Below are 57,671 nucleotides of genomic sequence, written 5' to 3' on the forward strand. Positions count from 1 at the left end.
CGCTCTTCAGTAGACCACGGAACAGGATTTGATATAGCTTATAAAGGTAAAAATGTTAGTATTGAAAGTTATATTGAAGCAGCTATGTTTTTAGCAAATAATAGCTTAGAAGCCTAAGCTATTATATTATACACAAGGGACATCATCATTTCTTTGGTCTAAGCCAATCTCATCTCTATTTACACTTCCTAAAGCACTCCATACTATACAGCCTTCAGTTGGGCAGGCAGTAGCACAAGCTGGAGCGTCATTATGTCCTACACATTCTACGCATTTATCCCCATAAACATAATAAATTCCCTCACCTGTTGGGTTATCATCATCATCTACTATTGCATTTACAGGACACTCATCTATACAAGAACCACAAGAAATACATGTATCAGTAATTTTAACAGACATTTCTACTCTCCATTATAAAAATTGGCTTTCTAAAGCCTGATTGCAAGTATAGATTATTTTTAAATAAAATACTATGAATTTAAATTCAAGTTTTTATAAAATCTTTAAAATGTGTAATTTTATACTTCTAAATCAAGGATATTTTCTCTTTTAATATCAAATAACAATACAAAATCTTCGACAATAATTTTTATTTCATTAAAGCCTTCCAAGTATTTTGTATTACTTTCTAATATATTTTTTACATTATTATATTGCACTTTTAAAAGCAGCTCATTTGAGTTATATATACTTCCATAGATTATTCCTAGATTGCTAAAAACTGCACTAAAATCAATTTTATTGTTTTTTAACTTTTTTATTTGGAATAAAACATCTTTTTTATTATTTTTTATGACTATATTTAAAACTCCTTTTTGAAATGCAAAAAGAGAGTTAGATAAAAAAGTAAAATCATCTCTATTTTGTGTAGTTGTAATCTTATCAACCAAGCTTTCATAAAAAGTTGAGCTTAAATTTTTAGTTTTTAATAAACTTTCAATTTCATTAATTTCAAACTTCAATGAGCTATTTTTTGATAATTCAAATATTTCAGGTTGTTTTATTAACTTTGAGATTAAAAATTCTCCTTTGCTATCATTAATGATAGCCCAGTATTTTGAACCTATTTGAAGATTACTTGCACTTCTTGCCTCAATATGACTATTGCCCAGTTTTAATAAATACCCAATTCTCGTTTTTTTTAATACTTGTAGCAATATAGGTAAAGTTGTATTGTAAGATTTAAAATTATTGTTTTGTGTAATTTGTGATAGTTTAGAGATATTAAGGATTCTATTTAGCACTGTAGTTTTGTTCTATAAAGTTTGCTATTTTAATGCTTATATTAAATTTATCTTCTTTGTTAATTTTTATCTCCTTACTTTTTGTATAAATTGTAACTTTATTACTATCATCACCAATTTTATTATTTTTATTTATTATGTTTAAAATCACCATATCACAGCCTTTACCACCATCTTTAGTAGATTCTAGCATTTTTTTTGCTTTTAATTTGGCAGTTTCTTCATCACTTTCTGCTTTGAATCCAACTTTAAAGCTGCAATGTAAATTTTTTAAAATATCCTCATTTTGTATTAAATCTAGTTTCCAAGATTTTCCTATATATTCTTTTTTTAGTTTTCCTTTGTGATATTTTTGTGGGATATAGTCACTAATGGCTGCTGCCATTATGAGTATAGAATCTTTTTTTAATTCTTTTTTCATTTCATTTTTAAATTCAGAGCTAGAATTAACTTTAATTTTCTTTATTTCAATTGGTAGGGTAATAGGAAATTTTGAACTAATAAGAGTTACATTTGCTCCTAAAAAATATAGTGCTAAAGCTAAGTTTGAGGCTTGTTTTCCACTAGAATTATTTGAAATATGTCTAATATCATCTATATTTTCTATACTACCTCCTCCTGTAATTATTATAGATTTATTTCTCCAAAAACTCTTTTGTAAAAAATTCCTTTTAATATGAAAGATAATCTCTTCTATGCTAGCCATAGCACCTTTTGCAGTGATATTGCACGCAAGAAGAGTTACTCTAGGAGGTATTATTGTATATCCTAGTTTTTGAAGAGATTTTATATTTGCCTTTGTTTGAGGAGATTCTAACATATTGATATTTGCACTTGGAGCAATTAATATAGGACATTTAGATGCAAAAAGTGTTTCTAAAATTATAGTATCTGCTATGCCATAATTAAGCTTGGCTATGGTGTTTATACTTGCAGGTGCAACTATTGCAATATCTGCTAGAGAAGCATAGCTTATATGATTAGGAGAGTTTAAAATGAATTTTTGTGAATTTGAATGTAAAACTTTATTACCACTCATTGCCTCAAAACAAAGAGGATTTATGAATTTTATTGCATCATCACTCATTACAACAAATATTTTTGCATTAAGCTTTTTTAGTGAGCTTATTAAATCTAAGCTTTTGTATATTGCAATAGAACCTGTTACAAGGAGTAGAATCTTTTTATTCTCTAGATTCACATTTTTATCCTTTAAATTATTTTAAATAATTTAAAGATTCTAGCTAAAAATGACTCAATTTATAAGCCTAAAAAGCTTGATAAAAAGAATTATTATGGGATAATCCAAGGAATCCAAAATGCAATAGCATATGTAAATATTCCAATAGCAATTACAAATATGATAGAGTATTTAACTGTAAACTTAAAGAGTTCAGCTTCTCTTCCTATTAGACCAACAGCTGCACAAGCAATTGCTATGCTTTGTGGGCTAATCATTTTACCTACAACTCCACCAACTGAATTTGCTGCCAAGAATAGAACTTCAGGAATTCCAAGCTGACGAGCTGTTAATTGTTGAAGTGTACCAAATAATAGATTTGAACTCGTATCACTTCCTGTTAGAAATACCCCAATCCAGCCTACCACAGGTGAAAAGAATGCGTAAGCATTTCCTGTTTGTTTCAATGCCAATGCTAATGTTGCAGAGCTTCCACTATAATTTGCTATAAATGCAAATCCAACAACAAGTCCTATAGTTAAAATAGCAAATTTCATTTCATTTAAAGTTTCACCAAATGTTTTTATAGCTGTGCTAACTTTAACTTTTAATAAAACCATAGTTACTAATGCTACTATAAAGATTGAAGTTCCTGTTGAGTTAATAAGAGATAATTCAAATACTGATTTTACAGCTTTATTTTCTGATACCACAGGAGGAATTTGTATAATTTCTGCAAGACTTGGAAAATTAAAATTAAATACGGAATTGGCAAAAAATCCCGCTTCCTTTATTACTTCCCCATCTTTGATTATGGCTGGAGCAAAAAATGCTTTAAACCAATCTTGTGTCCAAATTACAATTGCTATAATAAGAATTACAAATGGTAACCATGCCATAATAATTTGTCCTATACTATAATTAGCATTTTTAGAATTTTCATTATTAGATTTTTCATCAAATTTAAATATATTTTTAGGTTGCCAAAAACGCAAAAATACTGCGACAGCAAAAATTGAAGCAATTGCTGAAGTGATATCTGGTAATTCTGGTCCTAATTTTGTTGCAGTAATGAATTGAACTATTGCAAAACTTCCACCTGCTACAAGTGCAACAGGCCAAGTTTCTTTTACGCCTTTAAAACCATTCATTAAATATACCAAGAAAAATGGTATAAAAAGTGAAAGTGGTGGTAGCATATGTCCTGCCATGGTTGAAATTTGTAGTGCAGGCATATCTACAACCTTTGCCATTGCAATAATTGGGATGCCTACTGCTCCAAATGCGACAGGTGCGGTATTTGCGATCATGCAAAGCCCTGCTGCATATAATGGTCTTAATCCTAAGCCAACAAGTAACGCCGCCGTAATTGCCACGGGTCCACCAAACCCTATTGCACCTTCTAAAAATGCTCCAAAACAAAAGCCAATTAGTATAACCTGAACTCTTTGGTCTGGAGTAATAGATATTATAGATTCTCTTAAGATATCAAAATAACCAGATTTTACTGTTATTTTATAAAGGAAAATAGCTGCAATGATAATCCAAGCAATAGGCCACATACCATAAATTGCACCATAGAAAACACTCCATAATGCTTTATCTATAGGCATACCATATACAAATATTGCAATTAAAGTTGATAATGCAACTGTTAATAATCCTGCTGTATGACCTTTTAGCTTGAAAACTACCAAAGAAATAAAAAATAATATAATTGGTAGTGAGGCTACTAAAGCACTTAACCATAAATTCCCAAGAGGATTATAATTCTGAATCCACTGCATTACCTAAGACCTCCTAAAATTAAAGTATTAAAATTACCCTTTATTTACAAAGTATAGTTTCAAATTCTAAAATAAAGTATATTAATAGACTTAGCAATATAATGCAATCTAATTCATATAATATTAGTTAAGTTACAAAATGAAACATTCATATTAAGCAAAATTATTTCAAATATAACCTAAAATTAGGCTAGAATCCTAAAAATATAAAACATAATATGATTATTAATAAGGAATAACTAAATGAAATTAGAAGCAAATCAGCAATCACCAAAATTTAGTGCAAAAAATGAAAACAACAAGCAAGTATCATTGGATGATTTTAAAGATAAATTTGTAATTTTATATTTTTATCCTAAGGATATGACTAAGGGTTGTAGTATTGAAGCAAATGATTTTACCTCTCTTTTAGATGAATTTAATAAATTAAATGCAGTTATAATTGGAGTTAGCCCAGATAGCGTTGAGTCTCATCAAAAATTCATTAAAAAGGATAACTTAAAACATACTTTATTAAGTGATAGTGATAATACAATATCATCTGCATTTGGTGCTTATGGAAAGAAAAATATGTATGGAAGAGAATATATGGGCATTATTCGTTCTACTTTTATAATAAAGAATAATATTATATTAGAAGCTTTTTACAATGTTAAAGCTACAAATCACGCTAAAAAAGTATTAGAAAGCCTTAAAAAACATATATAGATATATATTTATGTAGATATAGATTATGGTAAAAAGAGCAGAAATTCAAGAATTAACAGAATTTTTAATGGAATATACCATTACTATGCTATCAATTGGTGCATATACTTCTAGGGTGGAGAAGTGTGTTACTAGGATTGGCAAAGCTTTTGGATATGAAGTATATATCTCAATTTTTTCTAAAAATATTGCAATTAGTGTTTTAAGTCCCAATGATTATTCTACAAGAAGAACTTATGTAAGAAGTTATCAAGATAATGGCTTAAATTTTAATGCTATTTCACTATTAAGTGCTTTATCTTGGCATGCTTATGATGAAAAAATAACATTTTCACATCTAAAAAGGTATTATTATAAAATCATAAAGAAAAAGAAATATAGTTATTTTAGCACTTTAATATTAGTATGTCTTGCTAACGCTTCATTTTGTAGAGTATTTGGTGGAGATCTAGGCTCTATGCCAATTATTTTTTGCTCTACATTTATTGGATTTAATATAAGAGTTTATTTATCGCTTTTAAAAGTAGATTTAAGAGTTATTTTTGTTATATGTTCCTTTATTGCTTCTATGGTAGCTTATAGTGGTTGTATTTTAGGTATTACTAAAACCCCAGATGTGGCTATTGGGTCAAGTGTATTATTCTTAATACCGGGGGTTTATTTAATAAATTCAGTGATTGATATTTTAGATGGACATTCTTTGATTGGAATTTCACGCGTAATTAGTGTTGCTATTTTAATTGCTTGTATTGCTATTGGGTTATACACTACACTTAGTTTTGCAGATGTCAGAATGGAGTATTAAATGCAAATATTTGTCTCTGCAATCATTGATGGCTGTTTTGCTGCAGTGGCAGGACTAGGCTTTGCTTATGCTTGCAATCCTCCAAAGAGAACATTGTTAATATCAGCATTACTTGCTGCCATAGCTCATGCATTTAGATTTTACATGCAACAAAATAATTTTGGTATAACAAGTGCGACATTTTTTTCTGCATTTAGTGTTGGAATCTTAGGACTTATTTTTGCAAAAAAATTAAAATGTCCAACTGAAATTATAACTTTCCCTGCAATTTTACCTATGATACCAGGCATGTATGCCTATCGCACTATATTATCAATAGTATCATTCTCATCTTCAAATGATATTAACACACAATATAAATTATTAGTTGAAATTACAAATAATTTAATAACAACATTATCGGTAGCACTTGCTATTGCAGTTGGAATATCTATAAGTTTATTAATATTTTATGAACAAAGTTTTATGATGACAAGAAAGGGCTTTAAAATCGAAAAAGAATGAGTTTTATTCAGTTTTATTAGGCTAAATTTTGATTTTAGAATTTATTCTTGTTTATCTAAATAGTAAAAATATTTTCTTAATCTATCTAAGTATCTTGAAATTTAATTTGCAATTAAAGTAATAAAAGTTAGTATAACAAATTTTAAAATTTTATTAACAAAGGAATAATATGCCATTATTAGATAGCTTTAAAGTGGATCATACAAGAATGCCAGCCCCAGCTGTTCGTCTTGCAAAAACTATGCAAACTCCAAAAGGAGATGATGTATGTGTTTTTGATTTAAGATTTACAAAACCAAATAAAGATATCTTAAGCCAAAAGGGAATACATACTTTAGAGCATTTATTTGCTGGATTTATGAGGGAACATTTAAATAAAAGTGATGTTGAAATTATTGATATTTCTCCAATGGGTTGTAGAACAGGTTTTTATATGAGTGTCATTGGGAAACCTAGTGAAGATAGTGTAAAAGAAGCTTGGAGCGCCTCAATGCTAGATGTATTGAAAGTTAAAAATCAAGAAGATATACCTGAATTAAACATTTACCAATGTGGGACTGCAGCAATGCACTCTTTAAAGGAGGCTCAAGATATAGCACAGAATGTTTTAGACAGTGGAATTAAGATTATGAATACTCAAGAACTTTTATTGAAAGATATTTAAATGAGGGAGATTATAGAAATTGAAGGAATGAGTTGTAATCATTGTGTTGAGAAAATTAAGAAGTTTGTATCTGAAGTAAATGGAGTAGAGAATATTGAGATAAGTTTAGAGAATAAAACTTTAGATGTAGTATTTAATTTACCTGCAAATATAGAAGCAATAAAAGAGGCTATTTTAGATTCTGGTTTTGATATAAAAGCTTGATTTATTAAAAAGAAGAAGGGTTTTTATGAGATTAATCAATATAATATTATTATGTTTTATTGTATTATTTGTTAGTTCTTGTAGTGATGATAAAAACTATTTTATAGACCAAACAAAAGGAGTGGTAAATGTTGATATTAAACCTAAAATTTCATTTAAAGAAAATGTTACTCAAAATTTAAATAATCCCATAGAATCTAGCGGTGAAATAATAATAAATAAAGAAAAATATATTGGAAAATATATTTTTACTTCTGCTAACTCACTAACTTTGCTCCCTAATGAGACATTTTTACCAAATAATAATTATAAAATTACTTTTGATTTTGAAGCTATTAATAAAATTGCAAATGCAAATATAAAGCCAAAATCATTTACAATGGAATTTAGCACAAATTATTTAGAACTTGAGCTTACAAACGCAGACTTTATTAAAGATAGCACGGATTTATCAAAAATAAAATTAGACGCCATAATAAATATATCTCAAATTGTGCCAATTCAAAGCCTAAAGGATAATATAAAATTATTAAATTCTAAAGGTAAAAATATTGAAATAAATATTACAGAAGTTGATAATAAGGCATTTCAAATTCTATCTGAACCACTTAATATTCCTTCTAAAAATGAAACATATAAGTTAATGATTGATAAATCCTTAGGATTAGTTAAAAATACTAGTTTTGATATAGTTGCAAAAAGTATAGATGGGTTAGATATAATTGATATAAAGCCTATACTAGATGATAATGCAAGTATTGAAGTTAGATTCTCTGCCCCTTTAAAGCAAAACTTAAATCTAAATAATTTTATAAAAATCTCTCCTAGTGTTAATTTTAGAGTGTCTCAACTAAATGATAAAATTATTATTAATGGTAATTTCAATAAAGAACAAGATTATAATCTTGAGATTTTACAAGGAATTAAATCGCAAGACAATCTAAGTTTAGCAAAAAATTATCAAAAAGACATTGTGTTTGGTAGTCAAGAACCAAAAATAGTTTTTTCAAACAATGGTGTTTTTTTACCTGATAGCGGTAATAAAAAAATAGCATTTAAAAGCATTAATGTTAAAAAAGCAAAGGTTGTTGTTAAGAGAATCTATGCAAATAATATCATTAGATATATAGAAAGTTACTCTTTATTAAAAAATAGCACAAGTAGCCTATATACATATGATTTTGATTATATGGGAAGCATTGTAAAAGAAAGTGATATTGATATAGATTATAAGAAAAATATTTGGGTTCAAAATGAGCTTGATTTAAGTGGTATTAAAGATTTGAGTGGAATCTTTATAGTAAGCTTGCATTTTGATAAAGATAACGTTGATTATAAGTTTAAAAGTGGAACTCCAGAGTGGAAGATTAATGATTATTTTTATAACAATGGCAATGTTTATAGAGAATTAATTTTTTCAAATATTGCATTAATTGCACAAAAATATGGAGATAATGTTATTGTTTCTGCCCTTGATATTAAAACAAATAGCCCATTAAGCAATGTAATTATTGATGGCATTAGTAAAAATAATCAAATTATTTCTTCTTCAAAGACTGACAAAAATGGTAATGCAATATTAAAATATAAAGGAAGTGATGAGCTAAAAAAACAAGAATTATTTTATATATTTGCAAAAAAACAAGATTCTTCTAATGATTTAGCACTTATTAAGCTATCTTCTCAAAGATTACCAGATGATGGATTTGATACGGAAGGAGTAAATGTAGACAATGGAATAAAAGCATTTATTTACACGGATAGGGGTGTTTATAGACCTGGCGATACAATAAATCTTAATATCATAGCAAGAAATAATAAAGAATCTCTAAAGCATCCTATAAAACTTACAATAACAAATCCTAGAGGTAAAAAACAGATTAATAATGTTATTTTAGAACCAATAAGTGATGGAATGTTTTATTATGCTTTTCAAACTCAAAAAAATGCAGATACAGGAATATATAATGTATCAATAGATATAGGAGATAATATTTTTACTTCTAAAATTGCACTTGAGAGTGTTGTTCCAAATAGGATTAAGGTAAATATAGATTCTCAAAATAAAATTGACTTATCGCAGAATTCTAAAATCAAATTAACATTACAGAGTGAGTATTTATTTGGAGCAAAAGCAAGCAATCTAGAGTATAATATCACTGCTTCAATAACACCTAAGAATTTTATTTCTAAAAAATATAAAGATTGGAGTTTTGATAATCAAACTAATTTAAGATATGTAGAAAATGAAAGTTTCAGTGGTTCTTTAAACGAAAATGGTTATGCACAAAATATACTAAACTTAAAAGACATAAATAAAATTAACAAGAATTTAGAAGCTAATATTATAGCAAGGGTGTATGAGAATAACGGTAGGCAAGTTTCTGCTAGAAAGAGTGTCTATATAAAGAGATTTGATAGCTTTGTTGGAATTAAGATTCCACAAACTAGATATGTACAGATTGATGATAATATAAATTTAAATGTAGTATTGCTTGATGAGAATGAAAATCATATTGCAAATAGAAAGTTAGAATATACAGTTTATAATAATAACTATTCTTGGTGGTGGGATTATGACAATTATAATGATTATATAAGGTCAATTAAAACTGATAAAAATACTACAATAATTGCTAAGGGAGAAATTACAAGTAAAGACTCTATAAATAATATAAGATTTAAAGCAAACGCTAGAGGGGAATTACTAGTTGAGGTAAGAGATACTACAAATAATCAAAGTGCCTCTATTAGTTTGTATGCTTCATCTTGGGGAGAGCCAATTAATGCTGATAAAATTACACAGCTAAAAATTAAAAGTGATAAATCCAAATACAGGCATAATGAAGAGGCGGTAATAACATTTGAGAGCACTAAAAATGCAAAAGCCCTAGTTACTATTAGTAATAATGAAGAAATTATTGATAGGTATTTTGTAGATACTAATAATATTAAAACAAGCATTAATGTGAAAATTGATGAAAAATATGCACCAAATTTATATGTAAGTGTATTCTTATTGCAAAACTACAATACAAATGACAATGACCGCTCACTTAGATTATATGGTGTAGTTCCGTTAAATATTATAAATACAAAATCAAAAATAGATTTAAATATAAATGCAAGTGATGAGGTATTGCCAAATAGCACATTAGATATTGAAATATCAAATAATCAAAATAAACAAGTTACATATACATTAGCAATAGTTGATGAGGGCATAATAAATCTAACAAATTTTAAAACTCCTTCACCTTATGATTATTTTTATGCAAAGACAAAATATCCAATAATTAATTATGATACTTTTGATTATATTATAGGAAGAATTCAAGGTGGAGTTGAAAAGGTATATTCAATTGGTGGTGATGAAGATAGTATTGGTGATACTACTAAAAAGCAAAGAGATGATAAAGCAGATAGATTTAAACCTGTTGTATATTTTATCCCTCCAACTAAAAGTGATGAGTTTGGTAAAGCAAAAATCAGCTTTAAAGTTCCTGCATATCTAGGAAGCCTAAGGGTTATGTTAATAGCTGTAAATAATGATAGTTATGGAAGTGTTAGTAAAGATGTAAAGGTGTCTGCACCTGTTGTAATGTTGCCAACTATTCCTAGAAGCCTTAAAATAAATGATAATTTTAAGATTGGTATTGAAGTAATTCCTATAAAAGATGATGTTAAAAATGTTAAGGTAAATATAAAAAGCAAAGGTATTATTGGGTTTGATAAAGAAACTCAAAGTATAAATTTTATAGATAAAAAACCACAAACAATATTTTTTAATGGAAAAGTAAAAGAAGAGATTGGAATTGAACATATAGATATTAACTTAGAATCTAGTTCATTTAATATGAAAGATTCTACAGAAATTGATATAAAAGCACCAAATCCATATATGATAATTTCAAAAAATTGGGCATTAAATAAAAATCAAATAATAGATATTCAATCTCCTGCTTCTTTTATAAAAAACTCAAATAAAGGAAAAATTACTATTAGTTCATCACCTCTATTAGGTATAGACCATAGATTGTTATGGCTTATTCGCTATCCTTATGGTTGTATTGAACAAACAACATCAAGCGTTTTTCCACAGTTATTCATTGAAAAACTTAGCAATGCAGATTTTATCGACAAACAAGCAATTATAAATAATATAAATGCAGGTATCAATAGAATACAAGGTTTTCAAACTAATGATGGAGGCTTTTCTTATTGGCAAGGAGAAGGTGATAGTGATAAGTGGGGCTCTAACTATGCTGGGCATTTTTTGATTATGGCTAAAAAACAAGGTTATTATATAAATGATGAAGTTTTCAATAGATGGTTAAATTATCTAAAAAATAATATAGATTCTAATGATATGTATTCATTGTTTTTACTCTCTCTTAGTGATAATCATCAATTGGGAATGATGAATGAAATTTATGAAAATAAACTTGATAGGTTGAGTGTAACAAATAAGTGGCTACTTGCAGCAAGCTATAAACTTGCAGGATTTGATGATATAGCAAATAAAATAACAAATAATTTAGAAGTAATACCAAATGAAAATTATAGTTATTATAAATATTCTTATGGTTCAGAGCTAAGAAATAAGGCTATAATACTTCAAGCATATAAGATTGTAAAAAATAAAATAGAAAATGATTTATATAATAAAATTAAAGATGAATTAGAAAGTAATTCATGGTTATCTACACAAACTATAAGTTATGCTTTAATGGTTTTAGCAGATATAAAAGAAGAATCTAATAAAAAAGGGCTAGAAGGAAGTATTACAATTAACAATAATACACAGAAATTTAAAGAGAATAAAGAAAAAATTACTTTTGATTTAAATAGTGGTAGTGCAAAGGTTAGTTCTCCTAATAATATATTTGTAAATTATATTTGGGAGGGCATTAACGCAGACAATAAAGGTGATAATATTAAAAACAAAATGACTTTAAGTAGAGAGTTTGTAATATTTGATGATTACGGAAATGAGATTCCAATTGATATAAGAGAATTGAAGAACTCAAAAAGCTTTTATATTAAACTGAAATTATCTTATTTAAATAATAATAGTATGGAACTTAGAAATATTGCCTTAACGCAGAATCTACCCAGTAGTTGGGAGATAGAAAATACAAGATTAAATAATGATAATGAGCCTAATGCTGTTATAAAAGCAAATAGTAATATAACCTATACTGATATTCGTGATGATAAGATTATGTGGTTTTTTGATATGTATAAATATGTGGTTGTTTATGTAAAAATTAATGCAGTAACCCCCGGTGAATATACGCTTCCTCCTGCTTATGCAGAGGCTATGTATGATGGAAGTTATCAGGCAAGCACAGATAGCTTTAGAGTAAAAGTTCTAGCAAAGTAGATAAGTTACTAAAAGAGAGATAAATTAATTTTATACTCTTTTTACAATAAATGGTTTTGTAAATTTTGCTTTTTAAAAGGGTTTCTTTGATAGAAATATTAGAATGTAATAAAAAGATATTTATTTTTGTTATACAAAAAAGAGTTTATTAGAGAATTATTTTGCAAAAAATTAGATTTTTTTTAAGATTTATTTTAGCTTTATTCATAATTTTTATTTGTTATGGTTTATATATATTTTTTAGTTTTAATCCAAAGAGTAGTTTGGCTTCAAATGATCCATTTTATGATAGATATTCAAAGAGTGTATTTGATAGAGATAAAAAGATACTAAGTATTTTTTTAAATAATGAAGAGCAATGGCATATTAAAGAAGATGAAAACATTAGTAAAAAGTTTAAAATTGCAATTCTAAACTATGAAGATAAAAATTTTTATTCTCATATTGGATTTGATATTTTAGCGATATTTAGAAGTCTCTATAATAATTTATCTAGTGATAAAAGAAGCGGTGCTAGCACTATAACAATGCAAACAATAAAGATTTTAACTAAACAGAAGAGGACATATTTCAATAAATTCAAAGAGATAGTTTATGCAATTAAATTAGAAACTCTTTACTCAAAAGATGAAATTTTACAAATGTATATTAATAATGCTCCTTATGGAGGAAATATTGTTGGTGCTAAAACTGCTGCTTATTTATACTTTAATAAAAATATTAATAATCTTACTTGGGGAGAATGTGCTTTGCTTGCAATTCTTCCAAACGCTCCTGGATTAATGCATTTAAGCAAAAATACAAATATATTAATACAAAAAAGAAATAAACTTTTAATGAAGCTAAAAAATAAGGGCTATATTGATGAAAATAATTTAATGCTTGCCATGAATGAGAAACTACCAAAGATTAATAGAGATAAAAATATTGCCCCTCATCTATCTATTCGTCTTGCTAATGAATTGAATGATATAAATATATACACAACTATTAATAAAAATATTCAGTTAAAATTAGAATCTCACTTAAAATCTTATCACCAAAGATTAGTGGAATTAGGAATAGAAAATGTATCTGCAATAATAGTGGATACTAAAACTAGTCAAGTTTTAGCCTATGCTGGCTCGCAGGATTTTTTTGATATAGATGGATATGGTCAAATAGATGGAATAAAAGCTAAGAGAAGCCCAGGGTCTGTATTAAAGCCACTACTTTATGCACTAGCTATTGATGATGGATTAATTACAGAGCAAAGTAAGTTAATTGATGCTCCAACATTTTTTTCAAACTTTAAGCCACAAAATGCAAGTAAAAAATATTATGGATTAATCTCTGCTAGATTCTCCTTAATACAATCTCTAAATGTGCCATTTGTAAGCTTATTACAAGATTATGGATATGAAAGATTCTTTTTTAAATTAAAAGATATTTTAAATTTCAAAGATAATGATTTTAAAAGATATGGATTATCTTTAATACTTGGAACAAAAGAGATCAGTGTAGAAGATGTCGCAAAAATTTACCTTGGATTTGGAAATTATGGTGAATTTGGTGATTTATCCTATCTAATGAGTTCTAAAAATAATACAAAAAAGAGAATACTTACAAAAGGCTCTAGTTATCTTACACTTGATGCTATGAGGTATTTAAATAGGTTTGGTTTAGAAAACTATTATAAAAATAAAAAAATAATTTCTTGGAAGACTGGCACAAGCTATGGTAGGAAAGATGCTTGGGCTGCTGGAACTTCACCAAAATATACTATCGTATTATGGGCTGGAAATTTTAATGGGGAATCAAATCCAAATTTATTTGGTGTAAATATTGCAGGAGATTTGTTGTTTAATATATTAGGAGATTTAGGAGATTTAGGAGGGGAGTTTGATATTCCAAAAGAATCTTTAAAAGATATTAAGATAGATTCTATCACAGGATATAGATATAGCAGTGATTATAAAAATATACCTTTTAAAGAGACTTTGTATCCAAATGATGCTAAGAATCTTAGAAAATCTCCATTTTTAAAAAATATTTTTGTAAATCAAAATGGTGAAGAGATAAACTCTATAAATAAAGATTTTATTAATGCAAAAGAGCTTACTAGACTATCATTACCCCTTAATTTATTAGAATATTATAGGGAGCAAAATATTAACATATCACAAGAAAAAATAAAAAAGAATCTAAAATTTCTATATCCAAAAAATAATCTAAAAATAATTCGCACAAAAGATTTTGAAGGAAATAATGAGCTAATAATTAGAATTGCAAATATAAATAATAATGAAGTTTTTTGGTATTTAGATAAAAATTATATTGGCTCTAGCTTTAGCACTACAAGAGCTATTGATTTAGATATTGGGTTTCATACACTTACTATTATAAACACTAAAGGAGAGAGTGATAGTATTAAATTTAATATTATAAAATAAATCATGTATATTTTTATGTTATTTGCTTAGAATTGAACTCCTACTTCAAGCCCATATTGCCTTAAATTCTTTATTGGTGCATTATATGCAAAGTAGCCTTGTGCAAATATATCTGCAACATTAGATATATTATATGCAATTCCTAAGTATGTTCTACCTCCAAATAAAAATTTACCTTTAAAATTTTTTTGTTCATTATCATTATCAAGGAATATTATTTTTGTATTTATTCCATATCTTAATTTTAGGTTGCTCAAATTTCCAGATTTACTTATATCATCATTAATAGAATCTTCTCCCCAAAAACCAATAGGAATATAAATATAATGTGTGTTTCTTTTTTCAATCACTCTTTGTGTAACATTTTGGTAGCCTACCCCAAGATATATACTTCCTACAATCATTCCCATAGATTGAAATTGATTATCCAATCTCATGCCTAAGCGATATTCTGCTTCATAGCTAGTATATTTAGAAGGTTCTTTATTAAACTTTGCTTTTTGTGAAAATGCACCTCTAGCTAGAATCTCGTGTATTATGTCTTGTGTTAAAAATATACCACGAAGTGCTGCATCGTGTATATATCCCTGTTGAGGGTTGTTAATATAACCAAAACCATATAAAACTTCTAAATATACACTTTTTTTTGTAGGGACAATATTGTTATTTGCATTTGCTATAAATGGTATAAATAGTAAAAAAAATATTTTTTTAAACATTTAAAATAACCTTGAAAAGAATTAATTTATAGCAAGATTCTATCATAAAATATTATAATCAAAATTTATTTTACAGACTTCAAGGTTTTTTATGAAAGAGTTAAAAGAAATACTTGATAAGCATTATCACATAAGAAATAATATAGATGAATTGAGCGATAATAAGCCAGACCCATTAGTAGCATTAAAAAATAATTTACATTTAAAGCATATTGATGAAATAGCAGTTATTTCTGCACTATTATCGTATGGTAATGCAGGACAGATTCTAAAGACATTAAGAAAACTAGATTTTAGTATATTAAATGATAGGTCAAAAATACAAAAAGCATATTTTCCACTATATCGCTTTCAGAGTAGTGAAGACATAAGAGCTATTTTTTTATGTATGAATAAAATTATTTATGATGGGGGTATAAAAAATATATTTGTAGAATCTTATTTTAAAGAAAATAATGTAATAAGTGGTATTAATGCGATGATAGAGGTTTTAAGAAGCAATGTTGAAATGACAAGAGGGCTTGATTTTTTAATAGGCAGAGCTAGTAAACATCCAATATCATCATCCCCTTTAAAGCGTTGGAATATGTTTCTTAGATGGTTTGTTAGAAAAGATAATATAGATTTAGGATTTTGGAGTGATAAGGTTAATAAAAAAGATTTAATTCTACCTCTTGATACACATACTTTTAGGCTCTCTAAAAAACTAGGACTTTTAAGTAGAAAAATATATGATTTAGCATCTGCAATAGAAATTACAAATAATCTTAAAATATTTTGTGAAGATGACCCAGTAAAATATGATTTTGCACTATATCGTTTAGGGCAAGAAAAGCTAATGTAGAATAGCTTATGTAATATTTTGTATAAATTTAATATAATTTCTAAAATTTTATTTTTAAGGTAAATTCGTGGATAAGATTAGCTATAAAGATTCTGGCGTAAATATTGATGAAGGTAACTCTTTAGTCGCTGATATAAAAAATTTAGCGAAAAGCACTTTTAATAAAAATGTTATAGGTGGTATTGGCTCTTTTTCTGGAGCCTACGCATTGCCTGCAAATTTTAAAAATCCTGTTCTTTTAGGTGCTAGTGATGGTGTTGGCACAAAACTGAAAATTGCAATAGATTCTAATAGGCTTGATAGTGTAGGTATTGATTTAGTAGCTATGTGTGTAAATGATTTAATTTGTAATTTTGGCACACCTTTGTTTTTTCTGGATTATTATGCTACTGCCAAGCTAGATAAAAGTAAGGCAATAGAAATAATAAAGGGTATTGTAGAGGGTTGTAAGGAGGCAAATTGCGTTCTTATTGGAGGCGAGAGTGCAGAAATGCCCGGAATGTATAAAGTGGGAGATTTTGATTTAGCTGGATTTGCCATAGGCGTAGTAGAGAGAGAAATAATTGAAGCAGAATCTAATATTAAAGTAGGCGATATCTTAATAGCACTTCCTAGTAGTGGGCTGCATTCAAATGGATATTCTTTGGCAAGAAAGATTTGTTTTGATAAATTAAAACTTAGCTTTGATGAAAAAATTGATAATGAAAATTTGATTGATATTTTATTAAAGCCAACTAAAATCTATGTCAAAACTTTTGAAATTCTAAAATCAAAAATAAAGGCTTTAGCACATATTACAGGTGGTGGAATAGCAGAAAATTTACCTAGAATCTTTACCAAAGATTTAGGAGCAAAGATAGAGAAGTCCTCCATAAAATCACATAATATATTTAACCTATTTAGCAAGTATGTAGAACAAGATGAGCTTTATCGCACATTTAATATGGGTGTTGGTATGATTTTAGTAGCTGATAAAAATAATGTAGATTATATATTAAAAAATAGCGATGGATATATAATTGGCGAGGTTGATAATAGCTCTAATATAAATATTGTTTAAAATTTTTCTATAATATCTTTTATAAGGTATCTAGGGCGACTTTTTGTCTCTAGATATATTTTCCCAATATATTCTCCAATAATTCCAAGACTAAATATCTGTAATCCTCCTAGAAAATATATAGGCACAATTGTTGAAGCCCAGCCCGGAACAACAGAGGAACTAAAAATTGCCATAGCAATTCCATAAATCACAAATAAAGCACTAACAAAAGATATAATAAACCCCAATAAACTAACTAGACGAAGAGGTGTTAAACTAAAACTTGTAATTCCATTTAATGCTAAAGAGAGCATTTTTTTTAATGTATACTTACTTTTTCCTGCATCTCTTTTGCTTACCTTAAAATATACTATTGAGTGTTTTAATCCAAGCTCTAAAAACATACCTCTTAAAAATAAATTAACTTCTCTATAAGAGCTAATTAAATTTAAAGCTCTATTGCTTAAAAGCCTATAATCTGCATGGTTTTCAATGATATTTACTCCAAAAAATTTCATTATTTTATAAAAGCTAATAGCACTTAATTTTTTAAATAAATTATCACTATTTCTATTTTCTCTCACACCAAAGACAATTTCACTGCCATTTTTGAAATGCTCTATAAATTCATCAACCTTATTAATATCTTGTTCTAAATCACAATCAATACTAATTGCAAAGTCGCATTTATCCTTAGCATACTCCATGCCTGCTAATAGAGCATTTTGATGACCTTTGTTTTTACTTAAAGATATAATTACAGTATTGTTTTTAATATTAGATTTTAAGAGATTTTTTGAATTATCAGTTGAGCCATCATTTACAAAGATGATAAAACTTTTATTATTAATGATATTATTTAAGGAAATAAGCTTATTATAGAAGATTGTTAGGCTTTTTAAAATGATTTCTTCTTCGTTATAAAATGGCACGATAAAGGCTAAAATTGGCTTATCATAATTAACATTTTTATCAATGGGGGGGGGGGATTTAGAATTTAGATTTATCTTAGAAACTCTATACCTTTTAATTTTTGTTTTCAATTATATCCTCCACTATCTTTAACACGATAGATTGAAAAATGTATTGGTAGGGAGTATATATTATTAGATAAAACTATTTCATTATTATCTTTTATTATTTTTGATAGAGCTAGTTTTATTAGGCTTTTAATTCCAAGTAGAGGCAAATTAAACCCGTTTGTTGCCTCAAATATTTTTTCATAATTATTATTTTCTTTAAATGGTTTGCTTGTATATGGAGTTAGTATTACTAAATCTCCACTAGATTTTGGAATAATTGCATTGCTTTTAAATACGCTATATTTGCAATCTTTATTTTCTTTGCCAAGTATTTCATTGTCAATACCAATATCACTTTTCATATCAAAATTATTATGTCCTAAGAATTCTAGATTCTTAATAAAGCTATGATAAACCTCAATATTACTAGCACGATTTACACCTTCAAGATATATAGTAGTATTTGGATTGTTCTTAAGATAATTATCTAAAAAAGCAATACTTTCTTGAAAATTATTTGGCACAGCTTTGTAGTGATTTAGTTGATATAAAAAAGCAGGAATAGAATTCAATAAATATAGGATTAAAGAAATTATAAAAATTATCTTTATAAAAATCACCCTAAAATATGACCTAAAGTAATATCCAAGTGGAAAAATTGCAAAAATATATGTAGGAAGAAGGTAATGAAAAGAATATATATTTAATATAAAATAAGAAAGTATGTGCAAGAAACTTGCCAAAAGTGCAGAATCTAAAAATGGATTAATTTTATTATCCCTAAAAGTTATAAGATAGATTCTATAAGCTAAAATTCCAAAAACTCCAATAATCAAAAAAGGCTCAATTAGAATATAATTCATTACATTTTTAATAAATACTATCAATTTATTATATGGTGTATCGCCATAACTTCCACTTGTAGTTTTATTTAAAATAATAATTACATAATAAATTATAATCCACATTAGAGAGCTTAACATAAGGCTTAAGTCAAGGAGTTTTTGCTTTAAATTTGATATTCTAAAACTAAATATAAAATTAAAAAATGCAAAAGAGCCTAGCATAATAAAGGCAACTTCTTTATAATAAAGTGCAATATTTCCACTTAGCAGTGCTAAAATAAAATATATATTTTTATTATTTTTAATAAAGTACAAATAGGCAAAAATAAAGATTCCAAAAAATACACTTTCAAATTTCTCTGGAACAAAAAGCCTTAAAAATGATGTTATAAAAGCAGGTGAGAGGAGTAATATAGTAATTAAAAGTATTGAGAGATAATTAGATTCTAAAATAATTTTTAATGTTTTAAATAACACTAATATTAAAATTAATGCTGCAAGAGAGCTAAAAGCATAAAAATAGGTTGCATTAGCTTTGAAAAAATATGAAATAATGTTTAAATCAAAGCCATCAAGTGGATAGAATCTACCAAGTTCTGGTATTATAAATAAGTCAATGGGTTTGTTTATGAATAAAGTTGATAATAAAGTATGGTCATCAATAATGCTAAAATTTGCATAGATTGCTATATTGATTAAATATATGCAAATAAAAGCTATAAATATTATAAAAATTGATTTTTGTGAAATTTGCTGATAAGTTTTATTGTTTTTACTATCTAAATTATTTTTATTAACTAAATTAGAATTTAATTCTAATTTATCTTGCTGCCCCCCCCCTATTTGTCAAAATAGCCATTTTTATCCTTAATTTTTCAAGTATTTTATATAAAAGTGTATCTCAAAATTAATTATATTTTTGTAAAATTCTGTTTTTTAAAGTTAATTTGGGGGATATTGATGATAAAAGATTCGTGGGTTAGAGTTGTTATATTTGCTTTAATTATTTCATTTTCTAGTTTTATAATAATGATTGCAATTTGGGTTAGAAAAACATTTGGAGATGTTAGTTCAGAACAGCTGGTATTTGCCTTATCTTTTCCGCTAATGCAAACAGATGATAGGATAATGTTTAGCTTTTTAAAGCGAGTATTTGTAGCATTTTGGGTATTTTTTCTAATCATTGCAATATGGTTATTTAATAAATACAAAGAAACTCTAAAGCCATTGATAAAGAGATTTTTTTATTTACTATTAACACATAAAATAAAGTTGTCTTGTTGTTTTTTTATTCTCTCATTAATTATTGCAAATCAAAAACTACATATTTTAGATATTTTAAATATGCAAAGTAAAACTTACTCCAATTTTTACGAAGAACACTATACATTTTTAAATACATTAGATGATCCTCATAAAAAAAGAAATTTAATCTTAATAACAGCAGAATCTATGGAAAGTACATATTATAATATGGGGGGGGGTGGAGATTATTTAATACCAAATCTCTATAATCTTACACAAAAGCACATAAATTTTAGCTCAACAAATAACATTGGAGGGTTTAAACAGGTCGGCTCTACGGGTTGGACAATAGCTGGTATGATAGCACAACAATGTGGAATCCCACTTAGAATTCCTATTGGAGGAAATGATTTTACCTTTAGTAAGACTTTTTTAAAAAATATTACATGTTTAAGTGATATACTTAAATCTAAAAATTATAAACAGCTTATAATAATGGGTTCAGATTCTACATTTGCAGGGAAAAATCACTTTTTTAATACCCACAATATAGAAGTGCGAGATATAAATTACTTTAAAAAGCATAAGCTTCTTCCTAAAGATTATAAAGTTAATTGGGGATTTGAAGATAAGAAAGTTTTTGAATTCGCAAAACAATTTTTACAAACAAATGCTCAATATCCTTTTGCATTACAAATTCTTACAGCTAATACACATTCTCCGGGGTATAGTGATGCAAATTGTAATATCACGCAAAATGTATATAAAAACTCTATTATTTGTTCTGATAAAGAAATATATGAATTTATCTCTTGGGTAAAAAAGCAGGATTTTTACAAAAATACTACAATAGTTCTGTTAGGAGACCATTTAACAATGCAGCAAAACTTTTTTGATGAAGGGACAAACAATAGAGAGGTTTTTAATGTGTTTATAAATACTGCTTGGAAAAATAAAAATGTAGAGAGAATAAAAAATAGAAAATTTTCTCATTTTGATATGTTTCCTACCATACTTTCTGCCCTTGGCTTTAATGTTAATAAGATAGGTCTTGGGGTTAATTTAATGAGTAAAGAAAAGACATTAATCGAAGCCTTAGGAGAAGATGATTTAAATACAAATTTAAATCTAAACTCTAGGCTTTATGAAAGCTTTTGGTTGGATTAATATTAAAAAATTATTTTTTAATATATTTTTAAACTTTAAAGCCTTTTGTTATAATTTTTCTTATGTCATTAATTATGATAGAATATTTGGAATTTATAATTCTAAACATTCTAATTATTTAATTAGTTTTCCCATCTCCTTTATTTCATCTTGCTGGGTTTTGATAATATTATTTGCTATGTTTTTAATATCTTGGTTTTGTGTATATTCTAGTATTAATTTTGCACTATCAATTGCACCTTTGTGATGCTCTATCATAGATTTTGCAAAGTCATTATCTACATTAGTGCTTGATTGAATTTTACTCATTTCTATCATCATTTTATCCATTATATTTTTATTTTTAGTTTGGAATTCTTGATATTTTGGATTTTCGCAGTCTAATTTTTGATTTTTTGATAAGGCATCAGATAATTCATTAAAATATTCTATTTCATCTTGCTGGGTTTTGATAATATTATTTGCTATGTCTTTTAATTTGTCATTTTTTGCAATTTGTAGATATAACCCACTTGATATTATTGCTCCTTGATGATGTGGTATCATATCATTTAAAAAATCAACATCTATATTACAACTCATAGAATACCCATTCATAGAGCCATGCATAGAATCTAGCACCATTTGACTTGTAATATTTTCATTATTTATATCGTGATTAGCGTGCGGATTAGCATATATTGCTAAACATAGTGATAAAATCATTATTAGAGATTTCATTGTTGTTTCCTTCAATATTAAAATTTATGAAATTATTACAAAAAAATAATATATTTTTGTTAAATTATGATTCTAATTCATAATTGCCAATTTATTTCCTTAAGTCCAATTTCTTTTAATATATTATTTGTTTTACTAAAATGACCACATCCAATAAAGCCTTTAGCAAGTGGAGATGGGTGCGGTGCTTCTAAAACAAAGTGCTTATTTGTGTCTATTAGATATTTTTTACTTCTTGCATAATTTCCCCAAAGCATAAAAATGATTTTTTCTCTTTTCAAAGATAAGTTTTTTATTATATTATCTGTAAAAGTTTCCCAACCAAAACTTTTATGAGAAAGAGGCTTTTTAAACTCTACGCTTAAAATGGTGTTTAATAACAGCACCCCCTCTTTTTCCCACGAGCTTAAGTCTCCATTATTTGGGATAGGCATACCTAAATCTCTATTTAATTCTTTAAAAATATTTTTCAATGAAGGAGGTGGTGTAACACCCTTTGATACGCTAAATGCAAGTCCATTTGCTTGAGGTGTGTTATTTTCTATGTTATGGTATGGGTCTTGCCCTAAAATTACAACTTTAACTTCCCAAAATGGCAATAGATTAAAAGCATTAAAAAGAAGTTTTGGTGGAGGAAGTGTTATAGTATTTTTTACTGCGAAGTAATATTTTTCCCTTAAATTTGAAAAATATTCACTCTTAAAATCTTCACTTAAAATTTCTTTCCAAGAAGATTCTATATTTACATTAATCATCATTCAACTATTTTTGGAACAATAAAGAAATTATCCTCTGAATTAGGAGCATTTTTAAGTATAGATTCTGATACATTGCTTTTTTCTACAATATCATCTCTAAGCGTTGTATTTAGAATTTTATGTGGAATATTCTCTGGCAAATCTAATGAATTTAGATTTTCAACAAAATTTAGAATTTCACTTATTTGTGATTTTATTTCATCTTTTTTATTGTCATCTATCTTTATTGCACTTAGGTTTTCTAGCTTATTTAACAACTTATCATCAATTAACATTTTACATTCCTTATAAAACTTTTTTAATATTCTTATTTTCTTGGGTCAGCAATTTTCCCTTCAATTGCACTTTGTGCTACTACTGCTGAATTTGCTAAATATACTTCAGAGCTTTTTGAGCCCATTCTTCCAACAAAATTTCTATTTGTAGTAGAAATGCAGCGTTCATTATCTCCTAATATTCCCATATATCCGCCCAAACAAGCTCCACAAGTAGGATTACTTATTAAAGCCCCTGCTTCAAGTAAAATATCAATCAAACCTTCTTCTTGAGCTTGTTTTGCTATTTTTTGTGTGCCGGGTGTAACAATCAAACGCACATCATTATGTATTTTTTTATTTTTTAATATTTCTGCTGCAATTCTTAAATCGCTAATTCTTCCATTTGTGCAGCTTCCAATAAATGCTTGGTCAATTTTGATATTATCTTTTTGAGCTACTGATATAGGTTTTCCATTTGATGGCAAGTATGGATATGCAACCATAGGTTCTAGCTTAGATATATCAATAGTAATTTTTTGTTTATATGTAGCATTTTCATCACTATAAAATTTTTTTGGAGTAGAGCGAAGAGAAGGTCTTGTTCTTAAAAACTCTTCTGTAATTTTATCGCAAGCTATAATTCCAGACTTTGCTCCTGCCTCTATTGCCATATTGCAGATTGAAAATCTATCATCCATTCCCATTTGTGATATGCCTTCTCCACAAAATTCTAAAGCATTATAAAGTGCTCCATCAACTCCAATTTGTCTAATTAATTCTAAAATTAAATCTTTACCATAGATATGGACATTTTTTTTACCTATAAATTCTACCTTTATGCTTTGTGGAACTTTGAACCAATTTTTTCCTGTAATCATTGCATAAGCCAAATCTGTGCTTCCCATCCCTGTTGAAAATGCTCCTAATGCTCCGTGAGTGCAAGTATGAGAATCTGCTCCTATTATTACATCCCCGGGCATTACAAGACCTTTTTCAGGAAGTAACGCGTGTTCTATCCCCATATCTCTTTCATCAAAAAAATATTTTAGATTCTGCTCTTTTGCAAATATTCTATTTTTTTTAGCTTGATTTGCAGATTGTATATCTTTTGCAGGGATAAAGTGGTCTAGCACTAGGAAAAAATTATCAGGATTAGCTAATTTCGTAGCACCAGCCTTCTTAAAAGCCTCAATAGATAGAGGGGTTGTTATATCATTACCTATTATCATATCAATATTACATTCTATAATCTCATCTGCTTTTACTTCTCTTCCAATGTGGCTAGAGAATATTTTTTCTGTTATTGTTTGATACATTTTATTGTAGAATTCTCCATTTATTTAAAATATTTTAATTTAAAATTATATTTTAATTTTATGTTTAAGTTTAATAAAATTTTAAAAAGACCTAGGAATAATATGACAAAAATTATACAAATAGGAATAATAGGTATTAGTGGATATACAGGATTAGAGTTAATTAAGATGTTAATTAATCATAAATATTTTAAGATTAGTTATCTTGCAAATACAACGGGAAAAGAGAATCTCTATCAACTATATCCTAGCTTAATAAATTCAATTAAAAACTTACCTATAAAAAAATTTGATATAAATAGTTTACCTAAATTAGACTTAGTATTTTTAGCTCTTCCTCATAAGGAATCTATGAAAATAGTTCCAAATATTTTAGCTAATAATATAAAGGTGATTGATTTAAGTGCAGATTATCGTTTAAATGAAGAAAACTATAATATGAATTATTGCAAACATTTGGATTCTGATAATTTAGAAAATGCAGTATATGGTTTGGTAGAGTGGAATAGAAAATCTATAAAAAACGCAAAGCTAATTGCTAATCCTGGTTGTTACCCTACGGCTAGTTTGCTTGGAATCTTGCCATTTATTAATTACCTAGATGAAAGCAGTGTTTTTATTGATGCAAAAAGTGGTGTTAGTGGAGCAGGTAAGAATCTAAGTGATAATACGCACTATCCAAATATTAATGACAATATGTTTAGTTATTCTCCATTAAAACATAGGCATAATATAGAAATTATGCAAAAGTGCAAAGATTTTGGCAATAGGGATATAAAGGTTAATTTTGTTCCACATTTAAGCCCATTTACTAGAGGAATGCTTGTTTCAATATTTGCTAGGTTAAAAGAGCCAATTAATTTATTTGAAGTATTAGAAGATAGTTATAAAAATGAGCCATTTATTCGTATAAGTAAGAAACCTGTTAGTGTTAAAAATACTGCAGGAACGCATTTTTGTGATATTTTTGTAATAAATGATGAACTAGATTTATATATTAATATCAGTATTGATAATTTACTTCGTGGAGCTAGCTCTCAAGCCTTAGTTTGTGCTAATTTAATGTTTGATATTGAAGAAACTCATTCTATTCCAAAGATAGCTTATGTCCCTTAAAAATAAAATCAATATAACTATAAACAACGATGCTATTTTTATAGCAGATTCCCATACTCAAGATGGTAGGGATTCTCTAATATATAACCTTAAGAAAATAAAATTTCTACCATCGCAAATATTTTTGTTAGGGGATATTTCAAATATATTAATAGGCAATATTAATAGAAGTGTTATATCTAATAAAGATTTAATAGATATTATAAATTTTTTATCTAATAGTTCTCAAGTTATATATTTTGAGGGAAACCACGACTTTCACTTATCAAGTTTATTTCCAAATGTAATTAAAATTCCAAGAAAATTTCAGCCACTTTTAACTAGCTTTGGTGATAAGAAAGTTTTGCTTTCACATGGAGATTTGTTCTTAGATAAAAAATATGAGTTTTATATAAAGTTTTTAACTTCTAATATTACTTCTAAAGCAATAAAAATTATTGATTTAATTTCACAAGGTAAGCTATATAGTTTTATTGAAAATAAAGTTAAAAATAAACAAATACGATTTTCAAATGATACAGAATCTTTAATTCAAAATAGAATTTTAGCTTATAAAAATTATATAAAATTACTAGGAATTAGAGTTGATATTGTTATTGAAGGACATTTTCATATAGGAAAGATAATAAGAGATGAATTTACTTATATATCTTTGCCATCGTTTTATTTTAATGAAAAGATATTTAAAATAGCTGACAATGCTTTTAGTATAATTAAATAGTTAAATAATTGTATAAAAAATATTGTTATATTATGATAAAAAAGATAAAATTTAAAAATTTTATTTTGAATGCGGAGTGAATTATAATGGATGAAATGCAAGAGATATTAGAAGATTTTCTCATTGAAGCATTTGAGATGATAGAGCAATTAGACCAAGATTTAATTGAGCTTGAACATAATCCAAGTGATTTGGATTTATTAAATAGAATATTTCGGGTTGCACATACAATAAAGGGCTCTAGCTCATTTTTAAATTTTGATATATTAACAAATCTTACACATAACATGGAGGATGTTTTAAACAAAGCTAGACGCGGTGAGTTAGTAATTACTCCTAATGTTATGGATGTTGTTTTAGAATCTATTGATTTAATGAAGGGTTTATTAACTTCTATAAGAGACACTGGAAGTGATAAATCAGATATTGAAATTGATGATGTAGTAAAAAGATTGCAAAATATTTCTCAAGGGAATAAACAAGAAGCAAAAGAAGAAGTAAAAGATACTCCTTCTCCTCAAATAAATAAACTAGTAGATAATAATGAAGCATCAAAGGTAGAATCTACAACCACCTCCGCATTTAGCACTGATTCTAATAATAAAATACAAGATAATTTAGATACTAAAAATACAGATAGTGTAGATTATTCTAATTTTACTCCAGATGAGATAGAAAAAGAAATCGAAAGATTATTAAAGCAAAGACAAGAAGAAGACAAAGAAAGAAGGTTAAAGAAAAAACAAGAAGAGATTAATAACTCTCAAATAAATCCTCCTAAAGTTGAACAGACTACTACTCAAAAATCTACTACAAAACAAAACCTAGATTCTAAAGTTAAAAAACAACAAGGAGCTAAAAAGGATGATACAGCAGTATCTACTAGCTTAGAGCAAACCGTTAGAGTAGATGTAAAGAGATTAGATCATTTAATGAATCTAATAGGAGAATTAGTTCTTGGTAAAAATAGATTAATTAGTATTTATGATGAGGTTGAAGAAAGGTATGATGGAGAGCAGTTTTTAGAAGAATTAAATCAAGTAGTTTCTGCAATCTCAATAGTTACTACAGATTTACAATTAGCTGTTATGAAAACTAGAATGCTACCTGTTAGTAAGGTATTCAACAAATTCCCAAGAATGGTTAGAGATTTATCAAGAGATATGGGTAAGAATATTGAGCTAATTATTAGTGGCGAAGAAACTGAATTAGATAAATCAATAGTAGAGGAAATTGGTGATCCATTAGTTCATATTATTAGAAATTCTTGCGACCACGGGATTGAGAGTAAAGAAGATAGGTTAGCAGAAGGTAAGAGTGAAATAGGAAAGATTGAGCTAAAAGCTTATAATGAAGGAAATCATATTGTTGTAGAAGTTGCAGATGATGGTAAGGGGCTTGATGCTGATTTATTAAAACAAAAGGCTTTAGAAAAAGGCATTATTAATGATCGTGAAGCTGATACAATGACAAACAAAGAAGCATATTCTTTAATTTTTAAAGCAGGATTTTCTACAGCTAAGGTTGTAACAAATGTTAGTGGAAGAGGCGTAGGAATGGATGTTGTAAAGACAAACATCGAAAAACTAAATGGTATGATAGATGTAGAATCCGAACTTGGGAAAGGAACAATTCTAAAGCTAAAAATTCCATTAACTCTTGCAATTATTCAAGCACTTATTGTGGGTGTGCAAGAGGAATATTATGCTATTCCACTAAGCTCTGTTTTAGAAACTGTTAGAATAAGTCAAGATGAAGTTTATATTGTTGAAGGAAAAAGTGTCCTTAGGCTTAGAGATGAGATTCTAACATTAGTAAGGTTATCTGATATTTTTAAAATTAATGATGTTATAAGAAACTCAAATGAGCTTTATGTTGTTGTTGTTGGGTTAGCTGAAAATAAGATTGGTATAGTTGTTGATTATCTTGTAGGACAAGAAGAAGTGGTAATCAAATCTCTTGGATATTACTTAAAAGGCACAGAAGGTATAGCAGGTGCTACTGTTAGAGGTGATGGAAAAATTACTTTGATAGTTGATGTTGCTGGTATGATGAATATGGCAAAATATGTCAAAGGAACAGTAAATAATTTGCAAGAAGACGAAATAGAGCTAGCAGAAAAAACTAAACCAAGCGATTATGTAGTATTATCAGTAGATGATAGCCATACTGATAGAATGATCATTAAGAAATATTTAAAACCATTGGGAGTAACTATTATAGAGGCTACTAATGGACTGGAAGCCTTAGAAATAATTAAAAATGGTGATTATCATATTGATGCAGTTTTAGTAGATATTGAAATGCCAAGAATGGATGGATATACCCTTGCCACAGAGATTAGAAAGTATAATAAATTTAAAAACCTCCCATTAATTGCAGTTACAAGCAGGTCGGCAAAAACTGATAGAATGAGAGGTGTAGAATCTGGTATGACAGAATATATCACAAAACCCTATTCTGCTGAATATTTGTTAAATGTAGTAAAAAGAAATATAAATTTTAACATCATAGGTGTAGAGGTATAATTATGAATGATGATAAACTAAAAGATTTATTTAAAACACAAACTAAAAAAGAAACAGAGAATGAGCCAGAGGATATATTACAAGTTGTTGGATTTTTAGTTGGTAGTGAAGAGTTTGCAGTGCCTATCTTAAGTATTCAAGAAATTGTAAAACCAATAGAATTTACCAGAGTCCCTGGAACTCCAAATTATGTATTGGGAGTATTTAATTTAAGGGGTAATGTATTTCCTCTTATTAATTTAAGGTTAAAGTTTGGATTACCTGAAATTAAACAAAACAAAGATACCAGATATATAGTTATTAAATATAATGATGAAGTAGCTGGATTTGTTATAGATAAATTGACTGAAGCTGTTAGAATTAAAGAAGCTGATATAGATCCTACACCTGAAACATTAAATGAAGAAGCAAATCTGATATATGGAATAGGAAAACAAAAAGATAGGTTAATTACCATTCTAAAAGTTGAATATTTACTAAAAAGGGCTTTTTAAAGTTTAAAATATATCAATAAAAACAAAAAGACTATAAATTTAATTTTGGAGGGGTTTATTTTATAATCTTCTAAAATAAAATTAAATATAGAACAAGACGTATAGGCTTAAAATCTACATCGTAAAAATGACACCATATATTTAACTTTAGATATATAAATTAGCTCTTCATTTTAACATTTACAAGTGTAATAACTCTTTAGGATAATTTTAGTATTCTAAAGCTTTTGTCTTTCGACTTTGAAAGTATAAAAAATAAATGTTAATTTTTTGTCAATAATTAATTTAGTTGACAAATATTTTAAAATTGTGCAATTTTAAAATATTAAATGCCTATTTATTTTTTATTTTTCAATATACTAAATTTATAAGATATTTTTAGATTAATCTAAAAATTATCTTTACTTAATTGTGCGTTAGTTTCATTATTATTAAGCCATATTAGTATTTTTGCGACAGCAAGGTAAGAATCTTCATTTATTTCTTCATTAATATCTAAATTGATTAAAGATTCTACTAATTCTTGATTTTGAAAAATTGGCACATTTAGTTCTTTTGCTTTTTGGACTAATAAAATTGCCATTTTTTTTCTACCACTAGCTATTATTTTTGGAGTTTGAATTTCTCCTCCATAAGCTAGTGCAACCGCTTTTTCTATATCTTTCATTTAATAATTCATTAGTATAGAATCTATATATTCCCATTTAGATTCTTTTTTAAAGTTTGATGTTTTAAGCATATGGTAAATACTTCTATTTAATATATCTGTTTCTATATTCACTCTTCTTTCTACTTTGTATGTATGAAATAGTGTTTCATAAAAGGTATGTGGGATAATTGTAAGTCTAAAAGTATCACTATTTACATCATTTATCGTTAAACTAATTCCATCAATAGCAATGCTTCCTTTTGGGACAATTAGTGGGTATTTACTAGAATCAAAAGATATAGTAAAGTCAAAACCATTTTGATTTTTTTGTATTTTTTTTATTATTCCTATGCAGTCAATATGACCTTGGACTATATGTCCATCAAGCTTATCACTAAGCTTTAGAGCTTCTTCTAAATGCACTTTACCATTTAGATTTTCTAATGCTATTAAATCTCTTGTTTCTTTGCTTAGAATTGCGTCAAATTCATAATTTTTATATTTAATTACAGTCACACATACGCCATTTACTGCAATGCTTGCACCAATCTTTGGTTTTAGTGAGCTTTTTATAGTGATTGTTTCACTGCTTAGTTTTTTAACTATTCCTATATTATTAATTACCCCGCTAAACATAAATTTAACCTTAAATAAATTTTGCTATTATTTTACTAAAAATTTAGGAGTTTATTCTTGTATATTGATACACATTGCCATTTAGATAGTGAAAAATATAATGATAATTTAGAAACTATCATTAATAACTCAATTAATTTAGGGTTGGAGAAAATAGTAATTCCCGGGGCAGATATAGCAGATTTAACAAAAGCTATAAAAATTTCAGAAAAATTTGATATGGTTTATTTTGCTGCTGGAATCCACCCAAATGAAATAAATTCTTTAAATAAAAATTCTATTGCTATGCTAAAAGATGCTTTGATGCATGAAAAATGTGTTGCAGTAGGCGAAATAGGATTAGATTATTATTATTTAGATAGCGATATTAATAATGCTAAAATGTTACAAGAGAGCGGTTTTAGACTTCAAATAGAGCTTGCAATAGAAAAAAACAAACCTATAATAATTCATACTAGAAACTCTAATGTTGATATAATAAGGATATTGAATAATTATGAATTTGAAAAGGGAATTATATTTCATTGTTTTGGAGGTGATATGGGTTTAGTAAATTCACTAAATTGCGACTTATATTATGGTATAGGCGGTATTATTAGTTTTAAGAATGCAAAAAAACTACAAAATAGCGTAAAAAATCTACCATTAAATTCTATTATTCTTGAAACTGATGCACCATATCTCGCCCCAGTTCCTCATAGAGGAGAAATAAATTCTCCAGAATATATACCAATAATTGCTTCTCACTTAGCCAATAACTTAGATTGCGATATTTCTGAAATTGCCTCTTTAAGCACACAAAATGCAAGTAGAGTGTTTGGATTTTAGGTTTATAGAATCTTGATAGATGTTTAAACATTTAAGAAAAAATAAGTATAATTAAGCAAAAATTAAAATTTAGGGGAATATTTGAAACTCAATTCTAAAAAGCCAATACTATGTTTTTTGTTATTAGGATTTTTATTTTCATATCTTAGTGCAGATTTTTATGATAATCAAAATGTATTTAATGCACAAAGTGTATTAAATACATTTGATATAGATACTTCATATCAAGCTGATCCCGCCCTTTTTACTCAACATTATGAAAAAACCATAGGTGATGATTGGGAGAAGTTTATAGAAAGCTATGATAAGGGTTATAATTATATTCCTATATTAAAGCAAATGTTAAATGATGCAGAAGTTCCACAAGAATTTTTATATCTAGCAATGGCAGAATCTAGATTTTCAACTAGGGCATATTCAGTTAAAAAAGCTGTTGGAATATGGCAAATTATGCCAGCCACTGCAAAAAGTTTAGGACTTAGAATAGATGATTTTATAGATGAAAGGAGAGATCCTATAAAATCCACTCAAGCTGCTATTAAATACTTAAAACAATTAAAAAGCATCACAGGAAAATGGTATTTAGCTGCTATGGCTTATAATTGCGGTATTGGTAGATTGCAACGTGCTATAAAAGAAGCAGGAAGCGATGATATTAGTGTTTTAATGAATAGCAGTAAAAATTATATTCCTATTGAAACACAGCATTATATTCGTATTATTTTATCTATGAATGTAGCTTTTAGTGATGTTAATACATTAAAAACCTTAGATAAAGAGTATTTTTTAAATCGTGGCACAACAACTACTTTAGCATCTGTTAAAGTTCCTTCAGGAACAGATTTTAATTCTATTGCAAAAAGTGCTGGTATTAGCATAGATGATTTAAAAAGCTATAATAGACAATTTAAATATAATTTTATTCCTCCAAATGGCGGAGAATATGATGTTTATTTACCTTATGAGTATTTATTAGCTTTTAAGACTAATTTTAAACCAAAGAAAGTAGATTTATCAAAGTTTTATATAGTTTATAAGGTTAAAAAAGGAGATAGCTTGTATAGCATATCAAGAAAGTATAGTATAAGTATAGAAACATTAAAAAACACCAATAATATAAAAAAGACACTTCTTTCAATTAATCAAAAATTAATAATTCCATTAAAACAAATTAATCAAAAATTAGCATATAAAGCTAAATAAAGGGGATTTAAATTTGTATAGAGTATTTTTAAATATATTCATATTAGTTTTTATGGTAGGTTGTGCTAGCACAAGTACATATCGTGGTGGTATAGGTGCTTACCAAGATTATGATGGATTTAGAGATTATTTAAACAGATTTTCAACAGATTCAGATGATAAAAGCAATTATTATGAAGATAATACATATAGCTCTAGTAGTTCTAGTAATCCTCAAAAAAAGGTAGAATCTAGTATTCCTCCACCTGAGAATATTAAACTAGGCGAAGCTAGAGATTCTGAGGCAATTCAGAGAGCTACAATGAAACCATATCAAATTAATGGTAAGTGGTATTATCCACAGAGTGTGAAAATTGGTCAAACTTATGATGGTATAGCTAGTTGGTATGGACCGAATTTCCACAATAAGAAGACTTCAAATGGTGAAATTTATAATATGAATCTACACACTGCGGCACATAAAACTCTTCCTATGAATACACTTGTAAAAGTCGTTAGTTTAGATACTAGTAAAAGCACTATTGTTAGGATAAATGATAGAGGTCCATTTGTAGAAGGTAGAATCATAGATTTATCAGCTGCTGCTGCAAAAGATATAGACATGGTAAAAACAGGAACAGCAAGGGTAAATATTGAAGTTATAGGATTTGGTGGCATAGTCTCTAATAATGTTGCAAGTAATTCTACAATAGTAAGAGATATGGTAAATTCAAGTGAATTTAAAGATGAATTTAAAACAGGTAAAGTAGATGAGGTAGTTGAAGGAGGTAATTTTGCTATACAAATTGGAGCATTTAGAAATAATAGTGGTGCAGAGACATTTAAAGGCACACATATATATGATGGATATAGCACTATTATAAAACAAAGCGAGTTAAATAATGCTCCTATTTTTAAGGTTTTTGTTAGTGGATTTAAAAGTGAAGATGAAGCTAGAGATTTTATAAAAGATAAAAATATTGATGGATTTTTAGTTAGAGAATAGGAAAGTTTATGAAAGCACTAAATAGAAAGACAAAAGAAACAGATATAAATGCAAGTTTAGAGCTGTATGGTAGCGGTAAAAATAGTATTGATACAGGAATTGGTTTTTTTAACCATATGTTAGAATCTTTTAGTAAGCATAGTTTGATTGATTTAGATATTAAGTGTATTGGTGATTTAGATGTTGATTATCATCATAGTGTAGAAGATTGCGGAATAGTTATTGGAAAACTTTTAAATGATAGCTTATATCCAGCAAAAAATATAGAGAGATTTGGTTTTTCTAGTATAGTTATGGATGAAGCTTGTGTAGAATGTTCAATTGATATTTCAAATAGGGCATTTTTGGTGTTTGATATTCCATTGATTGATAAAATAGGTATTAATAAGGTTGGCAGCTTTGATTGTGAATTAGTAGAAGAATTCTTTAAAGCATTAACAAGTAACGCTGCTTTAAGTATGCACATAGTTTATAAAAGAGGAAAAAACTCTCATCATATAATAGAGGCTTGTTTTAAGAGCTTTGCCATAGCATTAAGGAATGCTTTAAAGATTAATGAAAGAATAACAATACCTTCTACAAAAGGAGTTGTATAAGTTATATGATAGAGCTTTTATGTATTGATATTGACGGAACTATGACGAATGGCAATCTTTATTATGGCATAAAAGATTCTAATATTTTTGAAACTATCAAAGTTTTTAATGTAAAAGATGGATTAGGGCTTGCTTACTGGAAACATATAGGTCGTAAAGTTGCAATTATTACAGGAAGAAAAAGTGAGATTTTACGAGCTAGATGTGAAGAGTTAAAAATAGATTTCATTTTTATGGGTGTAGAAGATAAGGGGACTTGTGTTAGGAAATTAAAAAATGATTTGGGTTTAGATTCTATTGCTTGTGCCTCTATTGGTGATGATATGAATGATATTGCTATGTTTAAAGAAACCTCTCTTAGTTTTGCTCCAAATGATTGTGCTAATGCTGTTAGAAATATTGTAAATATTGTTTTAAGTAAGAATGGGGGGAGTGGTGTAGTGCGTGAAATGATAGAAATTATTTTAAAGAAAGAAGGTTTATATGAGAAGTTTATTGAATATTGGCAATAGTATCTCATTATTTTTTATTCTACTTTTAATTTCAAGCATAGTCATTATATTTTCATTTGATAAGAATGTAATATATCCTTATTCTAATAAAAACTCTATTCCAAAGATTGAGATTAGTAATTTTATTGCATATGAAATAGGTAGTAAGAGCTTAATTTCAAAATTATCTGGTAAGAATGCAAAGCAGTTTGATGATTTTGAAGAAATCACAGATGTTGAATTTTATAGAAACGATAATAACAGTTTTGATGTCCTTAAAGCTCATAGTGCTATTAAAAAAGATAATATTGTTTATTTTAATAATGGTGTTAATAATAAAAGAAATGGATATGATTTATATAGTAAAGTTGCAATTTATCACATAGATAAGAAATTATTAGAAGGCAAAGATGATTTTAGTATTAAAAGTGATTTTGAAAATGTAATTGGTAAGAATCTTTATTATGACTATAAAAATGGCATTACAAAAGCAAATAATATTAAGGCTATATTAAAGCCAAAGATAAAAGAGTGATAAATGAAAACTTTATTGTTATTAATTATGTTATTTACCTTAAATGCTAGTGATGATATTCTTGAGGTTAGTGCATTAAATTTTTTATCAGATGAAAAAAAAGGTATTGTTGAGTTAAATACAAATGTTGAGATTAAGAAAGGTAAAGATGAGCTTTATGCTCCAAAAGTAATAATAAATATTGATAAAAATCGCAAGCCAATCAAATATTCAGCTTATGGTGGGGTAGATTTTTTGGTAGTTACAAAGGATAATAGGCATTTGAAAGGAAGTGCAGATGAAGTTTATTATAATACTTTAAATGGAGAATATAAATTAGTTGGCAATGGAAAGGTAAAAGAGGATAATAAGATTAATTTAGTTGTTGGAGAGGAAATTATAATAAATAATGATATTGGGTATGTAAATATTACAGGGACAGATAATAAACCTGCAAAAGTAATATTTCAAATGGAGAAAAAAGATGATAAAAAATGAAATTAGTGTTTTAGATTCTCATTTTTTATTATCAATAGATTCTTTTATACAAGCTCCAGCTGTGCTATATACAGAGATTGCAATTCTTGGAAGAAGCAATGTTGGTAAATCTAGTTTAATTAATGCTTTATTGAATAATAAAAATCTAGCTAAAAGTTCATCTACACCCGGAAAGACGAAACTAATAAATTTTTTTCTTTCAAGATGGAGAGTAAAAAGCATAAAGTCTTTAGAAACTACAATAGATTCTACAATGCAACCTGTATGTAGTAATTTTGATTTAAGAATTATTGATTTTCCTGGATTTGGCTATGCAAAGGTTAGTAAAGAGCAAAAAAAAATATGGGATAAGAATCTAAGCTATTTTTTAAAAAAAAGAGATTCTATTAAGCTTTATATTCATCTAATAGATAGCAGACATATTAACTTAGAAATTGATAATAAGATTAGGGAGTTTTTAAAAAGTATTTCAATGAATGATAGCTTTATTTTAGAGGTTTTTACAAAAATAGATAAATTAAATAGAAAAGAATTTTTAGAATTAAAAAATGCAAATAGAATTTGTGTTTCAAATATCGACAAGAAAAGTATTTCTAATTTAAGAGAAAAAATATTAAATATTCTTTATGGAGTTGAATTTGTATAAGATTTGTAAGCCAAGTTTGGGTGATGTAGCAATTATGAGAAGTCTAATTTTACCAGAGGTTCAAAGTGGTATTATCTTAGATAGAAGTGAAGATGAGATGGCAAGTGCTATTCGCTCTTATACTATAATGAAAGATTCTAGTGATATTATAGCATTTAGTGCCCTTCATATCCATTCTATAAAATTAGGTGAGGTTAGATCTCTTATTGTTAAAGAAAGCCATAGAAGAAAGGGAATTGCTACAATGTTGATAGAATATTTGTTAGAAGAAGCTAGTAATCTTGGATTAAAGAGGATTCTAACACTTACTTATAAAAGGGAAGTTTTTGAAAAAATAGGTTTTGTAGAGATTGCTAAGGAAGCAATTCCTGATCATAAAATTTGGGCAGATTGTATTAAATGCACACGTTTTCCTATATGCGACGAAATAGCTCTTATCAAAGATTTGTAGATACTATTCTCTTTCTACTATTTTTGCTAATTTATGATGCACTAAGTAGCATGTATATATCCTTGCCGCCTTTATTTGGGATATTATTTTTATCATTTGTAAAGTTTTTTAGAAAAAAAATGTATTATTCACTTATTGCCTTTATTTTAATGCTTTGCATTATGGAATCCACAAAAGGTTTTTATCCAGGGATTTTGTTGGTAGTGTATTGTTTTGTTTATATATTTGTATTTAATAGGGTTGTTAAGATGTTTAAATATGTGAATATTTTTGAAATATTTTATATTCCTATAATTTATTTTATGTTCATATTGATTAACTCATTTATTGAAATTAATGAAAATATACTTTTTTTCACACCTATGGTATTGTTATATATCTTTATTGAAACTATTATTTTGGTTATTAGATGGATATTAGGTATAAAATAGTTTTATCATTTATTGGCATAATATTTTTAGTAATTATTACTAGATTTTATTACTTATCAATAATTTCTTATGATTATTATTCAAAATTAGCGATTAATAATATTATCAGAACAGAGATGCTTATTCCTGCAAGAGGACAGATTTTAGATAGAAATAATAAGCCTTTAGCAGTAAATAAATTAGGATATTCAATTGCACTTAGCCCATATCTTGGACGAAAAAAGAATCTCCCTTTGCTTGATAAAGAATTAAATCGCATAGTTCATTATTTTCCTAGCTTTAGTGTAGATGATTTAAAAGAGATTTATTTAAAACAATATTCCCCTTATAATCATAACTACATTACTATAATTAAATTTATTCCTTATGAAGATATACTTAAGAGCTATACTATTCTTATGCAAAGTGAATATATAAAGATAAATAACACTACTAAGAGATATTATCCAAATGATAGCGTGGCTTCTCATGTTATAGGTTATATTGGAGCAGCAAACCAGCAAGATATATTTAAAAATGAAACTGCAAGATATATAGGATTAGTAGGAAAAACAGGCATAGAGAAATACTATAATAATTTCTTACAAGGTGAACTTGGGTATATTAAAACAAAGGTAGATGTTTTAAATCAAGCTGTTGAAGTGCTAGATGAAACTACTGCAAATAAGCGATATGATATGAATCTATCGCTTGATATTGATTTACAAAAGCATCTTGATAATGAGTTTAAGAATAAATCAGGAGTAGCCATTGTAATGGATGCTAATTACGGGGATATAATCGCTGCAGGAAGCTATCCAGAGTATAATTTAAATTATTTTGTAGATGGTATGACAAATGAGCAATGGGATAACATTAAAAATGATTTAAATAATCCTCTTTTAAATAAAATGATAAATGGGACATACCCACCGGGTAGTGTTATTAAAATGGGGCTTGGAGTCTCATTTTTAGAATATGGCGATATTGATGAACATACAGTTATTGAAACCCCACCTTTTGTTGAAATAGGGGGAGTTAAATTTAGAGATTGGACTTCATTAGGTCACGGAAGTTCAGATTTAATAAAGGCTATAAAACGAAGTGTAGATGTATATTTTTACCGATTAAGCTATAAGATTGGTATTGAAAATATGGCAAAGACGCTTAAAGCAATGGGTTTTGGGGAGATAACAGGAGTTGATCTACCAAATGAATCAAATGGAGTTTTACCAACACCATATTGGAAATTAGGAACTAGAGGCGAGCCTTGGACAATAGGAGATACTATTAATGCCTCCATTGGACAGGGCTTATTTTTATCTACTCCTATGCAAATTGCTAGATATACAGCACTTATTGCTACATCAAAGCTTCCTACTCCACATTTTGCAAAACGTTTAGGAAATGATGATGCTATTTTTAAACCACAAGATACATTAAATGATTTTCAAAAATCTAAGCTTCCTGCGGTTAGGCTAGGAATGTATCAAGTTTGTAATAGTATTGATGGAACAGCACATAATGCTACTAGAGATTCTCTAATTCCTCTTGCTTGTAAAACAGGAACAGCACAAGTAGTTGGAATTCCTAAAGATATTATAAGAAGAATTCCAGAAAGAGAAATGGATTATTATCACAGGTCTCACGCGTGGATTACAGCATATCTTCCATACAAGAATCCAAAATATGTAATAACTATTTTAGTAGAACACGGAGGTGGTGCATCTAGTGCTACAGGACCAATCCTCGTTTCCATAGCAAATAAGATGCATGAATTAGGCTACTTTAAAAAGGATAGTAATGAATAATGAAATTGATAATAAAACTATATTAATTACGGGTGGAACAGGTAGTTTTGGTAAAGAATTTATAAATACTCTATTAAAGGACTATAGTCCTAAAAAAATTATAGTTTATAGCAGAGATGAACTTAAGCAATACGAAATGTCCCTAATTTTTAATGATAAAAAAATGCGCTATTTTATAGGAGATGTTAGAGATAAAAATAGATTAAGAAGTGCATTAAATGGAGTTGATATTTGTATTCACGCAGCTGCTTTAAAGCATGTTCCAATAGCAGAGTATAATCCAATGGAATGTATTAAGACAAACATTAATGGTGCAAGTAATGTAATAGATGCGTGTTTGTATAATAAGGTTAGCAAGATTATTGCACTTAGTACTGATAAAGCTGCAAATCCAATTAATCTCTATGGTGCCACTAAACTTTGCTCTGATAAGCTTTTTATAAGTGTAAATAATATAAAGGGTGCTTTAAACTCAAGTTTTAGCGTGGTTAGATATGGGAATGTTTTAGGGAGTAGGGGTAGTGTTGTCCCATTTTTTAGGGATTTAGCAAAAAATAATGCAGAATTTATTCCAATCACTGATGAAAGAATGACTAGATTTTTTATTACTTTAAAGCAAGGAGTTAATTTTGTCATAAAATCATTACATAGAATGTATGGTGGAGAGATTTTTGTTCCAAAGATACCAAGTATTAGAATTATTGATCTTGCTAATGCTATTGCCCCAAATATTCCTCACAAAATAGTAGGAATTCGTGCTGGAGAGAAGTTAAATGAAGTTATGATACCAAAAGACGATGCACATCTTTGTGTTGAATTTGATGATTTTTATTTATTAAAACCAACAATTAACTTTAATACCCCCATTGATTATTCAAAAACCCCTTTAGGAGAAAAAGGGGTTAGTGTAGAGAGTGATTTTGAATATAGTAGCCATACAAATACAAAATGGCTTAAAAATGATGATATTTTAGAGTTATTAAATATATAAGATTGTATGAAAAAAGATAATATCAAATGTTTTTAGTCACAAAATGAATTATTAATATTACAGGCTTTCTGTAAATATTTATCACCTTCTTTATCATTTATTTCTATTCCTAATCCACCATAATACATAGTAGCTACATTCATACAATCATTAGCATTGGATTTATTACAAGATTTAATATATAAATCTAGAGCTTCTTTAAATAACCTATTGGCTTTGTTTTTATCACTATCTACACCATAGCCATAGTTATATGAAACAGCTAGATTCATACAACCTTCAGCGTTATTATTATTGCAAGCAATATCAAATAGATTATTTGCTTCGTCAAATTTTTCTTTTTCTATATATATTACTCCTAGATTCACACAGCCAAGATTATATTTTAAATCACATGCTTTTTGATAATAAAACATAGCTTTTTTAATATCAATATCTACTCCAAATCCAGATTCATATATGTATCCAATAGAACCACAGGCTTTAGCCCCACCATTTTTGCAAGTTTCCCTTAAAAATATAAATGTTTTTTTGCAGTTTTTATCATTACCATTATTACAGCTATTAATGTCTAAATTATTAGATGCTGCAACCATACCTACAGTATTTACTATATTAAATATTATATAGCCAATAAACATTAATGCAGGTCTCTATTTAGTTCAATTTTAACCTTACTTCTAAATGCAGTCATTTTACCACTTTTAGAATCTTGTCTAAAATGGATACCATTTTTACCTGATAGTTCTCTTCCTTTATATAAACAATTTTCTTTTAACTCAAACTCATTATTAATTTCTTTTATTTTTTGTGCCTCATCTTTTGAGATATAAAATACTGTTCCAGCGAGGACAGCTATGCCTCCATCTACTATACATCCATCTCCTAAGCTTATTCCTGTTGAGCTATTTACACCAAGTAAGCAATTTTCCCCAATAGAAATAGGGCTTGAGTTGCCTCCGCTTAATACGCCCAATATGCTAGCTCCACCTCCTATATCTGTTCCGTTTCCAACAATTACTGATGATGAAATTCTTCCTTCATTCATGCACACCCCTTGAACTCCAGCATTAAAATTTACATAGCTAGCACCGGGCATTTGTGTATATCCACCATCACCTAAGTATGCTCCAAAGCGAGTTTTAGCAGAATCCAACAATCTAATATTGTCATATTGTGGAATAACTTGCATTAAATATCTAGGAAACTTATCTACAAAATCTATTGCAGGGTAGTTTCCATTAAGCTTTAGTTCAATTTCATTTTCTCTTAAATAGCTTAGTTCATAAGGTGTATTTCCACTCCAAGCAACATTTTCTAATAAGCCAAAAATGCCATCTAAAACTAGACTTCTTAATTTTGCCTTACCTAAAGATAGTGCTAATAGTTTCATATAACTAGTCTCAACACTTTGACATTTATTATCTTCATAAATAATTACGAATCTAAATGGTGATTTTTCACAATCTAGATTTTTGATTTTTTGTAATGATAAAAGAATTTGAATGTTTTTATGGCTTTGTTTATCATTCAGTGCTTCATTTAAAAAAGGCTCAAATAATGTTATAGCACTTGAGATAAATTTGCTATCTACTCTATATATTGCCTCACTTTGATTTTCTGAAATTAATTTTTTAGCTACATTGCAAAAAACTGCATAAGATCCTAGATTTTCTCCATTCCAATTAATAATGGGGTATGTTGCTTGTAAAACTTTATTATCTGCTCCTAAATCTACTCTACAAATTCCAAAGCCAAGAGGTTTTTTATACTTTTTATTTTCATTTTCTATAAAATTTTTGAATTCATCTTTTGTCATATTAACTCCTTAAAATTGCATTATATTTTTCTATAAATTTAAACGGTTGATAAGTCATTTTAGCTTTTCTTAGACCATCAAGCCCTAAATCTTCTTCTCTATTTACAAATTCCATATTATTCCAAGTATTTGCTAAAAATTGTTGATTTATTGCTTGATAGATTCCACTATAAAAAATATTTCCTTTTTCTATATGAATTACAACGCTATTATCATTTATCTTCTCTCCCAAACTAAAGGCAGCAATTTTATTATCTATTCTTATTAATGCTCCCTTCATGTCAAGGAGAGATAGATTTTTCAAGCTAGCTTCAATACCAATGTATTCATTTCTCAATCCATCATTGATATTTTGATTGTCATTAAACCATTTTGTATAGGTTTCTATTACTTCTTTTGCATTAGTGGAATCTATGGCTTCATAAGAAAAATCTGGATATAGATTAAAAAAACGATTTAAATGATTTTTTTTGTTATGCAGTTTTCTTCCACTTAAGTTTATTAAATCATTTACTTTGTAGATATAATCAAATCTATCTCTATTTGCATTAATTATAAAGCTATCCCCAAAAAAACTTATTAATTCATTTTTTTGAAACTCTTCAAGAGACCTCATAGAAAATGGCATACTATTACTTAAGAAATACTCTTTTAATAAGGTAATTGTTTTTTTTCTATCACCATATCCAAGTGGATAGAATACAAATGGATACTGTTCATTTTTAAACTTTGTCATAATCACAAGATTATTATTAATTACACAATATTTTATTTCTCTACTAAAATGCCAAATATATAAATTTCCAAATAGCATATCACTTGCTTCAATTCTTTGAGCATTAAAGAAAGTTTTGATAATATCTTTTGAATTAATGTCAATAGGTAGGAAGTTCAAATTATTAATCCTCCAAAAAGCTCTTCATTTGTTTTAATTTATATATATGCTCTGATGTAGTCTTTTTTTCTTGCACCAAATCATTTAATAGTTTATAAACTATTTCCCTAGCACAAATCAAATCATCAATATTATCAAAATTAGGTAAATTTTCTATTAAATCTAGTGCTTTTTGTCTATTATTATTAACAATTGCTATTTTAAGAGAATTAAGCCAAGTCAATTAAAACCTTTTTTAAATATTTTGATGAATTTCTCTCCAAGCCTCTAGTAAGCCCTTTGTAACTTTAATCACAATATCTATTTTTTCAACATTATTTTCTATATTTGCTTGAGTTAAAAACTTTATTTGCTGCATGTATAAACCTGTTAAATAATGTGCTACCTCACCACCATTATCATAATCTAACACATTTAAAAGTTCTGTAAAAATATCAGTTGTTCTATTTATATAATATATTTTTTTCTCAATATCATTTAGTTCAATTCCTCTTCTTGCAAGAGATGAAAAACGTAATATCCCCTCATAAAGCATTTCTATTAATTTTGCTGGAGATTCCACGCTTGTATGTGTTTGTTGATAAAGATTATAGGCATTTTGATTAGTCATTTTTCCTCCAAATATCATTTTTTCTTATCTGCTATTGATTGTTCTATCATCATATTTAAACTATTAAATGAATTATTTACCTTTGCTATTTGGCTATCATATGCTGCAAAACGATTTGCCATTATTTCATATCGGCTATTTAATAATTCTAAGTTTCTTTTTTTATCTTCTTTCAATCTTTTGTCATCATTATTTAGATTATCTTCAAATAATTTTAGCCTAGAATCTCCATTGCCAATAAGTTTATCTAACTCTTTTTCTACTAATGTGAATATCCCATCTCTTTGCATTTCTTTTCCGTTTATAGTAGTTTTGCTAGTTCTAAAAAAATCCATAACTTTATCTGGATTTGCAGAGATTTCACTTTGTAATTTACTCTCATCTAGCATTAATATTCCATTGTCATTGAAACTTAAGCCATAGTTTGCAATGCTCTCATTTACTCCATTTTCAAATCTACTTATTGCTAAAGCTCTATGGAGAGAGCTTTTAATTGTCCGAATGTCACTATTTCCATTAAAGATTCCTGCTATCTTTGTATCCTCATCATATCTTGTAAGTTCATTTAGTTTTTGTATTAATGTGTTATAGTTTTCTACAAATGATTTAATTTCATCAATGATTGCTGTATTATTTCTTCCAATATTTACATTAATATCATCTTTACTTTCTCCTAAAAGTTCTATTGTAACACCAGTTACAATATCATCAATTACATTACTAGGACGAGAAATATTAATACCATTATAATATAAGCTTGCATTAGAGGCTTGTTGAATGTTTTTAATATCAATTTGAGATTCTAAGATTCCCCAATCTTTATAATCTCCAGCCTCAATTCCTAGTTTTGATAATGCTTCTTTATTCTCTTCACTTGCTTTTATTGAAACCTCACCTTTATTTGAATTAATTACTAAAAATCCATTATCATTTATTCTTGCACTATATCCATCAATTTTACTTATTGCCTCTATTATAGCTTTTTCATTCATCTCTCTTGAATTATTAGGACTTGTAATTTCTCCTAAATTAACATCTTGATGCCCTATGCTGATATTTCCAGAAATTAGACCAGCAGATACATTACCAAATCCTGTTAGAGTATCTTTCTCTCCACTAAAACTTTTATTAAAAAGCGATGATGACTTTTCTCCATCAATACTTATTTCAAAACCTCTTTTATCATTAATGATTAATCTTTTACCATCACCACTTAATGAAATGTTAATTTTTCCTTCTTTGACTAGATTTGCAAAATCTAAATCCTTACTTAATGTCTCAATAATTGTATCTTTCAAAAAATTAGCATTAGAGGTAGAATCTTTAGCGTTTTGTTGCAATGGAATATTTATTCTTCTTTTTATTCCATTGCTATCAATTAGTGATAAATTAAAGTCATTTTCATTTAGTATTAATTCACCACTAGGTATATCTTGAGATTCTAGTATATTTCCAAAATATATATTATTTGCTTCTCCTGTTTCTTTAGAATTTATCATTAATGAATAGGCATTTTGTCCTGTTCCTGTTTTCATAATTGATGCATTTACTAATCCATCTGTATTATCTATTATTTTTTGTGCTACATCATTTAATGTATCATTACTAGAAATATTAATACTAAATTCTTTATTATTAATAAATAATTGCAATGTTGTATTGTATTTTGAGAAAATAGCATCTCTTGAAGCAAATTTCGCCCCTATTTCATTTACAGAATTTTTTGCAATTTCATTAATTTTAATATTAATATCTTGCACAGGCACACCAGCCTCAACACTAACTTTTAGCTTACTTTCATCACTAGAGTTTGCATTTCTTTGTAAGTATGATGAATAATCTGCTATCTTTTTTGCATTAGCATTTAATGAGCTAAGCATAGTTTTTAGACCAACAAGCTCAGTTTGCTTTTCCATGTTATCTTGTATTTTTTTATCTATGGGTGCTATTTGGGCATTTTCGTCGGCTTTCCTTAGCTTATCAATCACATCATAGTTTAAAACACTACTGCCAATGCCAAGTGAGCTTAGAGGATTCATAATGTATTAACCCCTTGTATCAAGTATTACGCTTATAATATCTCGCATTTTTTTCATTAACTCCATTGCTTCATCTGTTGGGATTTGTCTTATTATTTCACCACTATCTTTTTGTTTGATTGTAAGCACTAAAGATGAAATAGAATCTTCATAATCAAACATAATATTTGTATTTATTTCTTGCATTTCTTTATTTAATTCTTTAGCTAATTTTAGTAATTGTTGTTCTAAGTCTTCTTTTTGAGCTGGACTTAAGTTCTCTAATTTTATATCTTCAATTTTAAACTTTGTAGTCCATACATTAGATTTAGAAATATTATCGTAATTATTCTCTTGAACCATGCTATATGCTTGAGTAGCATTATTAATGTTGTTGTTTATAGAATTCATTGTAAATACCTTATCATTTTTATTTTTATAAAATATCGGTAAAAATATAAAACTTTTTTATTTAACTTTTATTAATTGCAACGGATTGATATGCTTATCTTTTTGCGTAACTTCAAAGTTAAGCTTTTCATTAATATATGCAATTATTGAACCTTTTTTGATGGTTGAGCCAATTTTAATATTTCCTATTTCATCAAGATATGAATATATAGTATGAAGACCATTTTTATGCTCTACAACTACTACTTTTTTTAACATTGGAGTATCTTTTGCAAAAACAATTTTCCCATCTAAAACAGACATAACAGCACTTTTCTTTTTAACGCTAAAGGTAATAAATTCATTGAATATACGCATTTTATATACAGGGTCAAAATATGGTCCATATTTTGTTTCAACACTGTATTCTTTTAGTGGAGCAATAGTTTTTACACCCTTATATGTAGTTGTACTTACATCTCTATAAGAACTACCAATCTTGCGAACATCAAGTGGAGCTAGATTAGCAGAATCTCGCTTGCTAAATAAAGCGTCTTTTTCTTGTTTTTGCAACTCTTGTTTTTTTAGTATATTTAAATCTATTAAAATATTTTGAATACTAATTCTTTCTTTATCTAGTTTTTTTAATTCATTATTATAAGCTTCTAATTCTTTATTTAATTTATCTGCTAGTTTTTCTTGCTCATTTTTAACTATCTCTAGGTTTTGTTTTTTCTCTTTTTGAGAATTTATAATTTTTTTAGCAGAATCTATTTTATTTTTTACATTTTGAATGTCTTTTTTAACAATTTCTTGCTCGTTTATTATTGTTTGAATGCTATCTTTTGCACTTTTGCTTATATTTTTTAAAATTTCTTCATTAATTATAGAATCTTCATTTAATGGTTCTTTAGAATTTAAAATCATAATAATTGTCATATCTTTTAAAACTACATCAATTAATTCTTTTTGAAGTGATTTTAGTTTTATATTCAGTTCTTCATACTTATTTGTAAAGTTATTAAAAACTTGCTCTTGTTCAATAGATAGTTTTTGATTAATATTAATATTTGTCTCTATATTTTTAATTTGAATGTTTAGTTCTTTAATCTTTTTATTTTTATCATTAATGTTTTTTCCCAATGTTTTTAGTTTTACATTAATTGCTGATGCTTTATTTGATATATTTTGAAGTTTCTCTTCGTTATTTTTAATATTTTGGTCTGTATCTGCAAAAAGACAAGCACAAATAAAAAGTAATATTAAAGTTCTCATTTATGGTTCTTTTTGAAATAGAATTACCATAAATACTGATAGCATAGAAATAATATAAGCACTAGCTAATAATATTAAATAATCTGTAATAAAATTATTTAAGTTAAATATTTCAATACCTAACATTGATGTAATCAATGTAATTTTAGGACTATTTGCTAGGAATATTACAGCAAGTATAACAGATATTGATGCAATAATAGAATCTATTAATGCTAATTTATATAATGGAGCATTTTTAAATTTTGAAGGAGCTCCAAAATAAGTCATAATTTCCATTCTCTCACTATGCTCAAACCTCCATACTTCAATTTGCTTTATCATTAATAAAAGACTTAGTATAAATATTAAGCTAGATAATACCAGCACGCAACCTTTTAATAGAACTAATATCTTATAGGTTTGGCTATGAGATTTACTAAAAGATTCTACTCTAATAATATTTTCAATGTTTTTTAAATTTTGTTCAATTTTTTTTATTTTTTGATGATTTGGAAATGTATTTAATTTTAATGAATAAAATAATGGTAGAGAAGGCTTTAAGTTATTAAAAGCAGAATCTTTAAATTGTGCATTTATATCATTTAATATTGCACTAGAATCTATTTCTATAATAGAACTTACTTCAGGGATTTTTTCTTTTATATTATTAATATCAATATTGCTATTGCTAACAATTACTATGGCGTAATTTTTGCCAATTAATTCTTCGTGGCTATTAACAGCACGATTAACTACCAAAATACTTTCAATGCCAACAAGTAATGCTATTAAAGGAATTAGTAATGATAAATATTGCTTAATCCATCTCATAAACCACCCCATCTTCTAAATATAAATGTTTAAAATTCATATCTGTTTTTTCTGGCATTCTGTGAGTTACTACTACTATGGTAATTTTTAGCTGTTCATTTGCACCTTTTAATAAACTCCATATTAAATCTGAACTATAATCATCAAGATTCCCCGTTGGTTCATCAGCAAATATTATTTCTGGTTGGCTTGCAAGAGCTCTTGCAAGGGCTACTCTTTGTTGCTCCCCTCCGCTTAATTCTAGTGGATATTTTTTAGCTTTATGCACTAGTTTAATATGTGTTAAAAGCTTTTCTGTTCTACTCTTGCAAGATTGCTTTGGAAAATTGCTTATAATCATAGGAAACATTATATTTTTCTCAATATTCCATTCTTTAATTAATTTATAATCTTGAAATACAATGCCAATTTTTCTTCTTAATTTGGCAATATTTGTTTTAGAGGAATTAAAGAGATTAAATCCACATACATTTAAATGTCCTTCTCTAATAGGTAAATTTCCATACATAGAGCGAAGAAGGGTTGATTTTCCACTTCCGCTTACTCCTGTAATAAATGTAAAATCCTGTTTTTCTATCTTAAATGAGGCATTTTTTATAATTAGGGGGTCTTTATTATAGCCTAGATTTAAGTTTAATGCGTTAATTATTGGTTGATTCACTTGTATAAGTCTCCTATTAGATTAAAGGCAGAAATATTTGCTTTTGTTTGTATAAAATCGCCTATAAATTTTATATTTCCATTCTCAATTACTAAATATAAAGAATTCGGGGCATAATAACTTCCAAAGATAATAAATAAAATATATCCACTATAAAACTCATATATGCCTTTGATATGCAAAAAATATTCCTTTGTGCATATTTTTTTATTTTTAGATTCTATGATTTTTTTTACATCCAAATTATTTGGTATGGATATTTTTGTATTTATAATTTCTTTAGAAATTTTAGTATTATAAAAGTTAATTGTATAAATATCTTTATTTTGTTTTATCCATCTAGCTTCATATTTGCTAATAATATCACTTTTAGCATTTTTAAAAACCTTTATTTTTATTCCTTTTGCAATATCTCTTACATAAGCTAAGTATTCCTTACTATCAGTTTTTAGCTCTATATATGAATCTTTTTTTAGGATTCTTAGTGAATTTTGTAAAAATATCTTACTAAAAACCCTTTTTTGTTTATTTTTATCCCAAGGGATAGGGAAGTGTATATAAATTAAGTTAATGCTATTTGATGGGATAATTTCAAAAAGATTTCTACAATCTGCATTTATTATAAAAAGATTTTGTAAATTTAATATTTCTATTTGTTTTAAAACTTGAAGTATTGAAGGGCGATATATCTCTATTCCTATGAAGGTTGTATTTGGAGAGGTTTTAGCTAAGTTGAGTATATGTCTTCCAGAGCCAAAGCCAATTTCTATTATAGTTTTTGATTTTTTATTAATTGTATTAAGGAGAGCATCTACGCTAAGTAAATATTTATTATCTAGCTTAATATTTCTAGTGTTTAGATTATGAGATAAAATATCTGCATTTGTTATCTCTGCGTATTCTCTTAAGGCTTGTTTTATAGAATTTTTTGAAGATATTTTTACATTCTTATTATATTTAAGCAGTATTTTATCACCCCTATTTTGTTTTAAAAGTAAAATATTATTACTACTAGATTCTGCTAATATCAAACTATGATTATTTTGATTAAGTAGCGATTTTGCTTCAAATTTAAAATTAAAATTTTGACTTTTTATTGGATAATTAATATCATTTAGATGTTTTGCAAAAAAGTGTGGCATAACTATTTAATTGATAATTTTATTTCATTTGAAGGCTTAGATTCTAACCCTGCTTCATCAATAGCTGTTATATAGTAGCTGTATTCTGCACCATTTTTAATATCCTTATCAGTAAAATTAGTTTCTTTTATTCTATACCTAGTTTGTTTTCCTAATGCTCCATTTTTGCGATATATAATAAAATACTTAGCTTCATTATTTTCTTCCCATTCAATTTTAACTTCATTATTATCAACATAACCTTTTGTAATAATTGGTGTTTTAGGTATATTTTTTGTGCTACCCTTTATACTTTGGCTTAGTTTGCTTTCTAAGTCTGTGTAATCTACACCACTAATCTTATAAAAATATCTTACATTATTAGCATTTATAATATCTGTATATTCATTGTTGGTGCTTGTATCAATTAGAGTATATTTGCCATCTTGGCTTTTGGAACGATAAATGTTATAGCTCTTAATCCCCTCTTGTTTATTCCAAGAAATTATAATTTTATTTATTAAGTTATTTGTTGCAGTGATATTCATATCAATCTTTGGTATACTTTTTGTCTTTGCTGTAATGATTTTACTAGGATGTGATGGATTTGAATTAAAATCTACTGCAATAATTCGATATTTATAGCTTGTGCCATCTTTTAAATTAGTATCAAAATATTCTACTAACAATCTATTATTTACAATACCTATCGTTTTAAATTCACCTTCAATATATTTTTGTATTAGATAATGAGAAATTGATGGATTTGGGTGCGGAGAAAATAATAATTTTACTTGTTTTGGATAGTCATTTGAGGCATAAATACTTTCTATTGGGTCTATAAAAGAAGTTTTTGTAGTTATTATTTCGCTTTTCTCTGAATAATGATTGTATCCAAGAGTATAAAAATAATATCTATATTGAGTTTCAGGTGTTAGCCCTTCATCTACATAATGCGTTGAATGAGGGTTTTTGATATGAGCAATCTCTTCAAAACCATCTTTTCCCTCTCTGTAAATTGCAAATCCACTTACTTCACTATTATTAACAATATCCCATTCAAATGCAATTGAACCAACATCAGGTATAACTTTAATATTTTTTACTTTTGGTAGGTTTTTATTTATCCCATTTAAAGAGGAAATACTACTACCACAGCCACTAATGAATAAGATTATTACTGAGATTATCCAAAATTTCATTTATTTGCTCCATATCAAAATAATTTATAAAATAATTTCTCATATCCTCAAAAATATTAGCTTTAAATGACATTTTACCATTTTTTGGATGCTCTAAGTATAAAAGATAGGAGTGTAGCATAATGCGATAGGATTCTCCACTATAACCATAGAGTTTATCTCCTATAATATGGCGATTGATACTTTCAAGATGAGCCCTTATTTGATGAGTTCTCCCAGTAGATAACTTTGCTAGTATCAATTCTTTTTTCATATCTTTTGATAGGGCTAGTTTATAAAAATTGCTCTTAGAATATCTAGCAGAATCTATTTTATTTGTTTTAGAAATTTTTAGACGATTAGTTGGATTTCTTGCTAAATAGCATTCAATCTCAATATCATTTTTTAATGGCAAGTCAATGATTGCAATATAAAATCTCCCCATAATTTTTTCCATTAATTGTTTGCTTAAGAAGTTATGAGAAATATTGTTTTTAGCTACCACCAAAGCTCCACTTGTTTGTTTATCTAGGCGATGGACTATGCCTTCTTTTTTCTCTCCACTTATATTTGAGAGTTGAATTGAATTTGCCTTTAGCCAATCAACCAAGCTTTCTTCTTTGAGACTATTGGCTCCGTGTGTAGCTAAAAATGGAGGCTTATTTATTACTAATATTTCACTATCTTCATAAATTTTTTCTATAAAAATATTGCTCTTTTTTATAAAATTATCATCAGATTCTATCTTTTGTATTTCTATTATATCTCCTGCTTTAATAATAACTCCACTTTTTTTTATAAAACTACCATTGATTTTTATTAAGTTTTTTTTAACTAGATTTAATATTTGACTTCTAGAGATTTGCAATTTTTGACTTAAAAAAATATCAAGTCTAATTTTTTCTTCATTTTTTTGAATTAATATCATTTTATATTCTTTAAATAAAATCTTGTATAATTCTGTAATTCTAGCTAAAGGTAGGTATCAAGTTGTTTAATATTGATAGAAAAGTATTTACCCACTTTGATTATATGATTGTTTTTACCACTATTCCTATTGTGCTATTATCTTTGCAATTAATTTATGAAGTTGATTTATCTCTTACTATTAGACAGTTATTTTATATTGCTTTTACACTTGTTATTAGTTTTATAGTTTTTATTTTACCTATTAGACAACTATTTTGGTTTGTTCCATTTTTTTATTGGGGTTCAATTTTGCTTTTATTATCTGTTGAGACTTTTGGTGTAAAGAAATTCGGGGCACAGAGGTGGCTTGAAATTCCATTTATTGGTATGTCATTACAGCCAAGTGAGTTTGTAAAACTATCATTGATTTTAATGTTAGCTTATAATATTAATAATAATCCACCACCAAAAGAAGGCTATAATTTAAAGAATTTTTTAAAACATTTATTTTTTATATTAATACCTGTTATACTAGTTAAGATTCAACCAGATTTAGGGACTTCAGTTCTTATTTTTATAGTAGGTTATGGAGTGTTATTTTTAGTTGGTATTTATAAAAAAATAATAATTGCAAGTTTAGTAATATTTATCGTATCACTACCAATTTTATATATAGGCTTACAAGATTATCAACTTCAAAGGATAGAATCTTTTATAAGCTCTGATGTAAAATATCAAGTAAAACAATCAATGATTGCAATAGGCAGTGGAGGTTTTGTCGGTAAAGATATTGAGAATGCCACTCAAGCACAGCTAAAATTTCTTCCTGTCCCAGAGAGTGATTTTATTTTTGCATATTTTACAGAGAGACACGGATTTTTAGGTGGAATGCTATTAATTATCTTATATGGTTTATTAATCCTTCATTTATTTTCAATTAGTTTCCGGCATAAAAAAGATAGAATCTTGCAGGTAGTAAGTGCATCTATAGGGTTTTTAGTATTTATACATTTTAGTATCAATATTTTAATGGTTATGAAATTAGCCCCTGTTGTTGGCATTCCTTTGCCATTTTTTAGCTATGGTGGAAGTAGTTTTTTGACATTTGGTATTTTGTTTGCCATAGTGCAAAATTTACTTGCTTTTAAATATCACTTTAGGGTATAATTGCATCTTTTAAATGGACCTTTAGCTCAGCTGGTTAGAGCTATCGGCTCATAACCGATAGGTCGCAGGTTCGAGTCCTGCAAGGTCCACCATTAATATTTCTTTAATATTTATCCGCTAAACTACTGCTTTAATATTACCTTAACTTTAAGGATTATTTTTGAAGATTTTATTTTTATTATTTTTTGTTACATCGTTATTTGGTGAAATAATTGAAGGAAAGGACTATATTAAGCTTTCAAATCCAATGCCAAATGCGGAGCATTCTTTGATTAAAATATTTAGTTATGATTGTCCATTTTGTTTTAAATTTGATAGTATTACCAAAGATTTAGTTGATAGTTTGCCTAAAAATATGAGCTTTGAAGAATATCACTTAAGTCAAAGAGGTGAGTTTGGCAATGAAGCTAGTGAATTATTTGCAGTGCTTATAGTTAGAGATAAACGTTTAAGAGAATCTAATTTTGATATGGTTAAAAAAGCATATTATGAAGCATATCATATCAAAAAACAACATTGGAATAATAAAGAATCTTTTTTAAATTTTGGATTAGAGTTAGTAGGCATTAATAAAAGTGAATTTGAAAGACTAAAAGATAATAATGATGTAAAAGATTTACTAATTCTTTGGAAGAATGCTTATGATATAGCTAAAATACAAGGGATTCCAGCATTTGTAGTTAATGGGAAGTATTTAATTATTCTAAAACAAATTAGAAATATTCAAAGTTTAATAAATATAATCAATGAATTAAATGCTAAAGAGTAGTGTAATTTTGAGATTTTTAAAAATAAATATTTTTTGGATTAGTATAATTATTTTATGTGTATCTTTGATCTTAATATCACATTTATTTTTTCAAAAATATTTATTTATGCAACCCTGTGAGCAATGTGTTTATATTAGATTTGATTTTTGTATAATTATTATTGGCTCTATTTTAGCGTTAATAAAAAGTGTATTTTTTAGAGTAATTTCGTATGTAGTTGTATTTTATGGAGTTATTCAAGGAATTTTAGATAGTTTTTATTTAAGAAGAATCTACAAAGCCCTGCATAGCCAATCAATTGATGATATATTTGGTTTACAAGGCTGCTTGCTAGAGCCTAAATTTCCTTTTAATATAGCATTAGATAAATATAATCTTTTTAAAGTAAGTGGAGATTGTGGATATGATAATCCCATAATCCCGCAAAATATATCATTAGATTCTATACAAGAATTTTTTATAAATATTTATTCAAATGGTTGGTATTTAATTCCAAAGTATCAAATATTAAGTATGCCAGAAACTTGTTTGATTATTTTTAGTGTATTATTTCTAGCACTTATAGTTAGATTGTTTAGACTTAGAATCTTTAAAAGATTCTAAGTCTAACTTATTTTTTCTTTTCTTTTGGTTTTTTGTTATCATCTTTTTTAGAGAAAAATGAAGCTTGAGAGTATTGAGTTACAATAGTAGGGTCAGCCAATAAGCAAACTTTAGTTTGGTCTTTGCCATCATAATCTACTTTTGAGAGCAAGTCTCTTGCAAGGTTTATTCTAGCTCTTTTTTTATCAGTAGAATTAACTAAAATCCAAGGTGCATCTGCTGCGTGTGTGCGTGAGAACATTTTTTGAAATGCCTCTGTATATTCATCCCATAAATTTAAAGATTTATTATCTATTGGGCTTAATTTCCACATTCTAAGAGGGTCTGTTTTTCTTCGCTCAATTCTCCTTTTTTGTTCGCCTCTTGAAACATCAAGAAAGTATTTAAATAAAATTAAACCACTTGATATAAGCATATGCTCTAGATTTGAAACTTGCATAATAAATTCTTTATATTCACTCTGTGAGCAGAATCCCATAACCCTTTCAACACCAGCACGATTATACCAACTTCTATCAAAAAGCACTATTTCACCAGGTTTTGGAAGTTTTATTATATATCGTAAAAAATACCAGTCAAATTTTTCAATTTCAGTTGGTTTTGGTAGAGCTACAATTCTAAAACCGCGAGGATTTAATCTATTTGTTAAAGCTTTTATTGTTCCACCTTTACCAGCTCCATCACGACCTTCCATAATAATTAAAACTCTTTTGTTGTTATCAATTACCCATTTTTGCAGTTTTAAAAGCTCAATTTCTAATTTATACATTTCATCTTCATAGAATTTTCTTTTAAATACCTTGCTTTTACCTCTTTCTTTATATACTTCATTGCTATCATTACAATCTTCGGGTCTAATTACAATTTGTTTTGACATACAATCCTCCAAAGTAAAATATATCGCATAATAGCAAAAATTAAGCTAATTTATTATAAATAGCATTGTTAAAAAATATATATTATGAAAGAATAAATGATGGAAAAAGATAATAATAAAGAATTTGAAGATTTTGTAGCACAGGCATTTGACTTTGCTAGAAATAATGATAAGGAATCTTTAGAGATAATGTTAAATGCGGGTATGAGTGTTGATCTAGCAAATCATAAAGGTGATACATTGCTAATGCTTGCTAGTTATCATAATAGTTTAGAAGTAGCACAAATGTTATTAGAAAGAGGAGCAGAAGTGGATAAGAAAAATGATAGAGCCCAAACTCCTCTTGCAGGTGTGTGTTTTAAAGGTTATTATCAAATGGCAGAGTTGCTTTTAAAGTATAATGCAAATCCTGATGAAGATAATGGTATGGGTCTTACACCTATAAATTGTGCAATAATGTTTCAAAGAAAGGATATTTTGAACTTACTTTTAAAGTATAGTAAGAAGGAGCTAGGAATCTTTCAAAAAATAGGTTATTTTTTTATGAAGTTTAGAAAGAATAAAATTAAAAATAACTCTTAAAAATTAAATTTTTTAAGATATTTTATATTGTAATTATTTAGTTATGTTTTTAAATGTAATTAATTTTTTGTTGAAATTAATCTTATCGTATCTATTAATCTATTTGCATATCCACTTTCGTTATCAAACCATAAGCTAATACGACATAAATTATCGTTAATTTTAATTAGGTCTGTTGGTATTATAGCACTTCTGCTATCTCCTATAAAATCACTAGATACTAACATATCATTATCAAATCCAAAGATGTTTTTATTTAAATTAAGCTCTAAAATATCTTCTTTTTTAATTTCGTTTTCAAATAATATATCAATATTACTAAATGAGACAATAGAGGTTGGAATCCTAATAGAATCCCCATAAAAAATGCCTATTTTTTTCCCAAATAATTTATAAAGCATATTGCCAATGGAACTGCTAGTTGGTATGATATTTTGTGTAGCATTTCTGCTTAGGCGATAATTTTGTTCATGCGGGTTATCTAATAATACTTGGTCGCTATTAAATGGATGAATTGTAGTTATATTTCCACCTAGAATCTTAAATTTATCACTTAGGGCTTTGATTAAAGGAGCAATAGCATTTGATGAGCAAGAAGCACTTGAAATAATTTTTTCATTATTATACTGCTCTTCATTAACACCAAATACAAAAATTGGCATATTATCTTTTGGTGGAGCTCCCAAAATTACTTTCTTAGCTCCATTATTAATATATGATTGCAACTCTTTAGAATCTAGTTTTGTTCCACTGCACTCAACAACAATATCAACATCTTTTATAGTTTGGTTAATTAATATTTCTTTATTATCTACAATTAGTTTATTGTCATAAAGATTTACTTCACCCTCAAATTTGCCAAAAACGCTATCATTTTTTAATAGATAGCTTAATTTATCAAAGCTTTTTATATCATTAATATATTTTATAGATATATCATTATGCTTATTTGCAATGCGGAATAACGCTCTGCCAATACGACCAAAGCCATTAATAGCTATTTCTGTCATCTTTGTTCTATATAAATTGGTTTAATTGAAATTGTTTCTTGATGTATCATATTTCCATTTTGTGTTTTATAAACGCTGATTATGGCTTTTTTTGCATCTTTTGCTTCTTTGATGGCAAGTTTGTCATCACTATTTAATTTTGCTATTTCTATTCGTCTAATTTTTTGAGCAATTTGTATTTTAGTGCTTTGTTTTTCATCAATATTTTTAAGATTAGAATATTCAGATAGCATAGGTTGTCTTTTTTTTAGTTTAAAATTACTTAAATGTTTTGGGATATAGTTTTCTAAAATTTCTTTTTTTTCTTTAATATTTTTGTAATAGTTTTCTGCAAGCATATTAAGCTTATAATCCTTTTCCCAGCTAAAACCTTTATTGTAAGATTTAATGATTTCTTTCCAATTACCATTTCTAACATTATCCCAATATAATAACTCATCGATAGCTACTTTTGATGCAAATTCATCATCTCTTATTAAAAGTTCGCCAATAACATTTCTGTTAAATCCATTATCTTTTAGCATTTGATATCTTTTAATAACTCCAGGAA

At 27.3% G+C, this 57,671-nt stretch carries 60 protein-coding genes and 1 tRNA gene (2 of these 61 cut by a window edge); 32 read left to right on the plus strand and 29 right to left on the minus strand.

Going from position 1 to position 57,671, the window contains the following annotated elements:
• On the plus strand, nucleotides 1-117 hold the final stretch of the coding sequence (gene pdxA, locus CQA44_RS02965) for a 4-hydroxythreonine-4-phosphate dehydrogenase (protein ID WP_115545799.1). Its footprint begins 840 nt before the window's first position; the window shows 117 of its 957 coding nt (coding positions 841-957); its start codon lies off the left edge, out of view; it ends in the stop codon at nucleotides 115-117.
• Nucleotides 118-126: 9 nt separating this feature from the next.
• On the opposite strand, the gene CQA44_RS02970 is transcribed toward pdxA, so the two are convergent.
• The 4 genes from CQA44_RS02970 to CQA44_RS02985 all read right to left on the minus strand — a co-directional run bounded on the left by CQA44_RS02970 (nucleotide 127) and on the right by CQA44_RS02985 (nucleotide 4,214).
• A complete protein-coding gene (locus tag CQA44_RS02970; RefSeq protein WP_115545800.1) occupies nucleotides 127-402 on the minus strand; it encodes a DUF362 domain-containing protein in 276 nt (91 codons plus the stop codon).
• 119 nt (nucleotides 403-521) lie between these two features.
• On the minus strand, nucleotides 522-1,247 hold the full coding sequence (locus tag CQA44_RS02975) for a hypothetical protein (protein ID WP_115545801.1): 726 nt from the start codon (nucleotides 1,245-1,247) through the stop codon (nucleotides 522-524).
• Nucleotides 1,237-2,448 (minus strand): bifunctional phosphopantothenoylcysteine decarboxylase/phosphopantothenate--cysteine ligase CoaBC, encoded by a 1,212-nt coding sequence (coaBC, locus tag CQA44_RS02980; RefSeq protein ID WP_115545802.1) that lies wholly within the window; start codon nucleotides 2,446-2,448, stop codon nucleotides 1,237-1,239. The genes CQA44_RS02975 and coaBC overlap by 11 nt, the downstream gene beginning before the upstream one ends.
• A 92-nt stretch (nucleotides 2,449-2,540) precedes the next feature.
• Nucleotides 2,541-4,214 (minus strand): lactate permease LctP family transporter, encoded by a 1,674-nt coding sequence (locus CQA44_RS02985; protein WP_115545803.1) that lies wholly within the window; start codon nucleotides 4,212-4,214, stop codon nucleotides 2,541-2,543.
• A 243-nt stretch (nucleotides 4,215-4,457) separates the two neighbouring features.
• On the opposite strand from CQA44_RS02985, the gene bcp reads away from it, so the two are divergent.
• The 7 genes from bcp to pbpC all read left to right on the plus strand — a co-directional run bounded on the left by bcp (nucleotide 4,458) and on the right by pbpC (nucleotide 14,917).
• Nucleotides 4,458-4,922: a thioredoxin-dependent thiol peroxidase gene (gene bcp, locus CQA44_RS02990; protein WP_115545804.1), complete on the plus strand. Its 465-nt coding sequence runs from the start codon at nucleotides 4,458-4,460 to the stop codon at nucleotides 4,920-4,922.
• Between the two features lie 25 nt (nucleotides 4,923-4,947).
• Nucleotides 4,948-5,727, plus strand: coding sequence for a threonine/serine exporter ThrE family protein (locus CQA44_RS02995; protein WP_115545805.1), 780 nt, complete (start codon nucleotides 4,948-4,950; stop codon nucleotides 5,725-5,727).
• On the plus strand, nucleotides 5,728-6,231 hold the full coding sequence (locus CQA44_RS03000; RefSeq protein WP_115545806.1) for a threonine/serine exporter family protein: 504 nt from the start codon (nucleotides 5,728-5,730) through the stop codon (nucleotides 6,229-6,231). It abuts the gene before it with no gap.
• A 169-nt stretch (nucleotides 6,232-6,400) separates the two neighbouring features.
• A complete protein-coding gene (gene luxS, locus CQA44_RS03005) occupies nucleotides 6,401-6,895 on the plus strand; it encodes an S-ribosylhomocysteine lyase (RefSeq protein ID WP_115545807.1) in 495 nt (164 codons plus the stop codon).
• Nucleotides 6,896-7,099 carry a heavy-metal-associated domain-containing protein gene (locus tag CQA44_RS03010; RefSeq protein ID WP_115545808.1) on the plus strand — a complete coding sequence of 68 codons (204 nt, stop codon included), beginning with the start codon at nucleotides 6,896-6,898 and terminating at the stop codon, nucleotides 7,097-7,099.
• Between the two features lie 25 nt (nucleotides 7,100-7,124).
• Nucleotides 7,125-12,485 (plus strand): alpha-2-macroglobulin, encoded by a 5,361-nt coding sequence (locus CQA44_RS03015; RefSeq protein WP_115545809.1) that lies wholly within the window; start codon nucleotides 7,125-7,127, stop codon nucleotides 12,483-12,485.
• A 170-nt stretch (nucleotides 12,486-12,655) separates the two neighbouring features.
• A complete protein-coding gene (gene pbpC, locus CQA44_RS03020; protein ID WP_115545975.1) occupies nucleotides 12,656-14,917 on the plus strand; it encodes a penicillin-binding protein 1C in 2,262 nt (753 codons plus the stop codon).
• A 26-nt stretch (nucleotides 14,918-14,943) separates the two neighbouring features.
• Here the strand turns inward: pbpC and CQA44_RS03025 are convergent, their stop codons facing one another.
• Entirely contained in the window at nucleotides 14,944-15,636 is a 693-nt protein-coding gene (locus CQA44_RS03025) for a hypothetical protein (protein WP_115545810.1), read from the minus strand.
• A 91-nt stretch (nucleotides 15,637-15,727) separates the two neighbouring features.
• On the opposite strand from CQA44_RS03025, the gene CQA44_RS03030 reads away from it, so the two are divergent.
• Complete coding sequence (locus tag CQA44_RS03030; RefSeq protein ID WP_115545811.1) at nucleotides 15,728-16,480, plus strand: TIGR02757 family protein; 753 nt, start codon at nucleotides 15,728-15,730, stop codon at nucleotides 16,478-16,480.
• A 67-nt stretch (nucleotides 16,481-16,547) separates the two neighbouring features.
• Nucleotides 16,548-17,540: a phosphoribosylformylglycinamidine cyclo-ligase gene (gene purM / locus CQA44_RS03035; RefSeq protein ID WP_115545812.1), complete on the plus strand. Its 993-nt coding sequence runs from the start codon at nucleotides 16,548-16,550 to the stop codon at nucleotides 17,538-17,540.
• Here purM and CQA44_RS03040 read toward each other — a convergent pair.
• Both CQA44_RS03040 and CQA44_RS03045 read right to left on the minus strand, forming a co-directional pair.
• Nucleotides 17,537-18,565: a glycosyltransferase family 2 protein gene (locus CQA44_RS03040; protein ID WP_258864883.1), complete on the minus strand. Its 1,029-nt coding sequence runs from the start codon at nucleotides 18,563-18,565 to the stop codon at nucleotides 17,537-17,539. The genes purM and CQA44_RS03040 overlap by 4 nt on opposite strands.
• On the minus strand, nucleotides 18,562-19,866 hold the full coding sequence (locus tag CQA44_RS03045; RefSeq protein WP_115545813.1) for a hypothetical protein: 1,305 nt from the start codon (nucleotides 19,864-19,866) through the stop codon (nucleotides 18,562-18,564). Before CQA44_RS03045 ends, CQA44_RS03040 begins: the two co-directional genes overlap by 4 nt.
• Nucleotides 19,867-20,349: 483 nt before the next feature.
• On the opposite strand from CQA44_RS03045, the gene CQA44_RS03050 reads away from it, so the two are divergent.
• Complete coding sequence (locus tag CQA44_RS03050; protein WP_115545814.1) at nucleotides 20,350-21,801, plus strand: LTA synthase family protein; 1,452 nt, start codon at nucleotides 20,350-20,352, stop codon at nucleotides 21,799-21,801.
• A gap of 114 nt (nucleotides 21,802-21,915) precedes the next feature.
• Here CQA44_RS03050 and CQA44_RS03055 read toward each other — a convergent pair whose 3' ends face one another.
• The 4 genes from CQA44_RS03055 to leuC all read right to left on the minus strand — a co-directional run bounded on the left by CQA44_RS03055 (nucleotide 21,916) and on the right by leuC (nucleotide 24,852).
• The gene (locus CQA44_RS03055; RefSeq protein WP_115545815.1) at nucleotides 21,916-22,521 is read right to left on the minus strand and encodes a DUF305 domain-containing protein; all 606 of its coding nucleotides are present in this window, start codon (nucleotides 22,519-22,521) and stop codon (nucleotides 21,916-21,918) included.
• A gap of 77 nt (nucleotides 22,522-22,598) precedes the next feature.
• Nucleotides 22,599-23,279: a uracil-DNA glycosylase gene (ung, locus tag CQA44_RS03060; protein ID WP_115545816.1), complete on the minus strand. Its 681-nt coding sequence runs from the start codon at nucleotides 23,277-23,279 to the stop codon at nucleotides 22,599-22,601.
• Nucleotides 23,276-23,554 (minus strand): Asp-tRNA(Asn)/Glu-tRNA(Gln) amidotransferase subunit GatC, encoded by a 279-nt coding sequence (gene gatC, locus CQA44_RS03065; protein WP_115545817.1) that lies wholly within the window; start codon nucleotides 23,552-23,554, stop codon nucleotides 23,276-23,278. Before gatC ends, ung begins: the two co-directional genes overlap by 4 nt.
• 32 nt (nucleotides 23,555-23,586) lie before the next feature.
• Entirely contained in the window at nucleotides 23,587-24,852 is a 1,266-nt protein-coding gene (gene leuC, locus CQA44_RS03070) for a 3-isopropylmalate dehydratase large subunit (protein WP_115545818.1), read from the minus strand.
• A gap of 102 nt (nucleotides 24,853-24,954) precedes the next feature.
• Here leuC and argC point away from each other — a divergent pair, with 102 nt between their 5' ends.
• The 4 genes from argC (at nucleotide 24,955) to CQA44_RS03090 (ending at nucleotide 29,711) form a co-directional block, all read left to right on the plus strand.
• Nucleotides 24,955-25,968: an N-acetyl-gamma-glutamyl-phosphate reductase gene (gene argC / locus CQA44_RS03075; RefSeq protein WP_115545819.1), complete on the plus strand. Its 1,014-nt coding sequence runs from the start codon at nucleotides 24,955-24,957 to the stop codon at nucleotides 25,966-25,968.
• The gene (locus CQA44_RS03080) at nucleotides 25,958-26,689 is read left to right on the plus strand and encodes a UDP-2,3-diacylglucosamine diphosphatase (protein ID WP_115545820.1); all 732 of its coding nucleotides are present in this window, start codon (nucleotides 25,958-25,960) and stop codon (nucleotides 26,687-26,689) included. The genes argC and CQA44_RS03080 overlap by 11 nt, the downstream gene beginning before the upstream one ends.
• An 86-nt stretch (nucleotides 26,690-26,775) precedes the next feature.
• Nucleotides 26,776-29,217, plus strand: a complete 2,442-nt coding sequence (locus CQA44_RS03085; RefSeq protein WP_115545821.1) for a chemotaxis protein CheW — start codon at nucleotides 26,776-26,778, stop codon at nucleotides 29,215-29,217.
• A gap of 2 nt (nucleotides 29,218-29,219) precedes the next feature.
• A complete protein-coding gene (locus tag CQA44_RS03090) occupies nucleotides 29,220-29,711 on the plus strand; it encodes a chemotaxis protein CheW (RefSeq protein ID WP_115545822.1) in 492 nt (163 codons plus the stop codon).
• A 388-nt stretch (nucleotides 29,712-30,099) separates the two neighbouring features.
• Here the strand turns inward: CQA44_RS03090 and CQA44_RS03095 are convergent, their stop codons facing one another.
• Both CQA44_RS03095 and ribE read right to left on the minus strand, forming a co-directional pair.
• Nucleotides 30,100-30,378: an EscU/YscU/HrcU family type III secretion system export apparatus switch protein gene (locus tag CQA44_RS03095; protein WP_115545823.1), complete on the minus strand. Its 279-nt coding sequence runs from the start codon at nucleotides 30,376-30,378 to the stop codon at nucleotides 30,100-30,102.
• Nucleotides 30,379-30,996: a riboflavin synthase gene (ribE, locus tag CQA44_RS03100; RefSeq protein ID WP_115545824.1), complete on the minus strand. Its 618-nt coding sequence runs from the start codon at nucleotides 30,994-30,996 to the stop codon at nucleotides 30,379-30,381. It abuts the gene before it with no gap.
• A 57-nt stretch (nucleotides 30,997-31,053) separates the two neighbouring features.
• Here ribE and CQA44_RS03105 point away from each other — a divergent pair, with 57 nt between their 5' ends.
• From CQA44_RS03105 to pseB, 12 genes are all read left to right on the plus strand, one after another.
• Entirely contained in the window at nucleotides 31,054-31,824 is a 771-nt protein-coding gene (locus CQA44_RS03105; protein ID WP_115545825.1) for a TatD family hydrolase, read from the plus strand.
• Between the two features lie 81 nt (nucleotides 31,825-31,905).
• Nucleotides 31,906-33,027, plus strand: a complete 1,122-nt coding sequence (locus CQA44_RS03110; protein WP_258864884.1) for a lytic transglycosylase domain-containing protein — start codon at nucleotides 31,906-31,908, stop codon at nucleotides 33,025-33,027.
• 13 nt (nucleotides 33,028-33,040) lie between these two features.
• Nucleotides 33,041-34,012 (plus strand): septal ring lytic transglycosylase RlpA family protein, encoded by a 972-nt coding sequence (locus tag CQA44_RS03115; protein WP_408941375.1) that lies wholly within the window; start codon nucleotides 33,041-33,043, stop codon nucleotides 34,010-34,012.
• Between the two features lie 8 nt (nucleotides 34,013-34,020).
• The gene (hisB, locus tag CQA44_RS03120; RefSeq protein WP_115545826.1) at nucleotides 34,021-34,608 is read left to right on the plus strand and encodes an imidazoleglycerol-phosphate dehydratase HisB; all 588 of its coding nucleotides are present in this window, start codon (nucleotides 34,021-34,023) and stop codon (nucleotides 34,606-34,608) included.
• A 5-nt stretch (nucleotides 34,609-34,613) separates the two neighbouring features.
• Entirely contained in the window at nucleotides 34,614-35,120 is a 507-nt protein-coding gene (locus CQA44_RS03125) for an HAD family hydrolase (protein ID WP_115545827.1), read from the plus strand.
• Nucleotides 35,092-35,634 carry a hypothetical protein gene (locus CQA44_RS03130; protein WP_115545828.1) on the plus strand — a complete coding sequence of 181 codons (543 nt, stop codon included), beginning with the start codon at nucleotides 35,092-35,094 and terminating at the stop codon, nucleotides 35,632-35,634. Before CQA44_RS03125 ends, CQA44_RS03130 begins: the two co-directional genes overlap by 29 nt.
• A gap of 3 nt (nucleotides 35,635-35,637) precedes the next feature.
• The gene (locus tag CQA44_RS03135; RefSeq protein ID WP_115545829.1) at nucleotides 35,638-36,111 is read left to right on the plus strand and encodes an LptA/OstA family protein; all 474 of its coding nucleotides are present in this window, start codon (nucleotides 35,638-35,640) and stop codon (nucleotides 36,109-36,111) included.
• A complete protein-coding gene (locus tag CQA44_RS03140) occupies nucleotides 36,098-36,757 on the plus strand; it encodes a GTP-binding protein (RefSeq protein ID WP_115545830.1) in 660 nt (219 codons plus the stop codon). The genes CQA44_RS03135 and CQA44_RS03140 overlap by 14 nt, the downstream gene beginning before the upstream one ends.
• Nucleotides 36,750-37,208 (plus strand): N-acetyltransferase, encoded by a 459-nt coding sequence (locus tag CQA44_RS03145; protein WP_309544878.1) that lies wholly within the window; start codon nucleotides 36,750-36,752, stop codon nucleotides 37,206-37,208. Before CQA44_RS03140 ends, CQA44_RS03145 begins: the two co-directional genes overlap by 8 nt.
• A gap of 50 nt (nucleotides 37,209-37,258) precedes the next feature.
• Nucleotides 37,259-37,639, plus strand: coding sequence for a hypothetical protein (locus CQA44_RS12405; RefSeq protein WP_147289745.1), 381 nt, complete (start codon nucleotides 37,259-37,261; stop codon nucleotides 37,637-37,639).
• Complete coding sequence (gene mrdA / locus CQA44_RS03150) at nucleotides 37,618-39,429, plus strand: penicillin-binding protein 2 (RefSeq protein ID WP_115545832.1); 1,812 nt, start codon at nucleotides 37,618-37,620, stop codon at nucleotides 39,427-39,429. Before CQA44_RS12405 ends, mrdA begins: the two co-directional genes overlap by 22 nt.
• Nucleotides 39,422-40,420 (plus strand): UDP-N-acetylglucosamine 4,6-dehydratase (inverting), encoded by a 999-nt coding sequence (gene pseB / locus CQA44_RS03155; RefSeq protein ID WP_115545833.1) that lies wholly within the window; start codon nucleotides 39,422-39,424, stop codon nucleotides 40,418-40,420. Before mrdA ends, pseB begins: the two co-directional genes overlap by 8 nt.
• Nucleotides 40,421-40,452: 32 nt before the next feature.
• On the opposite strand, the gene CQA44_RS03160 is transcribed toward pseB, so the two are convergent.
• The 13 genes from CQA44_RS03160 to CQA44_RS03220 are packed head-to-tail and all read right to left on the minus strand — an operon-like array spanning nucleotide 40,453 to nucleotide 52,131.
• Entirely contained in the window at nucleotides 40,453-41,061 is a 609-nt protein-coding gene (locus CQA44_RS03160; protein WP_115545834.1) for a tetratricopeptide repeat protein, read from the minus strand.
• The gene (locus CQA44_RS03165; protein WP_115545835.1) at nucleotides 41,061-42,239 is read right to left on the minus strand and encodes a tetrahydrodipicolinate N-succinyltransferase N-terminal domain-containing protein; all 1,179 of its coding nucleotides are present in this window, start codon (nucleotides 42,237-42,239) and stop codon (nucleotides 41,061-41,063) included. Before CQA44_RS03165 ends, CQA44_RS03160 begins: the two co-directional genes overlap by 1 nt.
• Before the next feature lies 1 nt (nucleotide 42,240).
• Nucleotides 42,241-43,134, minus strand: a complete 894-nt coding sequence (locus CQA44_RS03170) for a DUF2156 domain-containing protein (protein WP_115545836.1) — start codon at nucleotides 43,132-43,134, stop codon at nucleotides 42,241-42,243.
• A gap of 4 nt (nucleotides 43,135-43,138) precedes the next feature.
• Nucleotides 43,139-43,357, minus strand: a complete 219-nt coding sequence (locus CQA44_RS03175) for a hypothetical protein (RefSeq protein ID WP_115545837.1) — start codon at nucleotides 43,355-43,357, stop codon at nucleotides 43,139-43,141.
• Nucleotides 43,358-43,369: 12 nt separating this feature from the next.
• Nucleotides 43,370-43,744: a flagellar export chaperone FliS gene (gene fliS / locus CQA44_RS03180; protein ID WP_115545838.1), complete on the minus strand. Its 375-nt coding sequence runs from the start codon at nucleotides 43,742-43,744 to the stop codon at nucleotides 43,370-43,372.
• A 14-nt stretch (nucleotides 43,745-43,758) separates the two neighbouring features.
• Nucleotides 43,759-45,783 (minus strand): flagellar filament capping protein FliD, encoded by a 2,025-nt coding sequence (fliD, locus tag CQA44_RS03185; protein ID WP_115545839.1) that lies wholly within the window; start codon nucleotides 45,781-45,783, stop codon nucleotides 43,759-43,761.
• A 6-nt stretch (nucleotides 45,784-45,789) separates the two neighbouring features.
• A complete protein-coding gene (locus tag CQA44_RS03190; RefSeq protein ID WP_115545840.1) occupies nucleotides 45,790-46,173 on the minus strand; it encodes a flagellar protein FlaG in 384 nt (127 codons plus the stop codon).
• Between the two features lie 57 nt (nucleotides 46,174-46,230).
• Nucleotides 46,231-47,427: a murein hydrolase activator EnvC gene (locus CQA44_RS03195; protein WP_115545841.1), complete on the minus strand. Its 1,197-nt coding sequence runs from the start codon at nucleotides 47,425-47,427 to the stop codon at nucleotides 46,231-46,233.
• Nucleotides 47,428-48,240, minus strand: a complete 813-nt coding sequence (locus CQA44_RS03200) for a cell division protein FtsX (protein WP_115545842.1) — start codon at nucleotides 48,238-48,240, stop codon at nucleotides 47,428-47,430.
• Nucleotides 48,227-48,901: a cell division ATP-binding protein FtsE gene (locus CQA44_RS03205; protein ID WP_181881757.1), complete on the minus strand. Its 675-nt coding sequence runs from the start codon at nucleotides 48,899-48,901 to the stop codon at nucleotides 48,227-48,229. Before CQA44_RS03205 ends, CQA44_RS03200 begins: the two co-directional genes overlap by 14 nt.
• On the minus strand, nucleotides 48,898-50,043 hold the full coding sequence (gene trmB, locus CQA44_RS03210) for a tRNA (guanosine(46)-N7)-methyltransferase TrmB (RefSeq protein ID WP_115545843.1): 1,146 nt from the start codon (nucleotides 50,041-50,043) through the stop codon (nucleotides 48,898-48,900). Before trmB ends, CQA44_RS03205 begins: the two co-directional genes overlap by 4 nt.
• 2 nt (nucleotides 50,044-50,045) lie before the next feature.
• Nucleotides 50,046-51,224 (minus strand): fibronectin type III domain-containing protein, encoded by a 1,179-nt coding sequence (locus CQA44_RS03215; protein ID WP_115545844.1) that lies wholly within the window; start codon nucleotides 51,222-51,224, stop codon nucleotides 50,046-50,048.
• Entirely contained in the window at nucleotides 51,184-52,131 is a 948-nt protein-coding gene (locus CQA44_RS03220) for an RluA family pseudouridine synthase (protein ID WP_115545845.1), read from the minus strand. Before CQA44_RS03220 ends, CQA44_RS03215 begins: the two co-directional genes overlap by 41 nt.
• Before the next feature lie 62 nt (nucleotides 52,132-52,193).
• On the opposite strand from CQA44_RS03220, the gene CQA44_RS03225 reads away from it, so the two are divergent.
• The 4 genes from CQA44_RS03225 to CQA44_RS03240 all read left to right on the plus strand — a co-directional run bounded on the left by CQA44_RS03225 (nucleotide 52,194) and on the right by CQA44_RS03240 (nucleotide 54,652).
• Complete coding sequence (locus tag CQA44_RS03225; RefSeq protein ID WP_115545846.1) at nucleotides 52,194-53,279, plus strand: FtsW/RodA/SpoVE family cell cycle protein; 1,086 nt, start codon at nucleotides 52,194-52,196, stop codon at nucleotides 53,277-53,279.
• Between the two features lie 15 nt (nucleotides 53,280-53,294).
• Nucleotides 53,295-53,371 (plus strand) — tRNA-Ile (locus CQA44_RS03230).
• A gap of 68 nt (nucleotides 53,372-53,439) precedes the next feature.
• Nucleotides 53,440-54,048 (plus strand): thiol:disulfide interchange protein DsbA/DsbL, encoded by a 609-nt coding sequence (locus CQA44_RS03235; RefSeq protein ID WP_115545847.1) that lies wholly within the window; start codon nucleotides 53,440-53,442, stop codon nucleotides 54,046-54,048.
• Nucleotides 54,049-54,055: 7 nt separating this feature from the next.
• On the plus strand, nucleotides 54,056-54,652 hold the full coding sequence (locus tag CQA44_RS03240) for a disulfide bond formation protein B (protein WP_181881758.1): 597 nt from the start codon (nucleotides 54,056-54,058) through the stop codon (nucleotides 54,650-54,652).
• 7 nt (nucleotides 54,653-54,659) lie between these two features.
• Here the strand turns inward: CQA44_RS03240 and ppk2 are convergent, their stop codons facing one another.
• Entirely contained in the window at nucleotides 54,660-55,529 is an 870-nt protein-coding gene (gene ppk2 / locus CQA44_RS03245; protein ID WP_115545849.1) for a polyphosphate kinase 2, read from the minus strand.
• A 96-nt stretch (nucleotides 55,530-55,625) separates the two neighbouring features.
• Here ppk2 and CQA44_RS03250 point away from each other — a divergent pair, with 96 nt between their 5' ends.
• Nucleotides 55,626-56,111 carry an ankyrin repeat domain-containing protein gene (locus CQA44_RS03250; RefSeq protein ID WP_408941376.1) on the plus strand — a complete coding sequence of 162 codons (486 nt, stop codon included), beginning with the start codon at nucleotides 55,626-55,628 and terminating at the stop codon, nucleotides 56,109-56,111.
• 59 nt (nucleotides 56,112-56,170) lie between these two features.
• On the opposite strand, the gene CQA44_RS03255 is transcribed toward CQA44_RS03250, so the two are convergent.
• On the minus strand, nucleotides 56,171-57,121 hold the full coding sequence (locus CQA44_RS03255) for a type I glyceraldehyde-3-phosphate dehydrogenase (RefSeq protein ID WP_115545851.1): 951 nt from the start codon (nucleotides 57,119-57,121) through the stop codon (nucleotides 56,171-56,173).
• Nucleotides 57,118-57,671 carry the 3' portion of a hypothetical protein gene (locus CQA44_RS03260; RefSeq protein ID WP_115545852.1) on the minus strand. The gene runs 241 nt beyond the window's last position, so 554 of the gene's 795 nt are visible here — the last part of the coding sequence; the start codon falls outside the window, past its right edge; it ends in the stop codon at nucleotides 57,118-57,120. The genes CQA44_RS03255 and CQA44_RS03260 overlap by 4 nt, the downstream gene beginning before the upstream one ends.

The sequence above is a fragment of the Helicobacter sp. MIT 14-3879 genome (genome assembly GCF_003364125.1).

What these genes read in the sequence shown, in the direction of transcription:
- CQA44_RS03095 (WP_115545823.1), bottom strand. Translation starts at nt 30,378, where the DNA reads ATGAAAGATATAGAAAAAGCGGTTGCACTAGCTTATGGAGGAGAAATT.
- CQA44_RS03025 (WP_115545810.1), bottom strand. Translation starts at nt 15,636, where the DNA reads ATGTTTAAAAAAATATTTTTTTTACTATTTATACCATTTATAGCAAAT.
- mrdA (WP_115545832.1), top strand. Translation starts at nt 37,618, where the DNA reads ATGGATATTAGGTATAAAATAGTTTTATCATTTATTGGCATAATATTT.
- CQA44_RS03255 (WP_115545851.1), bottom strand. Translation starts at nt 57,121, where the DNA reads ATGACAGAAATAGCTATTAATGGCTTTGGTCGTATTGGCAGAGCGTTA.
- CQA44_RS03200 (WP_115545842.1), bottom strand. Translation starts at nt 48,240, where the DNA reads ATGAGATGGATTAAGCAATATTTATCATTACTAATTCCTTTAATAGCA.
- CQA44_RS03165 (WP_115545835.1), bottom strand. Translation starts at nt 42,239, where the DNA reads ATGACAAAAGATGAATTCAAAAATTTTATAGAAAATGAAAATAAAAAG.
- CQA44_RS03215 (WP_115545844.1), bottom strand. Translation starts at nt 51,224, where the DNA reads ATGAAATTTTGGATAATCTCAGTAATAATCTTATTCATTAGTGGCTGT.
- gatC (WP_115545817.1), bottom strand. Translation starts at nt 23,554, where the DNA reads ATGTTAATTGATGATAAGTTGTTAAATAAGCTAGAAAACCTAAGTGCA.
- leuC (WP_115545818.1), bottom strand. Translation starts at nt 24,852, where the DNA reads ATGTATCAAACAATAACAGAAAAAATATTCTCTAGCCACATTGGAAGA.
- trmB (WP_115545843.1), bottom strand. Translation starts at nt 50,043, where the DNA reads ATGCCACACTTTTTTGCAAAACATCTAAATGATATTAATTATCCAATA.
- argC (WP_115545819.1), top strand. Translation starts at nt 24,955, where the DNA reads ATGACAAAAATTATACAAATAGGAATAATAGGTATTAGTGGATATACA.
- CQA44_RS03085 (WP_115545821.1), top strand. Translation starts at nt 26,776, where the DNA reads ATGGATGAAATGCAAGAGATATTAGAAGATTTTCTCATTGAAGCATTT.
- bcp (WP_115545804.1), top strand. Translation starts at nt 4,458, where the DNA reads ATGAAATTAGAAGCAAATCAGCAATCACCAAAATTTAGTGCAAAAAAT.
- CQA44_RS12405 (WP_147289745.1), top strand. Translation starts at nt 37,259, where the DNA reads ATGTATATATCCTTGCCGCCTTTATTTGGGATATTATTTTTATCATTT.
- luxS (WP_115545807.1), top strand. Translation starts at nt 6,401, where the DNA reads ATGCCATTATTAGATAGCTTTAAAGTGGATCATACAAGAATGCCAGCC.
- ung (WP_115545816.1), bottom strand. Translation starts at nt 23,279, where the DNA reads ATGATGATTAATGTAAATATAGAATCTTCTTGGAAAGAAATTTTAAGT.
- CQA44_RS02970 (WP_115545800.1), bottom strand. Translation starts at nt 402, where the DNA reads ATGTCTGTTAAAATTACTGATACATGTATTTCTTGTGGTTCTTGTATA.
- CQA44_RS03090 (WP_115545822.1), top strand. Translation starts at nt 29,220, where the DNA reads ATGAATGATGATAAACTAAAAGATTTATTTAAAACACAAACTAAAAAA.
- CQA44_RS02985 (WP_115545803.1), bottom strand. Translation starts at nt 4,214, where the DNA reads ATGCAGTGGATTCAGAATTATAATCCTCTTGGGAATTTATGGTTAAGT.
- CQA44_RS03160 (WP_115545834.1), bottom strand. Translation starts at nt 41,061, where the DNA reads ATGTTTATTGGCTATATAATATTTAATATAGTAAATACTGTAGGTATG.
- CQA44_RS03125 (WP_115545827.1), top strand. Translation starts at nt 34,614, where the DNA reads ATGATAGAGCTTTTATGTATTGATATTGACGGAACTATGACGAATGGC.
- CQA44_RS03055 (WP_115545815.1), bottom strand. Translation starts at nt 22,521, where the DNA reads ATGAAATCTCTAATAATGATTTTATCACTATGTTTAGCAATATATGCT.
- CQA44_RS03010 (WP_115545808.1), top strand. Translation starts at nt 6,896, where the DNA reads ATGAGGGAGATTATAGAAATTGAAGGAATGAGTTGTAATCATTGTGTT.
- ppk2 (WP_115545849.1), bottom strand. Translation starts at nt 55,529, where the DNA reads ATGTCAAAACAAATTGTAATTAGACCCGAAGATTGTAATGATAGCAAT.
- hisB (WP_115545826.1), top strand. Translation starts at nt 34,021, where the DNA reads ATGAAAGCACTAAATAGAAAGACAAAAGAAACAGATATAAATGCAAGT.
- CQA44_RS03190 (WP_115545840.1), bottom strand. Translation starts at nt 46,173, where the DNA reads ATGAATTCTATAAACAACAACATTAATAATGCTACTCAAGCATATAGC.
- CQA44_RS03135 (WP_115545829.1), top strand. Translation starts at nt 35,638, where the DNA reads ATGAAAACTTTATTGTTATTAATTATGTTATTTACCTTAAATGCTAGT.
- CQA44_RS03000 (WP_115545806.1), top strand. Translation starts at nt 5,728, where the DNA reads ATGCAAATATTTGTCTCTGCAATCATTGATGGCTGTTTTGCTGCAGTG.
- CQA44_RS02995 (WP_115545805.1), top strand. Translation starts at nt 4,948, where the DNA reads ATGGTAAAAAGAGCAGAAATTCAAGAATTAACAGAATTTTTAATGGAA.
- ribE (WP_115545824.1), bottom strand. Translation starts at nt 30,996, where the DNA reads ATGTTTAGCGGGGTAATTAATAATATAGGAATAGTTAAAAAACTAAGC.
- fliD (WP_115545839.1), bottom strand. Translation starts at nt 45,783, where the DNA reads ATGAATCCTCTAAGCTCACTTGGCATTGGCAGTAGTGTTTTAAACTAT.
- CQA44_RS03015 (WP_115545809.1), top strand. Translation starts at nt 7,125, where the DNA reads ATGAGATTAATCAATATAATATTATTATGTTTTATTGTATTATTTGTT.
- fliS (WP_115545838.1), bottom strand. Translation starts at nt 43,744, where the DNA reads ATGACTAATCAAAATGCCTATAATCTTTATCAACAAACACATACAAGC.
- CQA44_RS03140 (WP_115545830.1), top strand. Translation starts at nt 36,098, where the DNA reads ATGATAAAAAATGAAATTAGTGTTTTAGATTCTCATTTTTTATTATCA.
- CQA44_RS03220 (WP_115545845.1), bottom strand. Translation starts at nt 52,131, where the DNA reads ATGATATTAATTCAAAAAAATGAAGAAAAAATTAGACTTGATATTTTT.
- CQA44_RS03050 (WP_115545814.1), top strand. Translation starts at nt 20,350, where the DNA reads ATGATAAAAGATTCGTGGGTTAGAGTTGTTATATTTGCTTTAATTATT.
- CQA44_RS03250 (WP_408941376.1), top strand. Translation starts at nt 55,626, where the DNA reads ATGATGGAAAAAGATAATAATAAAGAATTTGAAGATTTTGTAGCACAG.
- CQA44_RS03080 (WP_115545820.1), top strand. Translation starts at nt 25,958, where the DNA reads ATGTCCCTTAAAAATAAAATCAATATAACTATAAACAACGATGCTATT.
- CQA44_RS03195 (WP_115545841.1), bottom strand. Translation starts at nt 47,427, where the DNA reads ATGAGAACTTTAATATTACTTTTTATTTGTGCTTGTCTTTTTGCAGAT.
- pseB (WP_115545833.1), top strand. Translation starts at nt 39,422, where the DNA reads ATGAATAATGAAATTGATAATAAAACTATATTAATTACGGGTGGAACA.
- CQA44_RS03030 (WP_115545811.1), top strand. Translation starts at nt 15,728, where the DNA reads ATGAAAGAGTTAAAAGAAATACTTGATAAGCATTATCACATAAGAAAT.
- CQA44_RS03130 (WP_115545828.1), top strand. Translation starts at nt 35,092, where the DNA reads ATGAGAAGTTTATTGAATATTGGCAATAGTATCTCATTATTTTTTATT.